Origin of the sequence: Burkholderia arboris, from assembly GCF_902499125.1 — a bacterium.
In the GTDB taxonomy this organism is placed as follows: Bacteria; Pseudomonadota; Gammaproteobacteria; order Burkholderiales; family Burkholderiaceae; genus Burkholderia; species Burkholderia arboris.
The window spans coordinates 169,849-226,502 of record NZ_CABVPX010000007.1 but is presented as its reverse complement, the minus strand read 5'-3'; the positions used below and the strand labels follow the sequence as shown (position 1 = coordinate 226,502).

At 66.2% G+C, this 56,654-nt stretch carries 54 protein-coding genes (2 of these 54 only partly in view); 24 read left to right on the top strand and 30 right to left on the bottom strand.

Features of this window, described 5'->3' with window-relative positions:
• A protein-coding gene (gene gcvA / locus BLA15945_RS11450; protein ID WP_059242440.1) for a transcriptional regulator GcvA crosses the window boundary here: on the top strand, positions 1-60 show its end. 819 nt of this gene lie to the left of the window's left edge; 60 of the gene's 879 nt are visible here — the last part of the coding sequence; its start codon lies off the left edge, out of view; the stop codon is at positions 58-60.
• A 25-nt stretch (positions 61-85) separates the two neighbouring features.
• On the opposite strand, the gene BLA15945_RS11445 is transcribed toward gcvA, so the two are convergent.
• A complete protein-coding gene (locus tag BLA15945_RS11445; protein WP_059241413.1) occupies positions 86-616 on the bottom strand; it encodes a GNAT family N-acetyltransferase in 531 nt (176 codons plus the stop codon).
• A gap of 129 nt (positions 617-745) precedes the next feature.
• Positions 746-1,771 carry an AraC family transcriptional regulator gene (locus BLA15945_RS11440; protein ID WP_174992375.1) on the bottom strand — a complete coding sequence of 342 codons (1,026 nt, stop codon included), beginning with the start codon at positions 1,769-1,771 and terminating at the stop codon, positions 746-748.
• A 352-nt stretch (positions 1,772-2,123) separates the two neighbouring features.
• Here BLA15945_RS11440 and BLA15945_RS11435 point away from each other — a divergent pair, with 352 nt between their 5' ends.
• From BLA15945_RS11435 to BLA15945_RS11410, 6 genes are all read left to right on the top strand, one after another.
• Entirely contained in the window at positions 2,124-3,371 is a 1,248-nt protein-coding gene (locus BLA15945_RS11435) for a dienelactone hydrolase family protein (RefSeq protein ID WP_059241412.1), read from the top strand.
• A gap of 40 nt (positions 3,372-3,411) precedes the next feature.
• Positions 3,412-4,200 carry an SDR family oxidoreductase gene (locus BLA15945_RS11430; RefSeq protein ID WP_059241411.1) on the top strand — a complete coding sequence of 263 codons (789 nt, stop codon included), beginning with the start codon at positions 3,412-3,414 and terminating at the stop codon, positions 4,198-4,200.
• 64 nt (positions 4,201-4,264) lie between these two features.
• Positions 4,265-5,503: a styrene monooxygenase/indole monooxygenase family protein gene (locus BLA15945_RS11425; RefSeq protein ID WP_059241410.1), complete on the top strand. Its 1,239-nt coding sequence runs from the start codon at positions 4,265-4,267 to the stop codon at positions 5,501-5,503.
• A 5-nt stretch (positions 5,504-5,508) separates the two neighbouring features.
• The gene (locus BLA15945_RS11420) at positions 5,509-6,036 is read left to right on the top strand and encodes a flavin reductase family protein (protein ID WP_174992374.1); all 528 of its coding nucleotides are present in this window, start codon (positions 5,509-5,511) and stop codon (positions 6,034-6,036) included.
• Positions 6,037-6,072: 36 nt separating this feature from the next.
• Entirely contained in the window at positions 6,073-7,029 is a 957-nt protein-coding gene (locus tag BLA15945_RS11415) for a SphA family protein (protein ID WP_174992373.1), read from the top strand.
• A 146-nt stretch (positions 7,030-7,175) separates the two neighbouring features.
• Positions 7,176-8,438, top strand: a complete 1,263-nt coding sequence (locus tag BLA15945_RS11410) for a serine hydrolase domain-containing protein (protein ID WP_059241408.1) — start codon at positions 7,176-7,178, stop codon at positions 8,436-8,438.
• Positions 8,439-8,453: 15 nt separating this feature from the next.
• On the opposite strand, the gene BLA15945_RS11405 is transcribed toward BLA15945_RS11410, so the two are convergent.
• The 18 genes from BLA15945_RS11405 to BLA15945_RS11320 all read right to left on the bottom strand — a co-directional run bounded on the left by BLA15945_RS11405 (position 8,454) and on the right by BLA15945_RS11320 (position 26,581).
• Positions 8,454-9,428: a hypothetical protein gene (locus BLA15945_RS11405; RefSeq protein WP_059241407.1), complete on the bottom strand. Its 975-nt coding sequence runs from the start codon at positions 9,426-9,428 to the stop codon at positions 8,454-8,456.
• Positions 9,425-9,943: a (2Fe-2S)-binding protein gene (locus BLA15945_RS11400; protein WP_059241406.1), complete on the bottom strand. Its 519-nt coding sequence runs from the start codon at positions 9,941-9,943 to the stop codon at positions 9,425-9,427. The genes BLA15945_RS11405 and BLA15945_RS11400 overlap by 4 nt, the downstream gene beginning before the upstream one ends.
• Positions 9,940-12,675 (bottom strand): xanthine dehydrogenase family protein molybdopterin-binding subunit, encoded by a 2,736-nt coding sequence (locus BLA15945_RS11395; RefSeq protein ID WP_174992372.1) that lies wholly within the window; start codon positions 12,673-12,675, stop codon positions 9,940-9,942. Before BLA15945_RS11395 ends, BLA15945_RS11400 begins: the two co-directional genes overlap by 4 nt.
• Positions 12,676-13,616: 941 nt before the next feature.
• Positions 13,617-14,597 (bottom strand): type II secretion system F family protein, encoded by a 981-nt coding sequence (locus BLA15945_RS11390; protein WP_174992371.1) that lies wholly within the window; start codon positions 14,595-14,597, stop codon positions 13,617-13,619.
• 36 nt (positions 14,598-14,633) lie between these two features.
• Positions 14,634-15,611, bottom strand: a complete 978-nt coding sequence (locus tag BLA15945_RS11385; protein WP_174992370.1) for a type II secretion system F family protein — start codon at positions 15,609-15,611, stop codon at positions 14,634-14,636.
• 32 nt (positions 15,612-15,643) lie between these two features.
• Entirely contained in the window at positions 15,644-17,011 is a 1,368-nt protein-coding gene (locus BLA15945_RS11380; protein WP_059241402.1) for a CpaF family protein, read from the bottom strand.
• A gap of 18 nt (positions 17,012-17,029) precedes the next feature.
• Positions 17,030-18,238, bottom strand: coding sequence for an AAA family ATPase (locus BLA15945_RS11375; protein WP_059241401.1), 1,209 nt, complete (start codon positions 18,236-18,238; stop codon positions 17,030-17,032).
• Positions 18,239-18,260: 22 nt separating this feature from the next.
• Complete coding sequence (locus tag BLA15945_RS11370) at positions 18,261-18,704, bottom strand: TadE/TadG family type IV pilus assembly protein (protein ID WP_059241400.1); 444 nt, start codon at positions 18,702-18,704, stop codon at positions 18,261-18,263.
• Positions 18,701-19,234 carry a TadE/TadG family type IV pilus assembly protein gene (locus BLA15945_RS11365; RefSeq protein WP_174992369.1) on the bottom strand — a complete coding sequence of 178 codons (534 nt, stop codon included), beginning with the start codon at positions 19,232-19,234 and terminating at the stop codon, positions 18,701-18,703. The genes BLA15945_RS11370 and BLA15945_RS11365 overlap by 4 nt, the downstream gene beginning before the upstream one ends.
• Before the next feature lie 13 nt (positions 19,235-19,247).
• Entirely contained in the window at positions 19,248-20,519 is a 1,272-nt protein-coding gene (locus tag BLA15945_RS11360) for a TadE/TadG family type IV pilus assembly protein (protein ID WP_059241398.1), read from the bottom strand.
• Between the two features lie 25 nt (positions 20,520-20,544).
• The gene (locus BLA15945_RS11355; protein WP_059241397.1) at positions 20,545-20,841 is read right to left on the bottom strand and encodes a hypothetical protein; all 297 of its coding nucleotides are present in this window, start codon (positions 20,839-20,841) and stop codon (positions 20,545-20,547) included.
• A 20-nt stretch (positions 20,842-20,861) separates the two neighbouring features.
• On the bottom strand, positions 20,862-22,787 hold the full coding sequence (locus BLA15945_RS11350) for a type II and III secretion system protein family protein (protein WP_059241396.1): 1,926 nt from the start codon (positions 22,785-22,787) through the stop codon (positions 20,862-20,864).
• Positions 22,788-22,891: 104 nt separating this feature from the next.
• Positions 22,892-23,731, bottom strand: a complete 840-nt coding sequence (gene cpaB, locus BLA15945_RS11345; RefSeq protein WP_059241395.1) for a Flp pilus assembly protein CpaB — start codon at positions 23,729-23,731, stop codon at positions 22,892-22,894.
• A 35-nt stretch (positions 23,732-23,766) separates the two neighbouring features.
• A complete protein-coding gene (locus tag BLA15945_RS11340; RefSeq protein ID WP_059241394.1) occupies positions 23,767-25,167 on the bottom strand; it encodes a hypothetical protein in 1,401 nt (466 codons plus the stop codon).
• 32 nt (positions 25,168-25,199) lie between these two features.
• A complete protein-coding gene (locus tag BLA15945_RS11335; RefSeq protein ID WP_059241393.1) occupies positions 25,200-25,739 on the bottom strand; it encodes an A24 family peptidase in 540 nt (179 codons plus the stop codon).
• Positions 25,740-25,767: 28 nt separating this feature from the next.
• Positions 25,768-25,974, bottom strand: coding sequence for a Flp family type IVb pilin (locus tag BLA15945_RS11330; protein WP_059241392.1), 207 nt, complete (start codon positions 25,972-25,974; stop codon positions 25,768-25,770).
• Positions 25,975-26,056: 82 nt separating this feature from the next.
• Positions 26,057-26,248 (bottom strand): Flp family type IVb pilin, encoded by a 192-nt coding sequence (locus BLA15945_RS11325; RefSeq protein WP_059241391.1) that lies wholly within the window; start codon positions 26,246-26,248, stop codon positions 26,057-26,059.
• A 141-nt stretch (positions 26,249-26,389) separates the two neighbouring features.
• Positions 26,390-26,581, bottom strand: coding sequence for a Flp family type IVb pilin (locus BLA15945_RS11320; protein ID WP_059241390.1), 192 nt, complete (start codon positions 26,579-26,581; stop codon positions 26,390-26,392).
• Between the two features lie 1,050 nt (positions 26,582-27,631).
• Here BLA15945_RS11320 and BLA15945_RS11315 point away from each other — a divergent pair.
• The 6 genes from BLA15945_RS11315 (at position 27,632) to BLA15945_RS37645 (ending at position 33,463) form a co-directional block, all read left to right on the top strand.
• Positions 27,632-28,870: a glycosyltransferase family 87 protein gene (locus BLA15945_RS11315; protein ID WP_174992368.1), complete on the top strand. Its 1,239-nt coding sequence runs from the start codon at positions 27,632-27,634 to the stop codon at positions 28,868-28,870.
• Entirely contained in the window at positions 28,867-30,246 is a 1,380-nt protein-coding gene (locus BLA15945_RS11310; RefSeq protein WP_174992367.1) for a glycosyltransferase family 87 protein, read from the top strand. The genes BLA15945_RS11315 and BLA15945_RS11310 overlap by 4 nt, the downstream gene beginning before the upstream one ends.
• A gap of 24 nt (positions 30,247-30,270) precedes the next feature.
• Positions 30,271-31,314 (top strand): glycosyltransferase family 2 protein, encoded by a 1,044-nt coding sequence (locus tag BLA15945_RS11305; RefSeq protein ID WP_174992366.1) that lies wholly within the window; start codon positions 30,271-30,273, stop codon positions 31,312-31,314.
• A 12-nt stretch (positions 31,315-31,326) separates the two neighbouring features.
• A complete protein-coding gene (locus tag BLA15945_RS11300) occupies positions 31,327-31,710 on the top strand; it encodes a GtrA family protein (RefSeq protein ID WP_174992365.1) in 384 nt (127 codons plus the stop codon).
• A gap of 293 nt (positions 31,711-32,003) precedes the next feature.
• Positions 32,004-32,507, top strand: coding sequence for an inclusion body family protein (locus BLA15945_RS11295; RefSeq protein WP_174992364.1), 504 nt, complete (start codon positions 32,004-32,006; stop codon positions 32,505-32,507).
• 65 nt (positions 32,508-32,572) lie between these two features.
• Positions 32,573-33,463: an AidA/PixA family protein gene (locus BLA15945_RS37645; RefSeq protein WP_081052094.1), complete on the top strand. Its 891-nt coding sequence runs from the start codon at positions 32,573-32,575 to the stop codon at positions 33,461-33,463.
• A 19-nt stretch (positions 33,464-33,482) separates the two neighbouring features.
• Here the strand turns inward: BLA15945_RS37645 and BLA15945_RS11285 are convergent, their stop codons facing one another.
• Complete coding sequence (locus tag BLA15945_RS11285) at positions 33,483-34,433, bottom strand: ABC transporter substrate-binding protein (protein ID WP_174992363.1); 951 nt, start codon at positions 34,431-34,433, stop codon at positions 33,483-33,485.
• 94 nt (positions 34,434-34,527) lie between these two features.
• On the bottom strand, positions 34,528-35,643 hold the full coding sequence (locus BLA15945_RS11280) for a TauD/TfdA family dioxygenase (RefSeq protein WP_174992362.1): 1,116 nt from the start codon (positions 35,641-35,643) through the stop codon (positions 34,528-34,530).
• A gap of 448 nt (positions 35,644-36,091) precedes the next feature.
• Between BLA15945_RS11280 and BLA15945_RS11275 the strand changes: the two genes are divergently transcribed.
• Together BLA15945_RS11275 and BLA15945_RS11270 are read left to right on the top strand one after the other, a co-directional pair.
• Positions 36,092-37,525, top strand: a complete 1,434-nt coding sequence (locus BLA15945_RS11275; protein WP_174992361.1) for an MFS transporter — start codon at positions 36,092-36,094, stop codon at positions 37,523-37,525.
• Between the two features lie 52 nt (positions 37,526-37,577).
• The gene (locus BLA15945_RS11270) at positions 37,578-38,915 is read left to right on the top strand and encodes an ATP-grasp domain-containing protein (protein WP_233464194.1); all 1,338 of its coding nucleotides are present in this window, start codon (positions 37,578-37,580) and stop codon (positions 38,913-38,915) included.
• Here the strand turns inward: BLA15945_RS11270 and BLA15945_RS11265 are convergent.
• A complete protein-coding gene (locus BLA15945_RS11265; protein WP_059241380.1) occupies positions 38,878-39,753 on the bottom strand; it encodes a LysR family transcriptional regulator in 876 nt (291 codons plus the stop codon). The two genes, BLA15945_RS11270 and BLA15945_RS11265, sit on opposite strands and share 38 nt — an antisense overlap.
• 167 nt (positions 39,754-39,920) lie before the next feature.
• On the opposite strand from BLA15945_RS11265, the gene BLA15945_RS11260 reads away from it, so the two are divergent.
• Positions 39,921-40,865, top strand: a complete 945-nt coding sequence (locus BLA15945_RS11260; protein WP_174992360.1) for a hypothetical protein — start codon at positions 39,921-39,923, stop codon at positions 40,863-40,865.
• Positions 40,866-40,902: 37 nt separating this feature from the next.
• On the top strand, positions 40,903-42,153 hold the full coding sequence (locus BLA15945_RS11255; RefSeq protein ID WP_174992359.1) for an ATP-grasp domain-containing protein: 1,251 nt from the start codon (positions 40,903-40,905) through the stop codon (positions 42,151-42,153).
• 59 nt (positions 42,154-42,212) lie between these two features.
• Here the strand turns inward: BLA15945_RS11255 and BLA15945_RS38030 are convergent, their stop codons facing one another.
• The 4 genes from BLA15945_RS38030 to BLA15945_RS11235 all read right to left on the bottom strand — a co-directional run bounded on the left by BLA15945_RS38030 (position 42,213) and on the right by BLA15945_RS11235 (position 45,499).
• On the bottom strand, positions 42,213-42,692 hold the full coding sequence (locus BLA15945_RS38030; RefSeq protein ID WP_407045099.1) for a phosphotransferase-like protein: 480 nt from the start codon (positions 42,690-42,692) through the stop codon (positions 42,213-42,215).
• A gap of 377 nt (positions 42,693-43,069) precedes the next feature.
• A complete protein-coding gene (locus BLA15945_RS11245; RefSeq protein ID WP_174992357.1) occupies positions 43,070-43,345 on the bottom strand; it encodes a hypothetical protein in 276 nt (91 codons plus the stop codon).
• A 78-nt stretch (positions 43,346-43,423) separates the two neighbouring features.
• Positions 43,424-44,140: an epoxyqueuosine reductase QueH gene (locus BLA15945_RS11240; RefSeq protein ID WP_174992420.1), complete on the bottom strand. Its 717-nt coding sequence runs from the start codon at positions 44,138-44,140 to the stop codon at positions 43,424-43,426.
• Positions 44,141-44,590: 450 nt separating this feature from the next.
• Complete coding sequence (locus tag BLA15945_RS11235) at positions 44,591-45,499, bottom strand: LysR family transcriptional regulator (protein WP_059241376.1); 909 nt, start codon at positions 45,497-45,499, stop codon at positions 44,591-44,593.
• Between the two features lie 321 nt (positions 45,500-45,820).
• On the opposite strand from BLA15945_RS11235, the gene BLA15945_RS11230 reads away from it, so the two are divergent.
• The 4 genes from BLA15945_RS11230 (at position 45,821) to BLA15945_RS11215 (ending at position 50,158) form a co-directional block, all read left to right on the top strand.
• Complete coding sequence (locus BLA15945_RS11230; protein WP_174992356.1) at positions 45,821-46,804, top strand: DUF1852 domain-containing protein; 984 nt, start codon at positions 45,821-45,823, stop codon at positions 46,802-46,804.
• Positions 46,805-46,829: 25 nt separating this feature from the next.
• A complete protein-coding gene (locus BLA15945_RS11225; RefSeq protein ID WP_174992355.1) occupies positions 46,830-47,858 on the top strand; it encodes a methionine synthase in 1,029 nt (342 codons plus the stop codon).
• Between the two features lie 140 nt (positions 47,859-47,998).
• A complete protein-coding gene (locus BLA15945_RS11220) occupies positions 47,999-48,499 on the top strand; it encodes a flavin reductase family protein (RefSeq protein ID WP_059241373.1) in 501 nt (166 codons plus the stop codon).
• 153 nt (positions 48,500-48,652) lie between these two features.
• Positions 48,653-50,158, top strand: a complete 1,506-nt coding sequence (locus BLA15945_RS11215) for a methylenetetrahydrofolate reductase C-terminal domain-containing protein (RefSeq protein ID WP_174992354.1) — start codon at positions 48,653-48,655, stop codon at positions 50,156-50,158.
• A gap of 167 nt (positions 50,159-50,325) precedes the next feature.
• On the opposite strand, the gene BLA15945_RS11210 is transcribed toward BLA15945_RS11215, so the two are convergent.
• Positions 50,326-51,195, bottom strand: a complete 870-nt coding sequence (locus tag BLA15945_RS11210; RefSeq protein WP_233464192.1) for an alpha/beta hydrolase family protein — start codon at positions 51,193-51,195, stop codon at positions 50,326-50,328.
• A gap of 69 nt (positions 51,196-51,264) precedes the next feature.
• Positions 51,265-51,789: a GNAT family N-acetyltransferase gene (locus BLA15945_RS11205; RefSeq protein WP_174992353.1), complete on the bottom strand. Its 525-nt coding sequence runs from the start codon at positions 51,787-51,789 to the stop codon at positions 51,265-51,267.
• 214 nt (positions 51,790-52,003) lie between these two features.
• On the opposite strand from BLA15945_RS11205, the gene BLA15945_RS11200 reads away from it, so the two are divergent.
• The 3 genes from BLA15945_RS11200 to BLA15945_RS11190 all read left to right on the top strand — a co-directional run bounded on the left by BLA15945_RS11200 (position 52,004) and on the right by BLA15945_RS11190 (position 56,265).
• A complete protein-coding gene (locus BLA15945_RS11200) occupies positions 52,004-53,206 on the top strand; it encodes an AAA family ATPase (protein ID WP_059241369.1) in 1,203 nt (400 codons plus the stop codon).
• A gap of 4 nt (positions 53,207-53,210) precedes the next feature.
• Entirely contained in the window at positions 53,211-54,914 is a 1,704-nt protein-coding gene (locus BLA15945_RS11195) for a cobaltochelatase CobT-related protein (protein WP_174992352.1), read from the top strand.
• A 247-nt stretch (positions 54,915-55,161) separates the two neighbouring features.
• Entirely contained in the window at positions 55,162-56,265 is a 1,104-nt protein-coding gene (locus tag BLA15945_RS11190) for an extracellular catalytic domain type 1 short-chain-length polyhydroxyalkanoate depolymerase (RefSeq protein ID WP_174992418.1), read from the top strand.
• Between the two features lie 47 nt (positions 56,266-56,312).
• Here the strand turns inward: BLA15945_RS11190 and BLA15945_RS11185 are convergent, their stop codons facing one another.
• Positions 56,313-56,654, bottom strand: partial view of a histidine kinase gene (locus BLA15945_RS11185; RefSeq protein WP_174992351.1) — the end only. Its footprint extends 1,428 nt past the window's final position; the window shows 342 of its 1,770 coding nt (coding positions 1,429-1,770); its start codon lies off the right edge, out of view — the gene reads right to left on this strand; the stop codon is at positions 56,313-56,315.

Genomic DNA, 56,654 nt, shown 5'->3' with positions numbered 1-56,654 from the left:
CTGGCCGAGTCGCCGCTCGTGACCGCGTTCACGTCCTGGTTGCGAGCATGCCTCGCGTGATGCGCGTCGCCGCGCAGGGGCGTACTCAGGTAGCGAGGCTCGCGAGGTCGTCCCACACCATGACAATGTTGTGCGATCGCCAGACCGGTCCCGGATCGGTGTATTCGCCGGCGGGCCGACCCTGCAGCGCCGCATAAAACGCGATCGCCGCGTCGTTGCCGTCGACGACACTCAACGCGGCCCCCTGATACTGCAACCGGCTCAAATGCGTCGCGAGCCGGGCGAGCAACTGGCGGCCGATGCCACGCCGCTTGAATCCGGGATCGACATACAGGAACTTGATCTCGCCGCGGCCTTTGAATATCGGCGCGGACGGCGCGCCGGCGGCGCCGATGCCGACGATCCTGCCGTCGATCTCCGCCACGAGCACCAGCTGGTTCCCGTCGCTCGACGACAGCTTGTCGTGCCATTGCTTGCGGCGATAGGGTTCGTCGAGAACGGCGTGCGCTTCCGCCGGTGCGAGATCCCGATAGGTATGCCGCCAGACCTTGACATGAAAATCGGCGATCGCCCGCGCATCGTCGATCCTTGCGGGCCTGATGGATATGCCAGTCATTGAAGACGCTCCCGGGCGGCGTCGCGCCGACGGGCGCGGTGTGCACGACGGATTGTCGACGATCCCGGCGACGATGTCGAATGACCCGCGCGGCCGCGCGATCGAGCGGTCAACCCGCCGCGTCGTCCGTCACCCCCGCACGCGCCGCATCCTCAGCGTCGCCGACGGCGATTCGCCGAACGCCCGCTTGTACTCGATCGCGAACCGCCCGAGGTGTGCGAATCCCCATTTCAGCGCGATGTCGGTGACCGACGCGAGCCCCGGCGTCTCGTCGGCCAGCAGCGCCTCGCGCACATGTTGCAGCCGCAACTGCCGCACGAAGCCCATCGGCGTGATGCCGTGGCGATTGCGAAAGCCGGCGAACAGCGTGCTCGGGCTGACGCCGGCGAGTTCGGCGAGCCGCTCGATTGTCAGCGGCTCATCGAGATGCGCGCGGATGTACTCCTCGACACGGCGCACGTAGAACGGTGCGAGCGCCGTCGGCAGGTGCCGCGTGCCGTTGCGTGCGCTGTTCGGATGGCCGTGCAGCAGCAGGTTGAGCAGCGTCGATTCGAGCTGCTCGAATGCAAGCGGATGCCGTAGCGGGTGCGCGTCCGTCGAAATGGCGCCGGCGAGGATCGGCAGCAACTGCGCGAGGCAGGTGCCCTGCGACGACGACAGGCTGAATTCCGGTTCGAACTCGACCGGCGCGCGCCGGTCGTCGCCGAAATGCCGCTGCGCGTGGCGCTCCATCACTTCGCGCTCGATGCGCAGGATCACCTGCGGGCACGCATCGCCCCACTGCATCTTCAGCGGCAGCGTCGGCGAGATCAGCGACGCGGTGCCCGGCGACGACACGAAGTGCGTCGATCCGCACTCGATCGCGGCGTCGCCGCGCAACGGAATCTGCAACAGGAAGAAGTGCTCGAGCGGGCCGGGCTCGATGCTGACGCCGCCGCCGTAATCGAGCAGGTTCAGCGACAGGTTGCCCCAGCGCGCATGGTGCATGCAGCTGTGCAGCGCGCGCGATCCGCCGGTCGGCGTGAGCCGGTGCGGCTTGAACACGTCGGCGACGCGTGCGCGCACCTCGTCGACGTCGTTCGACTGCAGCAGCAGGTTGTCGTGATTGAAACAGGCGGCATCGGCCAGCCAGCCGGTTTCGGATAATTGCGCCATCGAAGTTCTCCCGTCGTGCTCGATCGCACTCGCGCCGTGCATGCGTTCCCGGTATCGGGGCATCCGCCGCACGATCCGGACAGCACCCGGAGGATCCGGACAGTCCGGCCATCGACACACGCAAGTCCCGCGCAAACGACGCAAGAAGCGGACCGTTCGCGCATCGTAGAAAACTGTGCGGGCTTTCCGCATCCGCACATACCCGCAGTCAGCCGCGCGCCTGCCCGCGCGCGGCGGCCGGGGCAGCAGGTTTCCGGAATTCGCGGATACCGGCCGAAGAAAGCGGATAGAAGCGCGCGTTTCGTCCGCCAATACTGGGCCCGTCACCGAAACAAACAGCACGGAGGGACACATGAATGGACGTCACATCGAGATCCCGTCGCCGGACGGCGGCGCGTTTCGCGCGTACCTGAGCACGCCGGCCGGCGGCACGGGGCCGGGCATCGTGCTCTGCCACGAGATCTTCGGCGCGAACGCGACGATGCGGGACGCGGCCGACTACTACGCGGAGGAAGGCTATACGGTGCTCGTGCCCGACCTGTTCTGGCGCCAGTCGCCGGGCATCGAGCTCGGTTACGCGGCGGCCGATTTCGAGCGCGCGATGGCCCTTTATCGCGAATTCGACGAGAACAAGGGCGTGGAGGACATCGGCGCCGCGCTGGGCGTGCTCCGGCAGCGGCCGGAATGCACGGGCGAAGCCGGCGTGCTCGGCTACTGCCTCGGCGGCAAGCTCGCGTATCTCGCCGCGTGCCGGCTGCCGGGCGTGGCCGCGGCGGTCAGCTATTACGGCGTGGGCATCGAACATGCGCTCGACGAAGCCGCGCACCTGAGCGGGCGGCTCGTGCTGCAAATCGCGGGGCAGGACCGCTTCTGCCCGCCCGACGCGCAGCAGCGCATCGCCGGCGCGCTGTCCGGGCGCGACGGCGTCGAGGTCTACGTGTATCCGGGCGTCGATCACGCGTTCGCCCGTGCCGGCGGCGATCATTTCGACCAGGCCGCCGCGATCATGGCACACCAGCGCGCGATCGCCGCGTTCCGCGCCGCGCTCGGCCCGCACTACGATTTGTCCACACTGTGGGAAGTGCATCTGAAGCACGAGTTCGATACGCGCAACGTCGACGCGACGATGGCCACGATGGTCGGCGAGCCGTACGTCAACCATATTCCGACGCTGACGGGCGGCGTCGGCCACGACGAGCTCAAGCGCTTCTACACGCATCACTTCGTGCACGCGAATCCGCCCGACACGACGATCACGCCGATCTCGCGCACGATCGGCGCGAGCCAGATCGTCGACGAGCTGCTGTTCTGCTTCACGCACACCACCGAGATCGACTGGATGCTGCCGGGTGTCGCGCCGACCGGCAGGCGTGTCGAGATTCCGCTCGTCGCGATCGTCAAGTTTCGCGGCGACAAGCTTTATCACGAGCACATCTACTGGGACCAGGCGAGCGTGCTCGTGCAGATCGGCCTGCTCGACCCGGCCGGCCTGCCGGTCGCGGGCGTCGAAACGGCCCGCAAGCTGCTCGACGTCACCGTGCCGTCGAACGGCCTGATGCGCCGCTGGCAGGACAGCGCGCCGCCGGCCGGTGCGCATTGACGCGGCCCCTTCCTCACCCCACGATTCCCGGAGACACTCCATGAATGCCCTTGCTGGCAAAGTCGCGATCGTCACCGGCGGCGCCACGCTGATCGGCGCCGCGGTCGCACAGGACCTCATCCGCGCCGGCGCGTGCGTCGCGATTCTCGATCTCGACGCGGAGAACGGCGCGCGCGTGGCCGATTCGCTCGGCGAACATGCGATGTTCATCGCGCTCGACCTCACCGACGACAGCGCAATCGAGCGTGCGGTATCGGCCATCGTCGAACGCTTCGGCGCGATCGACGTGCTCGTCAACCTCGCATGCAGCTACGTCGACAACGGCATCCAGGCGACCCGCAACGACTGGCTCGCCGCGATGGACGTCAACGTCGTCTCGGCCGCGATGCTCGCGAAGGCCGTGCATCCGCACATGGCCCGCCGCGGCGGCGGCGCGATCGTGAACTTCAGCTCGATTTCGGCACAGTGCGCGCAAACCGGCCGCTGGCTGTATCCGACGTCGAAGGCCGCGATTCGCCAGCTCACGCGCAGCATGGCGATGGATCTCGCCCCCGACCGCATTCGCGTCAACTCGGTGTCGCCGGGGTGGACGTGGTCGCGGGTGATGGACGAGATGACGCACGGCGACCGCGCGAAGACCGATCGTGTCGCCGCGCCGTTCCACCTGCTCGGCCGCGTCGGCGATCCGTCCGAGGTCGCGCAGGTCGTCACGTTCCTGTGCAGCGACGCGGCGAGCTTCGTCACCGGCGCCGACTACGCGGTGGACGGCGGCTATGCCGCGATGGGCCCCGAGCAGGCGGTGCCGGCCATTCCACGCCTGGCGGAGTGACCGCGCTTCGTCACCGCTTTCCGCCATCATTCCGGCCGGACCCCGGCCAATCGAGGACATTTTCATGAGACGCATCGCTATCGTCGGCGCCGGCCAGTCCGGCCTGCAACTCGCCTTCGCCCTGCTCGACCAGGGCTATCACGTCACGCTCTCGACCAACCGCGACGCGGAACAGATCCGCACGGGCAAGGTCATGTCGAGCCAGTGCATGTTCCACACGTCGTTGCAGATCGAGCGCGACCTCGGCCTGAATACGTGGGAGGAAGCATGCCCGTCCGTCGAAGGGATCGGCATCGCGGTACCGCACCCGGATGGCAACGGCCGCAAGGCGATCGACTGGTCGTCGCGGCTGACGCGCTATGCGCAGTCCGTCGATCAACGCGTGAAGATGGCCGACTGGCTCGACGGCGTCCGGCGCCGCGGCGCGGATGTGCGCATCGGTGACGTCGGTGTGCCCGAGCTTGAAGAACTGGCGCGCAGTCACGACCTCGTGCTGCTCGCAGCCGGCAAGGGCGACATCGTCAACCTGCTCGGCCGCGACGACGCACGCAGCGCGTTCGACCGCCCGCAACGCGCATTGGCGCTCACCTACGTGAAGGGGATGACGCCGAGCCAGCCGTATTCGCGCGTGCGCTTCAACCTGCTGCCGGGCATCGGCGAGTACTTCGTGTTTCCCGCGCTGACCACGACGGGCCCGTGCGAAATCATGGTGTTCGAAGGCATTCCGGGCGGGCCGCTCGACTGCTGGGCCGACGTGAAGACGGCCGAGCAGCATCTGGACCGGAGCCTGTCGTTCCTGCGTCGCTACGTGCCGTGGGAATTCGAGCGCTGCCGCGACGTCGAGCTGACCGATCCGAACGGCACGCTGGCCGGGCGCTTCGCGCCGACGGTGCGCAAGCCGTTCTTCCGGCTGCCGTCGGGCCGCACGGTGTTCGGGATGGCCGACGCGGTGGTCGTCAACGATCCGATCACGGGCCAGGGATCGAACAACGCCGCGAAATGCGCGAAGGCGTATTTCGATGCGATCGTCGCGCGCGATGCCGCGCCGTTCGGCGAAGACTGGATGCAGCAGACGTTCGAGGGTTACTGGGCGTACGCGCAGCATGTCGTGCGCTGGACCAATTCGCTGCTCACGCCACCGCCGCCGCACATCCTCGAACTGCTCGGCGCGGCTGGCCAGCTGCCGTCGCTCGCATCGGCGATCGTCGACGGCTTCGACGATCCGCGCCGGTTCTCGCCGTGGTGGTTCGAGCCTTCGGCCTGCGCGGCGATGATCCGCGAACACGGTGCGCGGGCGGCGTGACCGGCATGGACACCCCCCTGACCGGCCGTCCGGCCCTCGACCCGCTGCAATTGCGTGCCGCGTTCGGGCAGTTCCCGACCGGCGTCACCGTGATCACCACCTGCGCGGCCGACGGGCGCAAGGTGGGCCTCACCGCCAATTCGTTCTCGTCGCTGTCGCTCGACCCGCCGCTCGTGCTGTGGAGTCTTCGCAAGGTCGCGCCGAGCCGGCCGGATTTCCTCGCGGCCACCCACTTCGCGATCAACATCCTTGCGCACGACCAGATCGACCTGTCGCGCCGCTTCGCGACGCCCAGCGCCGACAAGTTCGACGGCGTGCTGCATGTCGATTCGGATCGCGGCGGCGTGCCCTGCCTCGACGGCGCGAGCGCGCGCTTCGTGTGCCGCAACGTCGGCTACTACGAAGGCGGCGATCACCTGCTCTTCATCGGCGAGATCGAGCAGTTCGATGCATTCGGCAAGGCGCCGCTCGTATTCCATGCCGGCCAGTATCGTGCGATCGCCGATCATCCCGATCTTTTACGCACCATTTGATTAGTTATACATACAAATAACCAGGAGGTGGTGAACATGAAATTCGGCTCTCGCCTGCTCGTCGTCGCAGGCTTCGCGATCGCCGGCCTCGCCGGTCACGCGCCGGCCAACGCGACCGACCTGCCGTCGGTCAACCTCGGCATGACCAGTTTCCTCGACGGAATGCCGCCGGCCGGCGCCGGCTGGTACGGCACGCAGTACCTGCAGTACTACACGGCCGGCCGCGTCAACGACAATGCCGGCAACAAGGTCGGGCTGCCGAAGCAGGACATCGACCTGTTCGCAGGATTGAGCCAGCTCGTCTACCAGTCGCCGCTAGCGTTCGCGGGCATGCATCCGGGCCTCGACGTGATCCTGCCGTGGATCGCGTCCGCGCGGACCGACGACGGCATCGGCAACGTCGCGCTGAATGCGCGCGCCGGCTTCGGCGATCTGCTGATCGGCCCGTTCATCCAGTTCGACCCGGTGATGGGCGCGCAGGGCCCGCGCTTCGCGCAGCGCGTGGAATTCCAGTTCATTGCGCCGACCGGCGCATACGATCCGTCGCGCGCGATCAACCCGGGCAGTCATTTCTGGTCGTTCGATCCGTACTGGGCCGCCACGCTGTGGCTCACGCCCAGATGGACCGTGTCGTGGCGGCTCCACTATCTGTGGAATGCGACCAACCATCGGCCGGCCACGTCGCTCGGGCCCGACGTGACCTCGACGCAGGCCGGCCAGGCGATCCACGTGAACTTCGCGACCGAGTATGAAGTGCGGCCCGGCCTGCGGCTGGGGCTCAACGGCTACTGGCTGCGCCAGACCACCGACATGAAGGAAAACGGGCAGGACGTGCCGGGCACACGGGAGGCCGTGTTCGCGGTCGGGCCGGGCGCCATGGTCAGCTTCTCGCCGCACGACCACCTGTTGCTCAACGCGTACTTCGAGACCTACGCGCGCAACCGGCCGCAGGGGACACGGATGGTGCTGCGCTACGTGCATCACTTCCAGTAACGCGGGCGGCCGGATCAACGGGCCGGATCGCTATCTCCAGACGAATCCGGACGAAAGCAACGCGTGCTGCCGTCCGGGATGCGCCTGTCCTATAGTTTTGGAGAAGGTGGAAACGAAGTTCGTCACGAACCCGGAGGGACCGCGCCATGGCTACTTCAGCAACCTTCCGGTGCTTGACGCGCGCGGCGAAACGGCTCGTGCGGCGCCTGGTTGCCGTCGCACCGGCCGTCGTGATCGGGCTCACGGTGTCCGCTTGCGGCGGTGACAGCTCGCCCTCGTCCGGCGGGCCCGCGTTCGCGAACGCGGCGCGCCCGCAGATCAACGCCTTGCTCGCGGACACGATGACGCCCGGCGCCGTCGTCTACGTGCAGTCGCCGCAGGGCAACTGGCTCGAATCGTTCGGCACGGCCGTGCGCGGCACGAACACGCCGATCCCGACCAGCGCGCATTTTCGCGTCGGCAGCATCACGAAGACGTGGACCGGCACGGTGATCCTGCAACTCGTGCAGGAAGGCAGGCTGAGCCTGGGCGACACCGTCGACAAGTTCGTCGCCAACGTGCCGAACGGCAACATGATCACGATCGAGCAGTTGCTGAGGATGCGCAGCGGCCTCTACAACTATTCGACCAGCCTCGCGTTCAACCAGACGCTCGATGCGCAGCCGGACAAGGTCTGGACGACGACGGAATTGCTAGACATCGCCGAAGGCCAGCCGGTCTATTTCGCGCCGGGCGCCGATTTTCGCTACTCGAACACGAATACGGTGCTGCTCGGGCTCATCATCGAGCAACTCACCGGCATGAGCGCGGCCGACGCGATGAACGCGCGCCTGTTCGCGCCGCTCGGCCTGAGCAACACGTTCCTCCCGCCGCAGGCGAATACGGCGCTGCCGGCGCCCGCGCCGCACGGCTATCAATGGGGCACCAATGCGGAGACGACCGACAGCGACGCGCTGTCGCCCGAACGCCAGGCGGAAGCGAAAAACGGCACGCTGCAGCCGACCGACGTGACAGGCGTCAACACGTCGTGGGCATGGACGGCCGGCTCCGGCATTTCAACCGTGACCGAACTGGCCGCCTACGTGCAGCGGATGGTCGGCGGCGGCTACCTGAGCGCCGACCTGCAGGCGCAGCGGCTCGCCAGCTGCACGCCGATCGATGCGTCCGACCCGATGTCGCCCAGCTACTGCATGGGCCTGGCCAGATTCGGCACGTTTTATGGCCACACGGGCGAGATACCGGGCTTCAACACCTTCATGGGCTACGACCCGGCCACGAAAACGACGATCGTCACGTGGGCGACCACGGCGGCCGCGCCCGACGGACGCGCGCCGGCCAACGTGATCGCGCAGATCATCATGGGCGAGCTGAGCAAGGCGGCGGAAGTGCCGAGCGAAGGGCGGCCGTGACGCCGTGCGGGCGGCTTATTTCGCCGCCTGCGCCGCCGGCGTGAAGCTGCACTTCGGATCGTTCTTGCCCCGCGCCGAACAGCATTCGAGCAAGTCGCTCACCGACTTCACGTTGGCCGCGTTCCATTCGTCGAGGCTGCGGTTGTTGTCGATCGGCATCCAGTGCGTCAACGGATAGCTGCTCGCCAGCTGGTTGCTGCCTTTCGGCGGCGGCAGCAACCCCGCCGCGAGCGGCACGTAGATCTTGCAACTGTTCTGGTCGCCGATCCGATGGCAGCCGATGCAGGTGTTGCCGGGCGTGCTGATCGCGTGCGACGTCCACGACGCGAAGTCGGCGCCGAGATTCACGTACTTGCCCCACGGGTCGGTCGGCACGCGGTTCCACACCTGCCCGAGCCACGGGCTGTACATCACCGGGCTCGCATCGTGGCACGACACGCAGCGCTTCGTCGCGGTCGCCGCCGGCTTCCACCAGAATTCCGCGGCCGACGGCCGGCCGGGCGGCGGCGTCGTCTCGTTCGGCGGCGGCACGCGCGACGCGTCCATGCCGCCCGTGCCGCCCTTGTCCGCATGAAACCAGCAGGTCTTGCCGTTGCGCACATGGTGCAGCACGATGTCGACTTCGTCGTAGTACGGGCTGCGGTTCTCGCGAATCTGCTTGCGGCGGCAAAACGCCGAGATCTGCGTGTCGCCGTGCGACAGGTCGAGGATCTTCGAATACGGCGTGCATTGCCCGGACGTCGGCGCGTCGTACGGCAGCAGCGCCGGGCGGTCGCACGTCATGTGCGCCACATACCGCACCGGCACGCTGCCGTTGACGGTGATCGGGACGTCCGTGCCGCTGTTGCAGTCGAACGCGGGAATCTCGCCGATTTCGTCGGTGCACTGCTGCGCATATTCGTGCAGCGATGCACCGGCGCCTTCCGCGGCAAACGAGGCGGGCGCGGCCAGCAGCATCGCCAGCGCCGCGACGCAGGTTCTGATCGTCATGCCGCCTCCTTCGTGTAGCGCATCGCCACCTTGCGAATGGCCTCGATGTACTTGACGTAGCCGGTGCAACGGCACACGTTGCCGCCCACCCATGTTTCGATCATCGCGTCGAGTTCGGCGACGTGCACGGGCTGCGTGCGCAGATGATCGAGCATCGCGGTCGCGGCCATCAGGAATCCCGACGCGCAGTAGCCGCACTGGAACGCGAACGATTCGAGAAAGCTCTGCTGCAACGGCGACAGCGTGCCGCCCTGCGCGAGCCCTTCGATCGTGTACACGTGCATGCCGGCCATTGCGCTGACCGGCGTCGAGCACGACAGCGTCTTTTCCATCGGCGCATCGGGCGCGTTACGCACGCCGACGGTACACGCCCGGCACACGCCGATGCCGCAGCACAGCTTCGTGCCCGTCAGGTCCTGCCGCTCGTGCAGGAAATCGATGAGGTTCATGTCGCCGTCGGCGGCGGCCGCCTCGACGGGCCGACCGTTGATGACCATGCGGACCGGATCGCTCATTGCAGTGCCTCCCGAATCTTGTCCGGCGTCACGGGCGTGACCCTGAATCGCCGCCCCGTCGCCATCGCCAGCGCATTGAGCAGCGCCGGTGCGATCGGGCACATCACCGCTTCCGCGATGCCGCGGGCATTCGCGGGGTCGTTGCCGGGCGGCGGCAACGCGATCAGCTCCTGCGCGGGAATGTCGGGCAGGCGCGTCACCTCGTAGCGGTCGAGGTTCCATCGGCCGCCACCCGGCCCGTCCGGCCCGAGCGGACACGTCTCGGTCAGCACGTTGCCGATCCCCATCGCGACCGCGCCCTGCGACTGTCCTTCGACGAGCTCCGGCGACAGCTGCCGGCCGACGCTCACGGCCGTCACCACGCGCTCGACCTTCACCCGGCCGCTCGCCGGATCGACGGACACGCCGACGAGCGACGCCGACGGCGCATAGGTCGTGCGCCCGTAGAGGGTCGTGTCGACCGGCGGCGCCTGCAGCGTGCGCGACAGCGGTGTCAGGAAATACGGATCGAGGCCCACCGCCACGTAGTCGTAATCGATCTGCGCATTGCCGGACGCGAACGGATAGGTGCCCTTCCAGAAGTACCCGGCATAGCTCGCATGCACGGCCGCCACCGTCTGCAGGCCCATCTTCGTGATCGTGGCGAGCAGCGCCGGCCACGGAATCGGTACGGCGCCGTTCGTGACGAGCGCGCGATCGACCCAGCGCACGTCCTCGGCGCGGACCGGCAGGCCCCACCACGCCCGCGCCGCCGGCAGCACGCTTTGCAGGAACAGCGCCTGCGCCGCGCCCTTCACCGCGTGATACTGGTGGAATGCGCCGAGACAGGCGCTCGACGATCCATACGTGTAGCGCACCGTCTTCGGATTGGTTGACGGATTGCTCGACCGCGAGAGCCCGAGCGCGTTGAACGGCCCGATCTCGCTCATCGCAATCGTTTGCGCGTTTTGCCCGAGAAATTCGGCCGGTGCGAGACCCAGCGTCGTGGCCGCGCCGTTGCCCATGTCGGTGTACGGCGTGACCACGCGCAGCCGGCTGTCCGGCAGGATCTGCACCATCCCGAACATCCCGTCTCCCGAGGTGCCGTACGCCTCGTTCGCCATCGCGAGCCCGACGCCGTAGCGCAGATTGCGCGCGCCGCGTTCCGCACGGGTGCGTTCGCGGTCGCGCCACAGCGGATGCTGTTCGAGCCGGTCGAGCAGCGCATCGAGCTGCAGGTCGAACAGGATCGGCGCGCCCGTGATCGCCCGCCCCTTGCCGAGGCCGGGCGTGTTGCCGAGAAAATTGGCGCGGCGTATCGCGAACGGCGAGAGCCCGAGCCGGCGCGCAGCCTCGTCCATCAGCGTCTCGATCGCCATGAACGCCTGCGGCCCGCCGAAGCCGCGCTGCGACCCGCCGAACACTTCCCGCGTATAGGTCGAGGCCGCCTGCGCGCGGGCGCGCGGGATCTCGTAGCAGCTCATCGCGCTCAGCGCGGCGAGCTGCGCGACGTACGGCGACAGGTTCTTCTTGCCGCCGCCGTTCATCAGGAAGTCGCACGTGACCGCTTCGAGCTTGCCGCGGCGGTTGAACCACAGCGATTCGGAGAACTGCGTTTCGCAGCGCTTCAGCCCGACCTGGAACTGCTCGTAGCGTGATTGCTGCCAGCGCAGCGCGCCCTTCGCGAACGGCGCGGCGAGCGCCAGATAAAGCGGGAAGTAGGATTTGTCGCGCCCGCCGAAACCGCCGCCCGGATAGCACGCGATGACGTGCGCTTCCTTGACCGTTACGTCGCTGTCCTTGAACAGCCCGATCGCGCCGGTCGCATCGTCGTTCGCCGATTGCGTGCCGAGCACGAGGCTCATTTTCGCGGTGGACGCGTCGTACCACGCGAGCCCCGCTTCGGGCTCCATGAACATCGGGTCCATCGCCGGCGTCTCGAATCCGTCGTTGCCGGTCGCGCGCACGCCGATCCACGTACCGGCGGCCGCGTTGCGGGCGATCGTCGCGTCGATGTTGACGACCGCGTCCTCGCGTTCCTTCAGGTACTGTTCGGTCGGCTTGCCGCTGCTGTCGGCCTGGTAGTTGTCGACGTAGTTGAAGCGGCGTTCGTCGTCGCGCACGTAGACGGTCACGGGGGAATACGGCACGGCCTGCGCGGCCGTCGGCGGCGTGACCGGCGCGCCGTAGCGGATCACGCCGCGGTTGAAATCGAGCAGTTTCTTCGCGCGCCGATAGGCATCGAAGTTCTCGAAGATCAGCAGCGCGGCCGGTTGCCCGTAGCAGTCCGCCGGGTAGCCGGTCCGCGCGAGCCAGTAGATGTCCTGGTTCGGGATCGGATCGGGAACGGGCGCCAGCGGAATCCGTCGCGCGGTCAGAAACGCGTTGTCGACAACGGCGATCGGCCGCAATTCCGCGGGCAGCACGCTCAGGTCGTAGCCGTCGTACACGGCGTCGACCCGATCGCACCGCAACGCATAGAGCCAGCTCTCCTGCTGCGGCCAACCGACGAAGTCGCGCGACTTGAAATCGCGCGCATAGATTTTCTGGCCCGTGATCTTCGGCATGCCGTCGATGCGCCAGCGCGCCTTGCCGGGCACCGGTGCCCAGCTGGGCCCGCTCGTGCCGTCTTCCGCCGGCTCGGCAGCGCCGAGCGCCAGTGCCGGCAAATGGGTGATCGAGATCGCGACGACCGCGCCGCTCCCGGCCAGCTTCAGAAACGTCCGGCGTGTGACAGGCAGATCAATGGCCATGCTGTGTCTCTCATTCGATTTGTTATGCCGGCACCGCCGATGCACGACACGCGTCGTCACGCCGGCCGTGCGCGGGCCGCTTCGCGTGTGCTTCGGCGTGCGGGATGGGTCGGTGCGGAAACGGTCTGGCGGGCGCGGTTGGGCGCCTGCGGTCAGGAACCGGGAGGAAGCGGACCGGGGAAGGTGCGCGGCGGATTCGCGGGGCCGTCCCAGCCCCATGGGCGCCTGCTCGATGAAGCGTCAGGCAGCGTGCTTGCCGTTGCTTGCTTGCTCATTGTTTCCCCCGGCCTTGATCGTGCGTGACTGGCCTGTTTTCCGTATTGTCGGGCAGTCTCTTGATTTTCAAGTGTTTTTGTTCGGTTTTACGGTACGTGTAACGATGGATTCGTCCGTTCCGTCATGCGAGTTTGATTTTGAATAATGTAGAAATTCGAGCCAGGTATTTCAAGGAGATTTTCGGACGACGCTCGAGACGCCGGTGCAAGCGGCTCGTCGACCGCCAGCGGGCGGGCGCCCACCATCAATTACACAATGCTTTCTGCAAATTTGCCATTTCGGCAAACGCGGCGCATTCCCGCCGTTCGCAAAAGACGAACGAGAAGCAATTGCAATCGACAACAGAATGAACAATCCCGCGCATGATTCAATTAACTCAATGGCGGGGGTTCATCCCTGCGACGTCGCTTTCAGCCGCATCGCGCCATGCCGGCAACGCGGCTTCAGAGGTTAGCGGTAGGGGGCAGCCGCGAAGGCGGTGGACTACGGCTTGTTCCATGGCCGACCATGGGTCCAGGATGCATTGACGCCGCTATGGTCAACCTGTCTCGCGGCGCCGCCTGGGGAGGGAGCCTCCATGAAGCCTGTTGCCGTGCCGGCCGGCGGGGGGCGGGCCGGCACGCCCATCCTTCATCGGCGATCCCGGCGCGACGCCGGTTCGCCGCTCACGGTGCGACGCCAACGAACGTCGGCAGCAGCACGCGATACACGTGGATCATTGCCGGGCCGAGCAGCACCATCATCAGCGCGGGAAAGATGCAGAAGATCAGCGGGAACAGCAGCTTCAGCGCAATCTTCGCTGCCCGCTCCTCCGCACGCATCCGGCGCCGCGTGCGCAGCATGTCCGACAGCACGCGCAGCGATTCGCTGATGCTCGTGCCGAAGCGGTCGGCCTGGATCAGCATCGCGCAGAACGACTCGATGTCCTCGACGCCGGTCCGCAGCGCGAGATTGCGCAGCGCCGTCTCCTTCGTGAAGCCTGAGCGCATCTCGAGCAGCAGCAGGTCGAGTTCGCTTGAGACCACCTCGCTGCTGAAGCGCAGTTCCTCGCTCACCTTCATCAGCGCCGCGTCGAGCCCGAGCCCCGCTTCGACGCACACCGTCAGCAGGTCGAGCGCATCCGGGAAATCCTCGAAGATCTTCTGCTGGCGCACCTTGACCCGCTGCGACAGCACGATGTTCGGGATGTAGTAGCCGACCCCGGCGAACGCGACGAGGATGATCGACAGCAGCGCGCGCTCGTCACCGAGCGACGTCGTGATCAGCACCAGCAGCGCTGCGCACGGCAACCCGAGCGCGAGCGCCGTCTTCGCCGTGAAATACAGCGCGGCCGAGCTCTGGTTGCGCCAGCCGGCGTTCATCAGCCGGATGCGCAGGGGCGAATTCTCCCAGCCCTCCTTCGGCACCGACAGCTTCGAGATCGGGGTGGACAGCTCGACCAGCTTCGCGACCCAGCGCGACGCCATGTCGTCGCCGTCGCCCGTCCCCCCGACGGCGGTCCCGCCCGCCCCGGCCCCGCCGGCCTGCTGGAGCCGGCGCTGGATGCTGCGCGGCGCGAACAGCAGCATCGCGATGAGCACGCCGCCGGCCACGAAGAGGAACAAGCCGCCCAGCATCACGGCCTGGATCACGCTCAGGTTTTGCATGACAACCTCGCAACGGTTCGTTATTCGGCACGCGCGTCAGACGCGAATGCGGACAATACGACGGATCCAGAACAGACCGAACAGCATCGACACGAGCATCGTGCCGACCATCCTGATCCCGGCCGGATCCTCCCAGAGCACGGACAGGAATTCGCGGTTCAGCAGCGCCATGACCGCGGCGGTACCGAACGGCAGCAGCCCGAGAATCCATGCCGACAGCCGCCCTTCGGCCGACAGCACGCGCACCTTGTCGAACAGCTTGAAGCGCTCGCGGATCAGCGCGGCGATGCTGTCGAGCAGCTCGGCCAGGTTGCCGCCCGTCTCGCGCTGGATCAGCACCGCGATCACGAAGTAGCGCAGGTCCTGCACCGGCACGCGCGTCGTGAGGTTCATCAGCGCATCGTGCAACGACACGCCGTAGTTGACCTCGTCGAACGTGACGCGGAATTCGCCGCCCATCGGATCGGGAAACTCGTCGCCGACCATCCCGAGCGTGCTCGTGAACGAATGACCGGAACGCAGCGCGCGCGCGATCATGTCGCAGATGTCCGGCAACTGCCGTTCGAGCTTGCGCATCCGGCGCGCGCGGCGGCGCATCACGTGCATCATCGGCAGGCATCCGGCGAACAGCGCGACCGGCAGCCCGGCGAATTGCGGCAACCTCGCGACGCTCATCCCCAGCCACGCGAAAGCCGCGAACAGCGCGCTGAGCGTGATCAGCTTCGGCAGCGTCCAGTCGAGGCCCGACTGCTGAAGCACGAGATCGAGCGCCTGCACGCGCGGCACGCTCAGCAGCAGCCGGTCGAACGGCTTCGATTCGTCCAGCATCCGCTTCTTCAGGATCGACAGCCGCTCCTGCTGTACGTTGCCGCCGGCCGACATCGCGCGAATGCGCGATTCGATCCGGCGCGCGGCGCTGCCGTGCCGCGCGTTCCACCATTGATAGGCGCCTTCGATCGCGAGCACCACCGCGACGAAGGTGAGAATCACAAAGCCGTAAAAGATCGTGTTCATGAAGCCTCCCCGGAGCTGGCGGCGACGGGCCGTCAGTTCGTCTCGTAGCGCTGCGACGGGTCGTAGAGCGAATCCGGCAGGTTGATGCCGAACGCCTGCAGCCGTTCGACGAACTTCGGCCGCACGCCGGTCGCGCAGAAGTGGCCGCGGACCGATCCGTCACGATCCACGCCCGTACGCTTGAACGTGAAGATCTCCTGCATGTTGATGATGTCGCCTTCCATCCCGGTCAGTTCCTGGATGCTGACGATCTTGCGCTTGCCGTCCGTCAGCCGCGCCGCCTGCACGACCACCGAGATCGCCGACGCGATCTGCTGGCGCATCGTCTTCGGCGGCAGCGTCAGGCCGGAGACGCTGATCATGTTCTCGAGCCGCGTCAGCGCGTCGCGCGGCGTGTTCGCGTGGATCGTCGCGAGCGAGCCTTCGTGGCCGGTGTTCATCGCGTTGAGCATGTCGAGCGCTTCGGCGCCGCGCACTTCGCCGAGGATGATCCGGTCCGGGCGCATCCGCAGCGCATTGCGCACCAGCGTGCGCTGCGTGATCTCGCCCTTGCCCTCGATGTTCGGCGGGCGCGTTTCGAGGCGCAGCACGTGCGGCTGCTGCAGCTGCAGTTCGGCCGCATCCTCGATCGTCACGATCCGCTCGTTGCGCGGAATGTAGCCGGACAGGATGTTGAGCAGCGTCGTCTTGCCGCTGCCGGTGCCGCCCGACACCAGCACGTTCACCTTCGCGCGCGACAGCGCGTCGAGCAGCTCGGCCATCGGCGGCGTCAGGCTGTGGTAGCGCACGAGGTCGTCCATCTTCAGCGGGTTGACCGCGAAACGCCGGATCGACATCAGCGGCCCGTCGATCGCGGACGGCGGGATGATCGCGTTCACGCGCGAGCCGTCCGGCAGCCGCGCGTCGACCATCGGGCTCGATTCGTCGATGCGGCGCCCGACGCGCGACACGATCTTCTCGATCACCTTCATCAGGTGCGCGTCGTCGTAGAACGTCACGTCGGTCAGTTCGAGCTGGCCGCAACGTTCGACGTAGACCTGCCGGTACGTATTCACGAGGATGTCGGAAATGCCGGGGTCGCGCAGCAGCGCTTCGAGCGGGCCGAAGCCGAACATCTCGTCGTACACGTCGACCGCGAGCTGCCGGCGCTCGATGTCGTTCGCCGGCAGCCGCCCGTCGTCGAGGATGCGCGCGATCAGCGCGCCGATTTCCATGCGGACCGTATCCTGCGGCAGCCGCGACAGGCGCTCGAGCTCGACGCGTTCGAGTACCGCCAGGTGGATTTCGCGGCGCAGCTTCTGGTATGCGTCGCGCACCGACGAATGTGCCGGACCGGCCGGTTCACCACCCGCCACCAGCGGCTGGGCCCGGTGCAAGGACATCTGTTCGCGCAATGACATGATGGTTCCCCGAAAAATTTACATGGACTTGAGCTTCGGCGTGGCCTTGCGGCCGAAGAGCCTGGACATCAACGGTTCGCTGTTCGCCGCGCTGTGCCCGGCGCGCACTTCCCCGTCGACGAGTTGTTTCGCACACCCCTGCAACGCACGCGCGACCGCCGTGCCGCGCGCGAGCCGCGATACCGGATGGCCCTGGTTGATCGCTTCGAGCACGGTATCGGCATCGTCGGGAATCGTGCAGGCCGCCTGCAGGCCGAGCACTTCCTCGAGCGCGGTGCGGGTCCGGTCGCTCGCGCGCGTCGCGCGGTTTACGATCAGCCGCAACTGGTCGGTCGAGTAACCGAGCGACACGAGGATCTCCAGCAGCCGGCGGCCGGCGCGCACGTGCGGCATCGCGGGCTGCAGCACGATCTGGATCTGGTCGCTGCGATCCAGCGCGACCATCGACAGCGGATTGATGCCGACGCCGACGTCGAAGATCACGAAGTCATAGCGCGGCGCGGCGACGCCGAGGATCCATTCGAGCGCGTCCTCGCGCATCTCGGCGGCCTTGACCGGGTCGCCGGCGCCCGCGAGCACGTGAAAGTTTTCCGTCACGTGCGCGACGCTCGCGTCGAGAAACGCGCTGTCGAGCCGCTCGATCTGCGCGCAAAGCTGCGGCAGCGTCGACGGCGGGGTTTCGTCGCTGACGAGGAACGCCGCATCGGCGAACTGCTGGTTCAGGTCGATCAGCAGCACGCGGCGCTTGAACCCTTCGGCGATCTCGAACGCGATGTTGCTGGCCGCGAAGCTCGTGCCGGCCCCGCCCTTGCACGACATGAACGACACGATCCGCGTATCGTCGGTGTCGCGCCGCGTGCTTTGCGCCGCCGCCCGTTCGAGCGCGTTGGCGAGCGCCTGCGGCTCGAGCGGCCACTGCAGCACGTCGCGGGCGCCTGCGCGCATCGCGTCGAGCAGCACGTGCGGCGACGCATCCGCCGTCACGAGAATGCAGGTCAGGTTCGCGTGGGCGCGGCAGATGCGCTCGATCGCCGACAGCTCGGACGGCTCGAGCGACGTGCCGTCGACCAGCAGGACATCGAACGCGTCGAGCCCGTCGGTGCGATGCTCGATCTGCGACGGGCGGCCGGTCGCGCGGGTCGCGCGATAGCGTCCGCAGTCGGCCACGAGGCGCGCGATCTGCGTGAGACGCGCGGTATCGTCGGAAGCTACGAGGAGGTTGATCATGTCGTGTGCCTCGTCTGTTCGATTAGTTGCAAGCGGTGCCGCCGGTCGCGGAAGTCAGGCTTTCGCGCGGCAGTGTCGTCGTGAACGGCGGCATGGTGACCGTGACGTTCACGAACGGGATCATCGTCTTGACGGTGACGTTCGTGACGCTGACGGTCACGAACGCGCACGAATTCACGTCGCAGTTCGCCGGCGAGTAGTTCACCGACACGTTCGCGTTCGACAGCAGCGGCAGCAGCGCCGTCACGCGCTTCGCGACGCCGGCGGCATTCACGTCGCAGACCACGGCCGTGCGCGCGCCGAGACGCACGGCTTCGCTCGCGGTGTTCCAGTAGAACAGCACGCGGCCGAATTCGAAGATGCCGATCAGCAGCATGATCAGCACCGACGCGATCAGCGCGAACTCGACGATCGTCGCGCCGCGTTGGGCGCGCCGGCGTGACGGGGGGGCATGGCGAGCGTTCATGACACTTGCCTCATCACGGTGACGATGTTGTTGAAGGTGATCGACGGCAGCCACGGGTACGCGGGGATCGGCTGGTACTTGTAGCCCTTGATCTTCACTTCGACGACGTTGATTGCGCCCGTCGCCGTGCCGCTCGCCGCGTTGTTGTTCGAGTCGTAGGTCGGCAGGTTCGCGAACTGCGGCGGATCGGACCCGTCGCTGCAGCCGGTCGTGCGCTGCGCGTCGCAGATCGTCACCATCGACGTCTTGAGCCCGGGCACCAGCTCGGTGCCCGACGAGCCGCAGGTCGTGCTGCCGTAGACGACGAGGCACTGCGCCTGCGACACCGGATAGGCGCTGTCGGTCGGCAGCCACACCGACAGGTAGCGCGCCGCATCCCGCGTGGACTTGGTCAGCGTCTCGTACTGGTAGATCGCGCGGCCGAACTCGGCCACGCCGGTCGACAGCATGATCATCGGAATCAGCACGAGCGCGAACTCGACGGCGGCGACGCCGCGGGTGCGCGAACGGCGGAACGGAGGCTTGTTCATGGTCGTCTCTCCGCTATTGAACGAGCATCGGAACCTGGGTCCCCGACGCACTGCCGCTGCCGGGCAAGCCGTGCGTCGCGCACGGATTGTTGCCGGACACCGACGAGCCGAGGTACTCGAGGTGCGCGACGACCCCGCCCTTGCCTGGGCTGAACGGCAGCGGATCGAGCATCAGCACGCAGTCCCATTGCGTGACGTGCACCTTGCCGCTGTTGCCGTTCAGCGTCGAGCAGTCGCCCTCCGGTGCGAGCGCGACGCGCCGGTCGCCGCCGTAGGTCTGGTAGTTGCTCGCCGTCGCGGTGCCGTTGGTGGCGATTCCGCTGCCCGCAGGCGGCGCGCCGTCGCCCTGGTACGACTTGAAATTCGTGCGGTCGGTAACGAACTGCGTATAGGCATCACCCTTGATGCCGGCCGTTCCGGGCGGCCCGTAGTTCGGGCCGACATACGCGTAACCGGTAAAGTCGGGCTGGCCGCTCGAGCCGTTCGCGCCGTTCGTGTAGATACCGAAGCGCGTATTCCAGGCGCGCAGCGACGCCGACTTCAGGCCCGTGGTGCTCAGGTCGGGCGGGCTCGTGATGTTGCAGGTGTTGCCCGACAGCTCGCCCGCGAGCGTCGTCTCGTTCGTCGAGCCGTCGAGCGCCGCCCAGCCGAAGTTGCCAGGCCCGTAGGTCGACGACGACCCGGAGGGCGACGTGATCCAGTCGCCGACGTTGTAGGACGGCGAGCCCGTCGTGCGGCACACGAACACCGGGATCGCGCAGGTCGTCTGCCCGCCGCCGACGGTGGCGATCGCGCTCGCCGACACTTCCGCCGCGCTCGCGAGCTTCGTGCCCGGCAGCACGTTCAGCACCTCGATGAACCAGTGCGCGATGTTGCTCAGCTTCGTCGCGCATTGCACGTACTTGATGTTCGCCGGCGTCGTGACCGCGGTCTTGGTCAGGAACGGGTTGGTCAGCGAATCGCTGAACGTGACGTTCGCGTTCGTCGACAGCTGCACCGCGCTGTTCTGGAAAAACACGAAATTCAGATGGCCGGCGGCGATGCCGTCGGCCTCGGCCACCGACAGGCTGATGGCCGAAGTCAGGTCACGCGCAGCCGACAGCGCGCAGGCATCGGCGCTGTTCTGCAGTTCGCTGCGCGTGACGTACAGCTTGCCAAGATCCAGCGCGAGACCGACGAACCCGATCATCACCGCCAGTGCAAGACCGACGATGATCGCGACGGCACCGCGCTGGCGATGCAGGCTGCGACGCATGACTTTCGGATAGCGGGCTGCGCTGTTCATGGCGTTCTCCCTGAGCGTCCTGGCGTTACTGGGTGGCCTTGCCGATGCCGATCACGAATGCATTGGCGGGCGGCACGGTCTGCTTGAACGACTTGTCGTAGTTGTCGAGCGCGGCCGCGGCTGCGCCGCCGTCGACCCCCGATGCCGCTGCCGGGTGTTCGCCGGCATGCGGATCGATGATCTGGGCCTGCATCACGGTGCGGACCGAATCGCCGAAGCGGCTGTCCCACACCGGGGTCGACGACATGCAGCCGGCAAGCGCGAACGCGAGCGGGACGGCGAGCGCCGCGCGGCGCACGAATACGAGGTAGGCGGATTTCATGAGTGTCCCCTTGGATGGCTTCAACGATCGGTGGACTGGGGTTCGGCGCCCGCACGCGCGACCTGCGCCTGCGCTGCCGGCACCCGGTGCTTCGGCCGCGCCGCCGGCTTGGCCGGCGTATCGGGGCCGGCTGCCGCGAGGCGCGCGGCGGTGGCTTCGATGTTCGCGATGCGCGCCGCGTTCGACGTGTCGGGCTGCGGCACGGTGGCGACCACCGGCGTGGGCACCTTGTGCGGCTCGGCCAGCACCGGCGACTGCGCGTCGGCACCTTGCGGGGCGCGCGGCGCGGGCAGCGCGGCGGCGGGACCGGCGGGCGCTTCCGATTGCGGAGCCGGCGCGGGTGCCGGAGCCTCGGCCGGAGCCTGCGGTGCAGCTGCTGCGCCGTTCGCGGGCTGTGCGCCTGCCTTGCGAACCCCGCCGCGGCCTTCCATGTTGCCCGTTGCATACACGTCGGCTTCGTTCGGCTTCGAGAAGCTGTCGGTCGGCAGCGCGACATCGGCGGTCGACAGCGGCTTCACCAGGTGCGGCGTGATCAGGAAGATCAGCTCGGTGCGGTCCTGCTGGAACGACGTGCTGCGGAACAGCGCGCCGAGCACGGGCACTTCGCCGACACCCGGGATCGCCTTCAGCGCGCCGGTCGCGTTGTCCTTGATCAGCCCGCCGATCGCGAACGATTCGCCGTCGCTCATCTGGACCGTCGTCGAGGCGCGCCGCGTCGTGATCAGCGGCAGGATCGACGTGCCGCCGATGTTGGTCGCGCTCAGCGTGACGCCCGTCTGCGACAGCTCCGACACCTCCGGCGCGACCTTCAGGCTGATCCGGCCGTTGGCGAGCACCGTCGGCGTGAACTTCAGCGCGACGCCGAACTCCTCTTCCTGCAGCGTGATCGACGACGTGCCGTTGCCGCTGCTCTGCGGGATCGGGATGAAGATCTTGCCGCCGGCGAGGAACGTCGCTTCCTGGCCGCTGATCGTCACGAGGTTCGGCTCCGCGAGGATCTTGACGAGGTTGTCGGTGTTCTGCGCGTCGGCCGCGATGCTGAACGGCTTGTTGTTCGCCTTGTTGAAGACGGCGCCGCTTGCCACGCCCGCGAGCAGGTTGCTGACCAGCGCGCCGCTCCACGAACCGAACCCGCCCTGGATGTTGAACGCGCTGCCCATCTGGTTGATCAGCGTCTTCGACACCTCGGCCACCTTCACCTCGAGCATCACCTGCTGCGGCGACGTGACGTTCAGCATGTTCAGCACACCGCCGCCGCCCTTGCCGCCCGCTGCCGGGTCGCTGGCGCTGTCACCGTACGCATGGGCGATCTGCACGGCCTGCTGCGCAGCCTGCGAGCTCGACACGGTACCCGCCAGCACGATCGTGCCGGCCGCGGTCGATACGTGGATGTCGCGCTCGTTCGGCATCAGCTGCAGCAGCGATGCCTGCAGGCCGCCGGCATCCGCGCCGACCGCGACGTCGATCACGCGGCAGGCGCCGCTCTTGCCCTGCACGATCATGTTGGTCGTGCCGACCGCGAGCCCGAGGATGTACAGCGTCTGCGGCGACACCATCGTGGCCTGCGCGACGGCCGGGTTGCCGATCGTCCGATTGCGGACCGGCTCCGGCATCGGCACCAGCAGCGACTTGCCGAGCGGCACGCTGACGCTGGTCGACTCGCGCACGGCGCCGACGCAGTTCGGCCCGCGCAGCGGCCCCGCCGAGGCGGCGGGCGCGGCGGCCGGCACCGGCGCCATGCTGATCGTCATCTGCATCGGCCCCTTGCCGACGGCGGCCGGCGCGCTGGCGCCGCCCTTCGTCAGCACGGCCGACTCGACGCCTTCCTGCGCGAGTGCGCCATAAACGGTCAGCCATCCCGAACAGAGGATCGCGGCCATCATCGTGCCCCGTGCGACGCGTGTCCGCAGTGGGCTCGTACCTGTGCGTTGCGGTTTGATCTTCATTTCGTCTGATCCCCCGAGAGACCGGCGCCGTGCCGGTTATCGACTTCCAAGGCCGCCGCGCGTTGCCGGCGGCCGATCTGTTTGTCTGGCTGTATTGATCTGTTTCAGAAACACTCGACGCTGCCCTTCACGCCCGTCAGCACGCCGACGCAGTCGCGTCGTGCTTCCGGCGCCGCGTGCGATGCGACGTGCACGCGGACCGTCCGTACATGGACAGGTGCCGGCGGCGCTTCGGGTGCGGGCTCCTTGCCCAGCAGCGTCAGCTTGGTCGCGCCGTCGGTGTTCAGCGTCTTCTGGTCGACCTGGTTGCGCAGCACGAGCGACAGCGTGCCGACGCTGCGCGCGAGATCGAGCCGTTCGGCCTGGTCGGGCGTGACTTCCAGCGTCACCGCGTTGACGACCTTCGGTGCGGTGTCGTCGCGGCTGACCTGCTGCGCGACGGCGAGCACGAGGATGTGTTCGAGCACGATCTTGGAGATGCTCTGTCCGTCGGTCTTGCCCTGCTGTTCCTGCGTGTTGACGATCACGTCGACGTAGTTGCCCGGCAGCGCGAAGCCCGCGACGCCGACCACGTCGTTCACGCGCACCGTAATCGCGCGGCTGCCGTCGGCGATGACCGCGGACAACCCGCCCTTGGTGCCGACCGGTGCGAGCTTCGACTCGATCACCGGCTCGTCGCGTGAGAGGCTGGTGCGCACCACGCGCCCTTCAAGGGCTTTCGTATCGGTGAACGCGCCCGTCGGCACGCTGCCCGACGGCCAGTTGACCAGGTGGATCTGGTTCGGCCCGAGCGGTTCGCCCAGGTTCAGGTCGGTGGTGGCCACCGCGACCGGCGTGACCGAATTCGTGGATGTCTGCACCAGCCAGTGGGACGCGAACACGACCGCGGCAAGACCCGCGACCATCGCGACGACCAGCATCATGACCGCTCGACTGTTTTTCATGGCAATGCTCCTCGACGATTCGTGAAAGAAACGGCTCAACCGGTAACGAACGTGCGGCCACCGCGCTCGACGGGCGGCGGATGGCTGCCGTCACGTTCGGGTGCCGCGCCGAAATAGCTCGCCCATGCGTCGTACAGTGCGTCGTGCGTCACTTCGGGCGGATCACCGCGATACCGCGCGCCGGCGGCCACGAGACGCAGCAGGTCCGCAGGAAAACAGGCGAGAAACGCCTTGCCGGTCGGCAGATGCAGCCGATGCAGCAGGTAGTCGAATGCATCGCTCGCGGAGATGAGCCCCAGCGATGCGCAGGCCGCGTTGTACACGGCGCGGTAGTCGTCGATCGACATCGCGCCGACGTGCAGCTTCGAACCGAGGCGACGCAGGAACGCGTCGTCGCCGAGCTGTTCCGGCGACAGGTTGCTCGAGAACACCGGCCAGACATCGAACGGCATCACGAAGCGGTTGCCGGATTCGAGCGTCATGAAGTCGACGCCGCGATCGAGCGGGCGCAGCCAGCGATTGAGCAGGTCGCGTGGCTCGACGCGCTGGCGACCGAGATCGTCGACGACGTACATGCCCATGTTGGCTTTCATGTGCGGCGGCGCCTGATAGAAGCCGGCGGCTTCGTCGCGGCGGAGATCAAGCTCATCGAGCGTCAGTTCGCCGCCCGACATCACGACCGGCCGCGTACACAGGCGCCAGCGGCGATCGATCGACCAGTTGCCGGAGGGCTGCCCGACCTCGACATGCACGAGCGGGTCGTAGATCTGGATCACTTCGCCGGCCGCGCAGATCGCGTGCGGCACCGGCACGTGGCCGTGCATCAGCGAGCCGAGCCGTTCGGCGAGGAAGGTCTTGCCGCTGCCGGCCGGGCCGTAGATCAGCAGCGGACGGCCGGCATTCAGTGCCGCAGCCGCCGCATCGAGCACCGACGTGTCGATCACGATGCCTTCGAACACGGCCCACACGTCGTTCTGGCCGATGTGCAGCTTGCGCACTGAATGAGCGGCCACGCATTCGAGATACGCGTCGAGCGTCACCGGTGCGGGGCCGCTGTAGCCGCTGCGCGCCCGTTCCTCGAGTGCGAGCACGCGGCCCGCGTCGGTCAGGCGGAACGTCACGTCGAGATCGGTCGCGCCGCGATGGGTGAGCTCGACGAGATGCTCGCGCACCAGGAAGGCGAAGACGTCGTCGAGGACCGCGAGCGGCAGGCAGTGCCGCTCGACCAGGTCGCCGTATGACGGGCGGCCGAGCACCAGCGTCGACTTCAGCACGAGCCCGGCGACGAACGTCATGCTCAGCCCGGTTTCCTCGAGCGTGCGCGGCGCCGTCGGCAACTGCGTGCCCAGTTTCGTATGGGCTTCCCGAGACGGCAGCGGATCGGGCAGGTGCGCCACCTGCGCGTCGCGTCTCGGTTCGGTGTGATTCGTGTTCATGATCGCTCCGTCCTCGTTGCTTGTGCGTCGCGCTATGCGCACGACACGAACAACATGCCCAGCGTGCCGGCCGCGATCGCCACGCCATACGGCAGCGTGCCGACCGATGCGAATTCCACGGGGCCGCCGGCGGCTTCCGCGTGCGCCCCTTGCGAACGACGCGCGATCAGCGCGCGGACGTTCGCCCACATCTGGCGCATCCGGCCGCGCAGCAGCGCGAACGCGATGGCGCCTATCCCGCCGGCCAGGAACGTGGCCAGCACGATGTAGAACGTCATTTCCGCCCCGACCCATGCGCCGATCGCGAGCATCAGCTTCACGTCGCCGGCCGCCATCCCGCGCAACAGATAGAACGGCAGCAGCAGGCCGAAGCCGGTCGCCGCCCCTGCGAGCCACCCGAGTGCGCCTGCCAGGACGCCGTGCAGCATGCACTGCGCGACCAGCGCGCCGACGAGCCCGACCGCGACGAGACGGTTCGGAATGCGGCGGCTTGCGATGTCCGTGCTGGCCGCGGCGACGGCGAGCAACGTCACGCACAACGGGACCGGGTAAGGCGGCGCAACAGGTAACATGGCGAACCTCTCGGATCGAATCGTTGAATCAGGAAACCATTGCCAGCGCGGTGGTTACCGCAGACGTCACGGCCGCTGCAATCACCTCGTACGTATTGGCGAGCGAGCCTTTCAGCGTGACGACGCTGCCCAGCACTGCGGTGGCGAACATCGCCGCGAGCAACGCATATTCGATCGACGTCACGCCTTGCTCGTCGGCGATCCAGCGACGGACGACACACATCGTGGCTTGCATGGTGGTCTCCGGTTCCTGGTTGATCGGATGGCCGGGGACGGCTCGAGCACTGCACCGGCCGAGCCGTCCACGGCATGGTCCATCAGATGGCTGCGACCGCCGAATCGAGGTCGTCCGCGATCGTGGTGAACACGGTCTTGAGGTCCTTGCCGACCGTCGACAGCGCGGCGATGATGCCGATGGCGATCAGGGCGGCGATCAGGCCGTATTCGATGGCCGTCACGCCATCTTCATCGCGAACGAAACGGCTGACTTGTTGAATGAACTTGGACATGATGATCTCCTTGCGTAGTCACTTTCAAAGTCCTCGCGTGCCGGCTGGATCGAATGATCCGGCATCGATACGTCGAGGCATGTTGTTGATGCCGTGTGGTGCCGACGAACAATCCTGAGGAGCCGCTCGCCGTACCGTTCATCAGATTGCTGCCACTACCGAGTCCAGATCGTCGGCGACCGTACTGAACACGGTCTTCAGATCCGTGCCGACTGTCGTCAGCGCGGCAATGATGCCGATTGCGATCAGCGCGGCGATCAGGCCGTATTCAATGGCCGTCACACCGTCTTGATCCTCGACGAACCAGGCTACCTTTTCGATGATTCTTGGCATGAGCTTTCTCCTTTCGGACTACTATGAAATTCCCTTCGTCAATCAAGACGTCGGGGGTGGGCACCACCGGCACTACACGAAAAATCGGAACGCGACGCTCAGCTGCGGGAACGGGGATGCACACCCCTGTCCGTGCGAACGGGTATCAGTGAAACGGAGCGCGAGAAAGGCGTGGCCGGGCCGACCAGCCGGATGAACCGGGCATGCCGACAGACCGGAACGGCACGACGGCCGTTCGACGCATGGAATCCAGTTGAACGGGAGACGAACTCCCGGCAAAGCCGCAATGTGTTTTTAACGCGGCTTGCGATCCGCGATGTGCAGTGGTCTTTCATTTTTATTCCCCAAGTACTGCCATGCCGATTTTTATTGCCCTGAAGACATCGGGTCTCATTGGTCACTCGACGACGTTTCGCGCGGTTCATCGACCTGGAGCAGCATGTTCCCCGACGCGCTCCGGCCCATCTTTTCCGCAGGTGATTCCAAAGCCGGTTCCGTGTGTCTTTTGTCCGAACCGGCCGGTCATCCCGTCGTCGACTGCCGTGCCAACGCTTACGCAAAGAGCGGACCATCTCGGGCGAAATCGAGGTGCATCAAGGGTTCCGGCGATCCGCGCCGCCCCGGGCCAGGGGCGCAACGATCGAAATGTTTCAAATTTGATATAGGCGCCCCCGCGAACGGAGGCCCCCGGAACGCCCGTCGTCGCGCTGCACAAAGGGCACAAAATTTTTTCTCGGGATTTTCCCGAACGCCTGGCGCCGCTCGCGCACCGCAGGATCGGCGGCATGCGAACCCGGTGAAAATCGCGGAATGTTTCAAGCCAGAAACACGAAACCTGGCGCCGGCGTTTTTTCATACCAGAAACGGCGGTTTTCACGCGCATCGCTGAACACATTAAAGACCGGCCGCCCATGCGTGGTTTGCATCACGCGATTTTTTCTTCAACAATGAACTCACCGGACAACGCCGTTTCAACGCGATTCGATCCGCAGGCACGACAACATCAAACGGCTGCGACAGACCTCGCAGCCAAACGATAAACGGGGCATCATGTACACAGCCAATCGTGAAACGCGCGATCGCGCCATACGCTGTGCTCAATGGCTGACAGCGGACCGGATCATTCCATACAGCTGCATCATGCTGCTGCTGTTCATCGCACTGGTGGTCGTGTGGGGCGTCGTGACCGACGGCTTCACGTCGAACACCATCGCCCGTCCAGGCACCGACTTCTCGGTCTTCTGGACTGCATCGCATCTCGTGTTGCAAGGCCATGCCGCATCGGCCTACGACACGTCGTCATTCGTGCAGGCCGAGTTCGCGCACTTCGGTGCGTTTCTGCAACACCGGCCGCTTCCCTGGCTCTATCCGCCGACGATGCTGCTGTTCGTCGCGCCGGTTGCCCTTGTGCCTTTCCTGCCCGCTTACTTCCTCTTTTTCGCGGGCAGTCTTTTATGCTACGCGTTCGCCGTCTCGCGGTTGTCGGGACTGCGCGCGCATCTTCCCGTGCCGCGCGCCGCGGCGCTCGTGGCCGCCGCGTATTCGGCGGTGTGCATGTCCGCACTGTTCGGGCAGAACAGCATCCTGACCGCCGGCCTCGCCGCGCTCGCGCTGCATCTGCTCGGCAAGCGTCCGGTCGTGGCGGGCGTGCTGATCGGGCTGCTCGCGATCAAGCCGCAGTTGGCCGTGGTGTTCCCGTTCGTGCTGATCGCGACGCGTGCGTGGCGCACCTTCGCGGCGGCGGCGATCACCGCGACGCTGTTCGCGGCAGCCGGCGTCGCACTGTCCGGCCCGGCCGCGCTGCACGGGTTGACGCATGCGATGTCGACGGTACGCGAGCAGCATTTCATGCTCGCGTCGTACTGGCTCGCGTCGCCGACGCCGTTCGCCGCGTTGCGGCTCGCGGGCGCACCGGTAGCCGCCGCGCTTGCCGCACAGGCGGCGGTCGCGCTGCTCGCGATCGCCGCGGCCGTCAACGTGTGGCGTCGCACGCACGACATGCGCCTGCGCGGCGCGGTGCTGGCGGTCGCCACGCTGCTGACGACGCCTTATCTGTGGCACTACGAACTGACGTGGCTCGGCATCGCGGTCTTTTGCCTGATCGCGTACGGTCTCGACGAAGGCTGGCTTCCCGGCGACCAGGGCATCCTCGTGCTCGCGTGGCTGTTGCCGATCTTCGAGATGTTCAATCGGTTGATGAAGCTGCCGCAGATCGGGCCAGTCGTGCTGCTCGCGGTGCTGTTCGTCGTCGTGCGCCGCACGGCACTGGCGTCACGGAGCACGCAATGAAAGCGCCTTCGTTCGCCCGCCATGCGCATTCCTCCATTGACGCGCATCCGGAACTCCCGATCGCCGGCCCGCACCGCTACCCGCACTGGTTCAATCGCGACCGCATACGCCTCTATGCGGCCGCCGCGTTGCTGACCGAACTGCTGTTCATCGGCATCTACCTGATCCGCGTGATCCTGTCGAACCACGGCGCGCCGGACCCGCTGTCGCCGGATTTTTCGCCGGTCTGGAGCGCCGCATGGCTCGCCGCGCACGGGCACGGCGCCGACGCATGGCATTTCCCCGCGCTGTTCGCGGTCCAGAAGCTTGCGATCCCGACGTTGACGCTCGCGGACGGCACGCAGCCGTGGCTCTATCCGCCCACGATGCTGCTGTTCGTCTTGCCGCTCGGCTGGCTACCGTACACGCTGGCGCTCGTGCTGTGGCTCGCGGTCACGTACGCGCTGTTCGCGGCGACGATCCGCGCGACCGTGCAGCGCGATGCCGCGTGGCTGTGCGCCCTCGCATTCCCCGGCGCTTTCCTCACGGTGATCGTCGGACAGACCAGCCTCTTCACCGCGATGCTCGCCGGCCTCGGCCTGCTCGCGCTGAACCGCCGCCCGGTCGTCGCCGGGATCTGCTTCGGCTTGCTGACGACGAAGCCCCAGCTCGCGGTGCTGTTCCCGCTCGCGCTGCTGTGCGCGGGGCAATGGCGCGCGCTGGCCGCGTGGGCCGCGACGCTCGCCGTCAGCGTCGTGCTCGCGACGCTCGCGTTCGGCCTCGCCCCGTGGGTCACGTTCATGCACGTGATCGCCAACGTCTATGCGATCGTCGGCACCGGCCACGCGAAACTCGCGCGCATGCCGACCGTGTTTGCACTCGCGACGATGGCCGGCTGGCCCGCGCTCGTTGCACGCGGCCTGCAGCTGCTGTCGGCCGCGGCTGCCGCGATTGCCGTGGTCTACGCGTGGCGCGGCGCATGTTCGTACGCGCTGCGCGCCGCGACCCTCGCGTGCGCCTGCCTGCTCGTCAGCCCCTATCTGTACGACTACGACCTGACGTGGTACGGCCTCGTGATCGCGTGGTACGCCCGCTATGCGGGGACGCGCGGCTGGCGCCACTTCGATCGCGAATGGCTGATGCTGCTGTGGCCGATGCCGCTCGCGGGCCTCGCGGTCGTACCGCACCTGTCGTTCCAGTTCATGCCGCTCGTGACGCTCGCGTCGCTCGCGCTGCTCGTCAGCCGGATCGCACAGGAAAGACACGACGTGCCGTCGATGCCCGACGCGCGCGACACCTCGACCGATACCGGGTTCGCCCATCCGGCCCGGTCACACCACCGCCCGGCGTACGGAATGCGCCGCACCGGCCGCCCGACGATCGGCGTCGGCCGGTGAAGCGACATTACAAGGGGAATCATCATGCGGGAATCCATCTACACGCCGCTCGTCTCGCTGGTCGTGCCGTTCTATAACGAAGGCGAGGCCGTCGAGCATTTCTTCGACGTCGTGATTCCACTCCTGACGTCCATCGACGCAATCCGCTTCGAGATCGTCTGCGTGAACGACGGCAGCCGCGACGACACGCTGGAACGCCTGGTCCGCATCAGCACCGCCGAGCGGCGCGTGCGCGTGATCGATCTCACCCGCAACTTCGGCAAGGAGGCCGCGCTGACGGCCGGCCTCGACGAAGCCGCCGGCGACGCGGTGATCCCGCTCGATGCCGATCTGCAGGATCCGCCCAGCCTGATTCCGGTCATGATCGAACACTGGCGCGACGGTGCGGAAGTCGTGGCGGCAAAACGCAGCAACCGCGCGTGCGATTCGTTCGCGAAGCGCACCGCCGCCGCGATCTACTACCGCGTGCACAACCTGCTGTCGGACGTGAAGCTGCCGGAGAACGTCGGCGATTTCCGGCTGATGGACCGCAAGGTCGTGAATGCGCTGCGCAACCTGCCCGAGCGGCACCGCTTCATGAAGGGGCTGTTCGCGTGGGTCGGCTACAAGACCGTGATCGTCGAATACCAGCGCGATCCGCGCAGCGCCGGGCACTCGAAGTTTTCCGGCTGGAAGCTGTGGAATTTCGCACTGGAGGGCATCACCAGCTTCAGCACCGTGCCGCTGCGCAGCTGGACCTACATCGGCCTCGGCATCGCCGCGCTCGCGTTCCTGTACGGGTCGTTCATCATCCTGCGCACGCTGCTGTTCGGCAATCCGGTGCTCGGCTATGCGTCGCTGATCTCGGTCACGCTGTTCATCGGCGGCATCGAGCTGATCGGGATCGGCGTCGTCGGCGAGTATGTCGGGCGGATCTACGACGAGTCGAAGCAACGGCCCGTCTACCTGATCCGCCGCCGCTACCAGGCGCACGGCAAGGTGATCGAACTGCCGGTTTCACGCGATGCGCGCCGCCTGGCCGCACGCCGGCGCGTGCAGCCGGTCCGTGCGCGGGTCGGTGCGCGCTGACGCGCGGGCACCATGATCGGCCTGCTCGCTGCCGAGCGCGCGAGGCTCGTGCGCTTCGGTGTGTCGGGGCTCTGCTCGACCGCGATTCACACGCTGGTTGCGGCGGCGATGTTCGCGCTGCTCGATGCGACGCTGGTGGCCGCGAACGCGGTCGCGTTTGTCTGCGCCACCGCGTTCTCGTACCTGGCGAATACGCTGTGGAGTTTTTCGTCGACGGTACGCGCGCGCAACGCGACGCGCTTCCTCGCGGTCACGCTCGCCGGGTTCGTCGAAACGCTGCTGCTGGCGCGCGGCGCCGCGGCGCTCGACATGTCGCGCGCGATGAGCGTCGTCGCGATCGCGCTGCTGATCCCGCCGACGACGTTCCTGCTGCACCGGTTCTGGACCTACCGGTAAGCGGCCTCCCCTGCCCGGAAAATAATCGCCCCATCAATTAACGTATTCGATGCCGTTATATTTATGTAACGCATCGAATCGATTGATTCCGATTTTAAAATTACCAAATGAATATATTTTAACGACCCTGTTTACCTTTACAGCTTCCACGAATATTCAAACGGGATAATCTGGATTCGCCGTCGCTCAAGCACGGGCCCAATCGGGCACAAATCCTTGCAGAACAAGGCGATGGCGACCGCACGAAGCAATTCGCGCAACGATAAGTCCCATTACTTAAAACGGGAGCTTCCATGTCACGCGTAACCGATGTGCTCGTTTCGTTCGACACCGAAACCATTCTCAAAAAATATCCGAATCCCAGCAAGAACCCGGCTACCCCGACGCTGATCGACTGGCGTTACGTCTATATGGTGACCAACCAGGACAACGTCATTTCCGGGCAGGCGGGCGGCGAGCTCGACCTGAAAGCGCAGGTCGGCGACCTGATCCGCTGGCGCGAAACGAGCCTGTCGCTGGGCTTCGAGAACCAGGTGGTGTTCTACAAGTTCATCGGCAACGTCGGCAACGACCTGATCTCGACGCCGACGCCGCGGGTCGCGGAAGCGTCGATCCCGGTGCCGAACACCAGCAAGCCGGAAGTGCCGACCTGCCAGAAAGTCGCGAACTACTACTGGTCGTCGGAATGCCTGAAGGTCGGCCGCGTGACCTACCACTTCCAGTTCCAGATCATCGACCGCAACTGCCAGATCCAGGGTTGCTTCTCGTGGGATCCGTTCATCTCGATCCATAACTGATCGCGGCACGCGGGCGGCCGCGCGGCGGCCGCCCGTGCCGCTCCCTTGTTGCGGAGGAGGTGCTCATGTCTGGTCTTCGTTGCGATGTCCTCGCGGTCATCGACGCCGTCACGCTGCTGTCGGCCTACCCCGATGCGAGCCGGGACGCCAACGCGCCGACCGTGATCGACGGCCGGCACATCTACGTGCTGAGCCCCGGCGAGACCGGGCAGGTCGGCCACAACGACAACCGTCTCTTTGCCGGCCTGGCGCCGGGCGACCAGCTTCATCTGCGCGAAACCGCGCTGGCGCTGCGCGCCGAAGTGAGCGTGCTGTTCGTCCGGTTCGCGTTGAAGGACGCCGGCATCGTCGCCCCGATCGAAGCGGAAATCCGCGATGCCGCCGTGCCGGTACCGGACGGCGACGACCTGCTTCATCCGTCGTGCCGGCCGATGAAAGACCATGTCTGGCGCAGCGACGTGCTGGCCGCCGGTGCCACCACCTGCACGGCCGATTTCGCCGTGCTCGATCGCGACGGCGCCGTATCGGGCTACTTCCGCTGGGAAACGACGATCGAGATCGCCGGCAGCCAGCCGGACACGAAACAGCCCGGCTTCAAGCCGTCGTCCGACCGCAACGGCCACTTCACGCTGCCGCCGAATACCGCTTTCAAGGCGACCTTCTACGCGAATGCCGCCGACCGGCAGGACCTGAAGCTGTTCATCGACGACGCACCGGAGCCGGCCGCGTCGTTCGCCGGCAACGGCAACGATGGCGTCAGGCAGTTCACGCTGAACTCGCAAGGCGGCAGGATCCGGATCGACGCGTCGGCCAACGGCAGGAAATCGGCGACCGATGCGCGGCTCGCGCCGCTGTCGGCCGGCGACACGGTCTGGCTCGGCTGGCTCGGGGCCGAGGACGGCGCCGACCGCGACTACAACGACGGGATCGTGATCCTGCAGTGGCCGATTACGTGAGCGGCGCCGCGTGCGGCACTCAGGTGCGCGGCAGCCCCGGCGGATTGGTCTGCGACTGGTCGACCGCTTCGGCATCGAGGCTCCAGCGGCCGAGCACCTTCCGGTAGCTGCCGTTCGCGATCAGCCCATTGATCGCGAGCGTCAGCGGCCCGGCGAGGCCGCTGCCCTTCCTCGTCGTGATCGCGATGTCCGCGGTACGCGGCCAGCCGCCGCTGACCGTGCCGATCAGCTTCGCATCGCCACGCAGCGACGCCTGGTACGCGAGCATCGAATTCACGCTGAAGATCGTGTCGACGCGGCCCGACTGCAGCGCGACCCAGCGTTCCGCGGCATCCGCGTAATACTGGATCTCGACCGGCGCGAGGCCGCGCGCGATGTTCTGCCGGTTCCATTCGAGCAGGATCTTTTCCTGGTTCGTGCCCGAATCGGTCACGACGCGCAACCCGGCAACATCCTTCGGCTCGCGGATCGCGACGAGCCGGCTGTTGCTCTTCACGTAGAAGCCGATCTGATCCTTGCGGTAGGTCGAGAAGTCGAACTTCTCCTTGCGCTGCTCGGTGACCGTCACGTTCGAGATCACCGCGTCGACCCTGCCGGACTGCAGCGCGAGCGGCCAGTCGGCCCACGCGAGCGGCACGATCTTCAGCTTGCGGCCGACGCTGTCCGCGATGAGCTGCGCGAGATCGGGATCGAAACCGACCACCGTGCGCGCGTCGGTCGCATAGGTGCTGAGCGGCGGCAGGTTCGGCGCGATGCCGATCGTCAGCGTATTCGCTTCGGCGAACTTGAAGCCGCCCGGCAACGCCTGCTCGACCGCCGGGTTCACGGCGCCGCGCTGCCGGCCCGGCTGCTCGGGGCTCAGGTCGAACGGCGCGGCCTGCGCGGCCTGCGCGGCGGCAACGTGCCCGGCGATCAGGATGGCGGCCAGCACGCGGGCGATGTGTACAACGGGAAAAGCGGTTCTTCTCATGTCTTCCGGAATCCTTTGTTATTCGATGATGCGTGAAGCAGGCACGGGGGGCGGCGGCGCGACGTTCGGCGCACGCCGCCGCCGGCGCGGTTTGTCACGCAGGCGTCGCCTCGAGTTCGGCCGCGCGCTGCGGCACCGGTTGCACGACGCGCGACGGTTGCCTCGCCTGCACCGCGTCGCCCGCATACAGCGCCTTCGGATCGAACACGCGCGCCTGCAGCGGCGTGAACGCGCGGAAATTCCACAGGCTGCGCGCGACGAACACGCGCTGCACCCAACGGAGCGCACGGTCGTTCTCGTCGTACTGCGGGTCGAAGCGGTCGCGCGAATGCAGCGTGAAATGGTTGTTGATCAGCACCAGCTTGCCCGGCGACACCTGCACGCCGAACGACACCTCGCGCACCGCGCGATACAGGTTGGCCAGCGCTTCCTGCGCCCGCGTGTTGACGGCCAGCACCATGTCCGGATAGAACGCGACCGTCACGCGCGGCGCGTCGATCGGCCCCGACAGCACGGCGCTCAGGTCGGTGTTGTCGCGCGGTGTCGGCGCCGCGCCGCGCCACCGGTACGGCACGCGAATGATGTAGTGCTCGCCGTAGAGCTGCGCGATATCGTCCGGCGACAACAGTTGCAGCGCACGGCGCGCATCGGCGAGCCGCGTGTACGGGCCGCCGCCGGCTTCGCTGCGCACGCCGAGCAGCAGCAGCGCGAACGGCGACGTGTCGCCTTCGGGCATGTGCGCCTGCGCGGCATTCTCGATATGGAAGTCGAGCTCGACTTCGGAGCCGAGGCCCGTATAGTCGCGCGCGTTCGTCTTGTGCGGCGTCAGGTTGTTCACGAGCTCGCGGCCTTCGTGCGCGATCGAATAAGGCTCGCCGGCCAGCGTGCTCAGCGCGACCAGCACGTTCTCGCTCAGCACGCCGGCCTTGAACGAGCGGCCGGTTTCCTCGAACCGCGGGCTGCCCTGCACGCCGTCGTCGATCGGCAGGTTGTCGATCTCGATCGAGCCGTGCGCGTCCGCGGTCGGCGCCTTCGCGCGATCGAATGCGTCGACGATCCGGTCGGGAAACGCGTTGTAGGCCAGCTTGCGGACTGCGCTGATATAGCCGGCGCCGCCGGCCGGGTCGTAGCCCAGCGCGCCGAGCGTCTTGCGAATGTGAGCCGACTCCACTGCGGTCAAAGCGATGCGTTCATCTGCGAGATAGGTCATAGGTCTCTCGTATAAAGATCTTGGGTCGAAGAGCGGTATGGCACCACCGCCGCGCTCTGCCGTCCTCGGTGCGAAGCGCTCGACAAGACTAGGAGACCGTCATTGCATTGAGAAATGATATTAATTCGATTGCAAACAAAAATTATCGATATAAGTTCAGCAACGCGGCCGTGGCCGGTTCGCGTCGTTCGCACCGGTCTTTAACACAAATACTTGTTAAAAAATCGCTGCTTATTATTTGTCTTCGCCAGCGGGTCGATGCTAGTTTTCTGTCGGACTCGACGATGCGACCGCTGCCCGACGGGCAGCCGGCGCCCTTCGTCCGACATACGGGAACCCGCCAGATGAATCGATACCCCCCGCCGCGCCGCTGCTCCTTCGATCATTCCGGATACGACACGTCGTTGCCGGCGTGCCGCCCGTCGCCCCGCACGCCCGGGGAGGCCCGATGAGCGACCAGGCCCACGCGCTCGACCGCACGCAGACGGCCGCCGCGCCGCCTCAACGCACGTCGCTGCGCGCGATCCTCCCGACCGTCGCGGCCGCGAGCCTCGGCTTCGCGATCGTCCAGCTCGACGTGACCGTCGTCAACGTCGCGATTCCGAGCCTCGGTCACGCGTTCGGATCGAGCGTTCACGGGCTGCAGTGGATCGTCGATGCGTACACGCTGTCGTTCGCCGCGCTGCTGCTGACCTCCGGCACGCTGGCCGACCGCTTCGGCAGCCGGCGGCTGTTCGCCTACGGTCTTTTGCTGTTCCTGCTCGCGTCGCTCGGCTGCGCGCTCGCGCCGTCGCTGGCGGCGCTGATCGCCGCGCGGGTCGCGCAGGGTGTCGGCGCCGCGATGATCCTGCCCACGTCGCTCGCGCTCATCACGCATGCGTGCGCCCACGACGCCGCCGCACGCGTGAAGGCCGTCGCGTGGTGGAGCGCGACGGGCGGTGCGATCAGCGCGGCCGGGCCGACCCTCGGCGGCCTGCTGATCGACTCGCTCGGCTGGCGCGCGATCTTCTTCATCAACCTGCCGATTTGCGCGATCGGGCTGTGGCTCACGCTGCGCCACGTGCAGGATTCGGCCGCCGCACGCACGCGGCTGTTCGATCCGGCCGGCCAGATCGTCGCGGTGCTCGTGCTCGGGCTGCTCACGGGCGGGATCATCCGCGCCGGCGCCCACGGCATTGGCGACCCGTATGCTGCCGGCGCCCTGGCCGCGTCGGCCGCGCTCGGCATGCTGTTCGTGGCGATCGAACGGCGCGTGGCCGCGCCGATGCTGCAGCTCGCGTTCTTCCGGATCGCGCGCGTGCCGGGCGTGCTCGCGATCGGCGCGGTCACGAATGCGGCGTTCTACGGGCTGATCTTCTCGCTCAGCCTCTATTTCCAGAGCGGTCGCGGCTTCACCGCGACCGAATCGGGGCTCGCGCTCGCGCCGCTCACGATCATCATGCTCGCCAACCTCGCGAGCGCGCGGCTCGCCGTCCGGTACGGGTTCCGCGCGACCGTCGTCGTCGGCCTCGCCGTGTCGCTCACCGGCTACGTGTGGCTGTGGCAGACGCTCGCCGCACACACGCCCTACGCGCTGCTGGCGCCGGGGCTCGCGGCGATGGCGATCGGCGGCGGCATCGCGATTCCCGCGCTGACGTCGACGATGCTCGGCAGCGTCGAGGCCGGCCGCTCGGCCACCGCGTCCGCGATCCTCAATACCGCGCGCCAGGTCGGCGCCGCCATCGGTGTCGCCGCGCTCGGCGCGCTGGTCGCCGGCCAGGGCGCGGCGATCGTGGCCGGCGCGTCGCGCGCGTTCGCCGTCGCGGCCGCGCTCATCGCCGTCTGCATCGTGCTGGCCGCGCGCTGGCCCGGCGACGCCCCCGATCCCGCCACACGGGCCTGAACCGCTTTCGACCGACACCCTTTCACCGATCCCCCAGCCGAGCGAGGAATCCATGCAGCATCGCTTCATCGATACCGTCCTGATCGTCGACGGCGCGTCGACCGCCGCCTACCTGGCGCCCGCGTTTCGTGCGTACGGCATTCGTTGCGCACACGTGATCAGCGACCCCGATCTGCCGGACATCTACCTGAACCAGTTCGTGCCGTCCGACTACATCCGCCAGATCCAGCATCGCGGCGACATCGACGCGACGCTCGCGCAGCTGAGCGACCTGCGGATCGGCGCGGTACTGCACGGCCTCGACGCCGCGCTGGAGCTGGCCGACACGCTGGCCGAACGGCTCGACGTGCCGTATCGCAACCCGCTCGCGACGTCGGCCGCGCGACGCGACAAGTTCGCGATGAACGAACGCATCCGCGAGGCCGGCCTGCGTGCGCCGGCGCACTTTCACAGCACGTCGGTCGACGAGGCGGTCGAATGGGCCCGCGCGCAAGGCACGTTGCCGCTCGTGGTGAAACCGGCGCGCAGCGCGGGCGTCACGGGCGTGAAGATCTGCCGGACGCTCGCGCAGGTCGAAGCCGCCGCGCGCGACGTGCTGGCCACCCGTTCGCTCTACAACCAGCCGAACGACGACATCGTGATCCAGAGCTATTCCGAGGGGCAGGAATACATCGTCGATTCGGTATCCTTCGAGGGCCGCCATCGCGTGGTCAGCCTGTGGGAAGTGCATCGCGACCGCACGCACGCGCCGCGGCTCGACAAGATGCTGGTGCTGAACCACGCCGATCCACGCTATGCGCCGCTGCTCGACTATGCGGCCGACGTGCTCGACGCGCTGGACGTACGCTTCGGGCCGACCCATCTGGAGCTGTTCGATACGGCCGACGGCCCGACAATCGTCGAGCTGAATGCGCGGTTGCACGGCAGCCTCGATCCGCGGCTGACGAGCGCAGTCAGCGGCGAGAACCACGTGTCGGCCGCCGTCGAAGCCGTGCTGCATCCGGAGCGGCTGTTCGGCGACGCCGTCGCGCCGACGGATTTTCGCGGCTACTGCGGGCACGTGCTGCTGCTGTCGTCGCGCAACGGCGTGCTGCGGCAGGACTTCACGTGGCAGGCGATCCAGGCGCTGCCGTCGTTCGTCGGGCTCAAGCAATGGATCAAGGTCGGCGACACGCTGCGCGTGACCACCGACCTGAGACGGCGCTCGGCACGGTCGGCCTGTACAGCCCGACCTTCGAGCGGCTGCTCGAGGATTGCCGGCGGATCCGCGAAATCGAGGCCGATTTCTTCGCGGACGAACACGCGGTCGCACCGGCCTGACGCGGCGGGCGCGGCGCGCCGGCTCGCCCGGATCAGCGGGCGAGCAGCGCGCCCGCCTGCCGGCCGATGACCGTACGCAACACGTCGAGCTCCGGCAACGCGGGCGTTTCGTCGGGCGTGACGAGGTAGGTCGTCACGCTGTCGAGATCGTCGAACGCATGCGTGCGCAACTCCTTGCGCGCCACGTGCTCGGTCGTGATCCGTTTCGGCAGGATTGCAACGCCCATCCCGGCCGCCACGCAGCCGAGGATCGCGCCGAACGTGCCGAACGACGACACCGATTCGATCGCGACGCCGCGCGCCTTCAGCCAGTGCTCCGCGACCGCGCGATACGGGCAGCCGTCGTGAAACGCGAGCAGCCGCACCGCGTTGTCGGCCAGCAGCTGCCGGCGCGTGACCGTGGCCGCGCTCACCAGCACCATGTCTTCCGCGAACGCGGGCTCGTAACGCAGCCCGGGCCTGACGATCGCGCGTGCGGTGAGCGCGGCGTCGAGCCGGCCGCGCAACAGGGCATCGGCCAGATCCGGCTCGCTGCCGATCTGCACCACGAGGCCGAGCGCCGGATCGTGCGCCGTCAGCGCGGCGGCCAGCGCCGGCAGCCGCGTGGCCGCCGTGCTTTCCATCGAGCCGAGCCGGAAGCTGCGTGCTACCGGCGTGTCGCGCACCACCTGCGTCGCTTCGTCGACGAGGCGCAGGATGCGGTCGCAGTACGGTATCAGCCGGCGCCCGGCATCGTTCAGCACCAGTCGCTTGCCGTGCCGGTCGAACAGCGGCGCGCCGAGCGACTCTTCGAGCTGGCGCAGCCGCGCGGTGACGTTCGACTGCGTGCAGCCGAGCCGTTCGGCCGCGCGCAACGCGCTGCCTTCCTGCACGACGGCCCGGAAGGTTTCGAGCAGAGGAATGTTCATATCACTTTCTCTTGTTACTGATTCAGTTTATATCATTTTACTTCGCTCATCATCCGGATTAGCCTAGCGGATATTCCGTGCCGGCCGCGCCTTTTCCGAGGAATCCGCATGCCATCCGCCGTCTGCTCCGGCTTCACCCCCGTTCACCGCCGCTCCGAGGCCCGCCCGTGCGCGCGCTGATCGCTGCGCTGGTGCGGCGCGGGCCGACCGTGCTCGCATGTGGCGTCGTCCTCGGGCTGCTGGTGCCGCCGCTCGCGGATCTCGCGCGGCCGTTGATGCCCGTCACCGTGTTCCTGTTCGTACTCGGCACACTGCTGCGCGTCGAACCGAGCGCCGTGCGCGCGGTCGCGCGGCGGCCGGCTGTGTCGGTGCTGCTGCCTGCCATGACGATGATCGCGTGCCCGGTCGCGCTCGGCATCGCCGCACGGCTCGCCGGCATGCCGTACGACTGGGTGGTCGCGCTGGTGATCGCGTACTGCGCGCCGCCGTCGAGCGGCACGTCGACGATCGCGCGCATGCTGTCGCTCGACGCCAGTGTCGCGCTCGTCGCCACCCTCGCGTCGATGGTGTTCGTGCCGCTGACCGCGCCACTGCTGACGGCCTGGTTCAGCCACGATGCGGCCGTGGCGATCTCGCCGCTGAGTCTCGCGTTGCGGCTCGCGCTGCTGATCGGCAGCGCCGAGGGCGTCGCATTGCTCGTGCGGCGCGTGGCCGGCGCGCGGCTCGACCGTTTTGCGACACCGATCGATGCGATCGTCGTCGTCGCGCTGCTGGTGTTCGCGCTCGGCACGATGGCCGGCATGCAGCAGTCGATCATCGACGCGCCGCACCGCGCGTTGACGGCGATTGCCCTGGCGTTCGCGGTCAACGCCGGTTTCCAGATCCTCGCCTACGGGCTCACGCCCGGCGACGTCCGCACGCGGCTCAACGTTGCGCTGATCGTCGCCAATCGCAACGTCGGGCTGATGTGGGCCGCGCTCGGGCTGGCCGCGACGCCGACCATGGCGCTCGTGTTCACGTGCGCACAGTTGCCGATCTATACGCTGCCGCGCGTCGTCCAGCACCTGCTGCCGCGCCTCGAAGCGCAACGCCTGCGCCGGCGCGCACGCTAGCCGGCGCCTTTCTTCCGTCCTCGATCAAGGATTCTTCATGAAGCGACTCATCGTGATCGGCGCACGCGCCACCGGCAGCAGCGTCGCGCTGGTGCGCGCCGCCCTTGCACGCCAGGTGGCCGTGACCGTCATCACCGCGCCCGGCCATCGTCTCGACGGCGTGTTTCCCGGCAGCGTCGAGACGGTCAACCTCGAGCCCGACGCGGGCCGGCTCGCCGGCTGGCTGCGCACGCGCTTTCCGGACGAGATCGACACGCTGCGCGTGACGACCGCGCACGACACCTATGCGCGCACCGCCGCATGGGTCGCCGATGCGCTCGGCCTGCCCGGCCCCGATGCGCGGCACGTCGCGCACGCCGTGTCGAAGTCGAACCAGAAGGCGCTGCTCGCCACACACGGCATCCCGGCCGCGCAGTTCGTCGCGGGCACGCTGGCCGCGCCGGCAGCGCTCGCGGCGGCGGCTACGCCGTTGCGCTTTCCGGTCGTCGTCAAGCCGTCGGAAGGCTCGGCGAGTGACGGCGTGCGGCGGTGCGAGGACATCGCTGAAGTCCGTACGCAACTCGACGCGCTCGTCGCCGCGCAGGCCGATGCGCCGTCGCTTGCGACCGAACGTGTCGTCATCGAGGAATTCCTGGAGGGCAGCGAATACTGCGTCGAGTATTTCGACGGCCGTTATGTCGGCGCGCTGCGCAAGCTGAAGCGGCATGGCGCCGGTTTTCTCGAACGCGGCTATACGTCCGAACTCGATCTCGACGCCGATACGCTGCGCGCGCTGATCGACGTCGGCACGCGTGCGACCGCCGCCGCCGGGCTCACGTGGGGGCCCGTGCATCTCGACTGCATCGTGCACGACGGCGTGCCGCACGTGATCGAACTGAATCCGCGCATCGCGGGCAGCTTCATCTGCGACATCGTGCGCGACGGCTACGGCTTCAACGTCGTCGAAGCGTTGCTCGACAAGCTCGACGGGCGGACCGTGGCGATTCCCGAGCTGTTCGAGCCGCACGCGTATGCACGCGCCGAATTCCTGCTCGACAGCGATCCCGGCGCGTGGCGTTTCGCGCAGGCCGGTGAGATCGACGACGGCGCGGTGAGGATCAGCTACGGGCCGCAAGTGCTGCCCGATCGCGAACGGCGCGCGTTTCTTTATGTGCGGGTTGCGTTGCCGGCCGCGCACGGTTCGGTGGAACACGCGGGAACGTCGGCCGGGCGCGGCGACGTCTTGCAGCCGACGCTGGCTGCAGCACCTTCTCCTGTTCCTGAGCCTTCAACCGGAAAGGTTCGCTGATACATCGCGGGGCTTTCCGGAATGGCCGCTGCGGTGCCTGAGCGCATCCGCGTCGCACTTCACGCGCAATCACGCGCCCCGTTCGTCGCGGTGGGCCCGGATACGGTGGGCGCCTTCCTCCGGGCTGCATGTCGACGTGTCGATGCGCATCGAGTACGGCCGTGAACAGGCAGGGGGGCCGATCTGGGATCTGGGATCTGGGATCTGGCCATTCCCTCTCCCCGATCCGGCCTCGCACGTTCCCGCTGCTCAAGAATGGCCCACGGATACGAAACGCCAACGACGCTGGTACGGCGAGGTGACAGTGCAGCAATGCACGCGTCCAGCGCGGGTGTATCCCGAAGGACGAGATCGAGGACGATGTCGAAATGACTGGCCGCAACGCGGCTGAGCGTCGACTGCAGATTCAGAGGATGATGTCTGAGCGCCTGGTCGAGCGCTTCGTCCGGTCGCATGTCACGCCTGCGCGACAATTCGGCATACGCGTCCAGCGAAATGTGAAACACGGGCACGTCCGAACTGTCCCGGAGCGCGCGCAGCCAGGCTGCTCTTTCCGGCGCTGGTCGGGCCGTGCAATACGACCGCGATGGGTTTCATAGCGTATGGCGGTGAAATCGCCGGACGTGCGCAGCGAGCGCGGCGCAGTGACAGCCGAACATCAGTTAGCCGCCGGCTCGTATCGCGAGCAAACATCGCTGTCGAGTTTCGGTCCGCGCGAAGACCTACGTCATCACCTACCTTCACGCCGTTTCGGATCGACCGGTTGAATCCACCACCCGTTACGGCCAATCGAGACTCTCGGCAATGACGTCGGCTTTCGGTGCATGAACTGCCGGAGCCGGCGGCGTGACTGTGGCTATCAGCGTGAGCGGAGCACCGATGTCGGAGCGACGGCGGCTAACAGGCTCCCGACCGGTCAAACATCTACGTAGCTCGAACTGACTTCGTGCCGCGTCCGGAACACCGCTTTCACTACGGCCGCTGCGCGTTCCATGGCGGGCCCCGGAACGAACAGATAAAGGCGGCAGAGATCGGCATAGTGCGTCTGCAATGCGTCGATTTCCGCGAAGGTCGCGCCACCCGTGTCATTGATGTATTCGAGTCCCTTGCTGGTCGCGACCAGCATCGCAGCTTCTTTGATCGCGGTCAGCGCAGCGGAATGCAGTACGGCATCGGCAAAGGCCAGTTGCATCCCGCCCGTGATCCCGCTCTCAACGCTCGTGCGTTCGATATCGCCGTGAATTGGGTTGCGCAATAACGTGGGATGGCGTCATCCCGGCGATGAAGCATCAGTATCGGGCAGCGCCGCAGGCTGCACGCCCTTCTCCTCCGCTGAAGATTGCGCATAGTACAACGCTCCCAGCCTGATCCGCTCGCGCCCAGTCGCGATGCGATGCGCGTTCGTATCGCGCAACGAATAGACGCATCCGCAATATTCCTGCTGATAAAAATTCTCGCGCTTGCTGATTTCGATCATGCGAGCCGAACCACCGCCCTTGCGCCAGTTGTATTCCCAATACAACAGTTCCGGATAGTGTGAGGCCGCGCGTTTTCCGCAGTCGTTGATCTGCTGCATATTCTTCCAGCGCGAAATGCCAAGCGAACTGCTCATCACCGGAAAGCCGTGCTCGTGCGCGTACAGCGCAGTGCGCTCAAAGCGCATGTCGAAGCACATCGTGCAGCGAATGCCGCGCTCGGGTTCGTTCTCCATGCCGCGGGCGCGCGCAAACCAGTTGTCGCGATCATAGTCGGCATCCACGAACGGGATGCCGAATTTCTCGGCAAAACGGATGTTTTCATCCTTGCGCAGGTCGTACTCCTTGCGCGGATGAATGTTCGGGTTATAGAAGAAGATCGTGAAATCGATCGCCGAAGCGACCATCGCTTCCATGACTTCCCCGGAACACGGCGCGCAGCACGAATGCAGCAAAACCTTCCGATGGCCGCCCGGTAAGGGCAGGGATTTGCGTTCGCCGGAGTTGGTCATCATCGTTTTACCTCACTCGATCACTGCCGCGTATCGCACGGCCGGCTGCTGATGCGCGTTGAACTCCAGCGATGCAGCCTCGTTGAATGCGACGGCCTTGCCCGCGATCGCATGCATCATGCAGGCCCCCCTGAATGCCACGGAAAATCACCGGGTCGATTGCTTTCTCACGTTCGGCAAGCGAGTAGCGGCGACGTTCGAACACGGGATTGGAGTCCTAGAAGAAAAAAGGATCGGGTGCTCACGCCTGACTTTCAGGCGCAAGCATTGCGTGGAGGTGTGGCGCGGCCCGACGCGGGGTATGGGTCCGCAGCAGCTGGCTAAAAGGCTAAAAGGCTAAAAGGCCAAGCGGCTAATGCGCCCGGGCGCACATGATAGTGGCTGAGCCGTGCAGGATGAAATGGTATATTTTCATCGAACAATTAGTTTTGCTCATGTCCCGATGCAAAACTAGTCTCGCATCTTCGCTTCCGCCCATTTCCACTCCCGTGCCGCCTTCACAAACGCCGCAAGATAATCGATGTCGTCATCAGCCTTGCGCGTGCCGAGGAAAATCTGCTTTGCAATGCCCGTCTCTCCAAGTTGCACGGGCGTGAGCGGCATCCAGCCCGCGTATTCCTCCGCGAGCCAGCGAGGTAACGCCGCCACGCCACGGCCGCTCGCCACCATCTGCAGCATGATGTCGGTCGTCTCGATCACCTTGTGGCGCTTCGGCACCATGTTCGCGGGCGTGAGGAACTGCGTGTATATGTCGAGCCGGTCCGTTTCGACGGGATACGTGATCAGCACCTCATCCTGCAACTGCTCCGGCATGACATACGCTTCTCCGGCCAGCGCATGGTTGTCGCCGACCACCAGCACCTGCTCGTAGTCGAACACCGGCTGAAAATGCAGGTCGGGTTTCTTGAGCGGGTCGGGCGTCACGAGCACGTCGATTTCATAGCCGATCAACGCGCCGATGCCGCCGAACTGGAAGCGCTGCTTCACGTCGACGTCGACATCCGGCCAGCGCGCGAGATAAGGCGACACCACCTTCAGCAGCCATTGATAGCACGGCGCGCATTCCATGCCGATCCGCAACGTGCCGCGCTCGCCCTGCGCGTACTGCTTGATACGCTCTTCGGCAAGTTCGAATTGCGGCAGCAACCGGTTCGCGAGGCTCAGCAGGTACTGTCCGGCCTGCGTGAGCCGCATGGAACGTCCCTCGCGCGTCCACACCGGCGTACCGAGCTGCTGCTCGAGCTTCTTCACCGCATGGCTGAGCGCCGACTGCGTGAGATTCAGCGTATCGGCGGCAGCCGTAAGCGAACCCTGCCGCGCCACTTCCCGCACGACCATCAGATGACTGCGATCCAGCATCGCTCACTCCATGAACAATTTTAATGTTTGCATGAAATAAATCCATTTTCATTCATGCAACAGGAACTATATCATCGCTTCCAGTTACTTTTCTTCTGATTAGCACACAGCACATGGTCACTATGCAGATCCACGCGCATCGCACCATGAGAGTGACTAATGGTTGCATGCAATCAATTCATGCGTGGTCAACTGTGGCTCAGCGTCAAGTTAGCCCGGAAAGTCGATACCGATGAGACTGCCGAGTAAAGAATCAGAGAAGAAAAGCGGGAAACAAAGAGCAAACGCAGTTCATTTCAGAAATCAGGGTGCGAGATCGCAATGAGTAAAGAATTCACATTTGCCATTAACAGCATCTGTTTCGATGAAGACTATCACCCGTCCGGAAGTACGCGCATCACGACCAACTTTGCCAACCTGGCCAGAGGAACGAACCGCCAGGATAATTTGCGCAACACTTTCAGGATGATTGACAATCGCTTCAATGCCCTGGCTCATTGGGACAATCCTGCGGGCGATCGCTACTCCGTCAAACTTGAAATCATTTCCGTTGAAATGAACATTGACGAAGAAAGCAGCGATAACACACTCCCTTTGATCGAGATATTGAAACCAAATATTATCGATCTGAAAACCGACGAACGCATTGAAGGGATTGCGGGGAACAATTTTTCCTCTTATGTGCGAGATTACGACTTCAGCGTGGTATTACTGGAGCACAACAAGGATCAGCCCGAATTCAGCACGCCAGATAATTTTGGCGACCTGCATGGAAAGCTGTTCAAGAGCTTCGTAAATTCCAGCGCTTACAGAAATCAATTTGCCAAACCGCCCGTTATATGCCTGAGCGTTTCGAGTAGCAAGACCTACCACCGGACTGCCAATCAGCACCCCGTATTGGGCGCCGAGTACCGGCAGGAGGAATACTCCCTGACGGACGAATATTTCGAAAAAATGGGTTTGAAGGTTCGCTACTTCATGCCGCCAAACAGTGCTGCACCTTTGGCATTTTATTTTTCCGGCGATTTGCTTGCCGATTACACCGACCTTGAACTTATCGGCACCATCAGCACGATGGATACCTTCCAGAAGATTTACCGGCCGGAGATTTACAACGCGAATTCCCCGGCTGGAAAATCCTACCGGCCCAGTTTGAAGCACCAGGATTATTCGTTGACTCGAATTGTTTACGATCGGGAAGAACGCAGCCGGCTGGCTATCGAGCAGGGCAGGTTCGTCGAGGATCAATTCATCAAACCATACCGCGCCATTCTTGAACAGTGGTCCGCTGACTACGCTCTTTGACTAACAAAACGCAAGGCCGTCTACCGTGAAAAAATTGCTACCCACTTCAACCGCTGGCAGTTTGCCTAAACCTTCCTGGCTTGCCCAACCCGAGACCCTTTGGTCCCCGTGGAAATTGCAGGACGAGGGATTGATCGAGGGCAAGCAGGACGCCTTGCGTTTGTCGTTGCAAGAGCAGCAGCATGCAGGCATCGATATCGTCAGTGACGGCGAGCAGACGCGCCAGCATTTCGTGACCACGTTTATCGAACACCTCAGCGGCGTTGATTTTCAGAATCGCAAGACCGTTCGAATTCGCGATCGCTATGATGCGAGCGTGCCGACGGTCGTTGATGCGGTTTCCCGACAAAAACCGGTTTTCGTAGACGATGCCAGGTTTTTGCGCCAGCAAACCAAGCAGCCCATCAAATGGGCGTTGCCGGGCCCGATGACCATGATCGATACGCTTTACGACGATCATTACAAGAGTCGCGAAAAACTGGCCTGGGAGTTCGCAAAGATCCTGAACGAGGAAGCCAGGGAACTGGAGGCTGCCGGCGTCGATATCATTCAATTCGACGAGCCCGCATTCAATGTTTTCTTCGATGAGGTGAATGACTGGGGCGTCGCTACCCTGGAAAGGGCGATTGAAGGTCTCAAGTGTGAAACCGCCGTGCATATATGCTATGGCTATGGCATCAAGGCCAATACGGACTGGAAGAAGACGCTGGGGTCGGAGTGGCGGCAATACGAGGAAGCCTTCCCCAGGCTGCAAAAATCCAGTATCGGCATGGTTTCGCTGGAGTGTCACAACTCGCACGTTCCCATGGAGCTGATCGAGCTCATTCGAGGCAAGAAGGTGATGGTGGGGGCCATCGATGTCGCAAGCGATACCATTGAAACCCCCGAGGAAGTCGCCAGCACGTTGCGCAAAGCCCTTCAGTTTGTGGATGCCGACAAGCTCTATCCTTGCACCAACTGCGGCATGGCCCCGTTGTCGCGCGCAATCGCGAGAAGCAAGCTGAGTGCTTTGAGCGCAGGCGCGGAAATCGTCCGACAAGAACTCTCGAACTAATTCCGCGCTGAAGTCGGAAGTCGTGCTCGGGGAATCGAAGGCCGTGAGGATGTCGGGGAGTGCCTTGAAATGGCGCCCTGAATCTGTCGAAGTACGCCGCCTCGATTGTTCCGAGCCGCACCCAGTATTCGGTATCTACCATGTCACTTTCCAGCACGGCCATCGAGCCTTTGAGCTTTCGCGAATCGCTCGGGCATTACGCATCCGGTATCACGGTGATTGCATCGCACGTCGATGGCGAGCCGATCGGCTTCACTTGCCAGTCTTTCTATAGCGTGTCGACGAGCCCGCCGCTGGTGTCGTTCAGCGTCATGTCCAGTTCGGCCAGCTATCCGAAAATTCGCCAGGCAGGTCGATTCGTCGTCAATATCCTGTCGGACGAGCAAGTCGGGATTTCCAATCAATTCGCTCGGCGAGGCACGGACAAGTGGCACGGCGTCGAATGGCAGGAATCGCCGCTGGGTAATCCGATCATTGCCGGCAGCCTTCACTGGCTCGATTGCGAAATTTATGCCGAACACGCCGCGGGCGATCACCTGATCGTGATTGGCGAAGTGAAAGCGTTGGACCTGCAAGCCACTGCCGCTACGCAGCCCTTGCTGTACTTCAGAGGACAGTACTGCAACATCGCCGGCGCATAGCCCGGTTCGAGCGCTTTCCGCCGCTGGGCGCCCGCGCATTGGTTCTTCCATGTCGCCAGCCTGCCAGGGACTGGCATCCCCGTCGTTGCCCTGCGCCATCACCAGGCGGCCGCTGCGACGACGCTCCTCCCACTTGCAAGGTATCGAGCCGTCTTGAGTTCATTGAAACAGGCGCTAAACGACGGGCGCTTCGTCTGCGTGCTTGAGGTCGTTCCTCAACAGTCCCCTTCGCGCCTAGCCGCGCTCGAGCCAATCGTGCAACGCGGGCACCTGGCAGGCTGGCCGCTACTGCCAGCTTTCGCCGATCGTGTCGGCCTGCACTCGGACCTGAGCCCCTTGGAAGCCGCTGAAGCATTGGGAAATCCGGCCTCATCCTTGCTGCACTTTTCAGGCAAGGATCGCGAGCGTGCCGACTTGCTGCTTCAGATGGACTCGATGAAGGCCCTTGGTGTGGAGCAATTGTTGCTGCTCAGTGGGGATCGCCTGCCAGGCCACCATGATCAGGCACAAGTGCGCTATCTGGAGTCGGTACCTGCGCTGCAGATTGCCCGCGAACACGGCCCGGACTGGCTGTTGGGCGCTGCGCTGAACCCGTTCAAATACCGTGAAGAAGAAGGCGGCGCACAGTACCTGAAAGCGCAGAAGAAGCTTCTGGCTGGGGCGGATTTTCTCACCCTGCAACTCGGCTTTGACGCCGCCAAGCATATTGAAGCCCAGACCTGGATGCGCGCTCAGGCAAGCATGAAACCCATGCTGGCCTGTGTGATGGGGGTGACCGACAAATGCGCGGCCCTTCTGCAGGCCGTACCCGGCATCGTCATCACCGAATCCATGCGAATGCTGTTGGGCAGGGAGCAGCGGGTATCGCAAGCCTATGCCAGCGCACGAAGTGTCGAGCGCCTGGCGTTGCAGATACTGGGCCTGCAATTGATGGGCTATGCCGGTGCTCATGTGTCCGGGGTGCATACGCTTGATGAACTGCTTTCGTTGGAGCAGGCGATCACCGAGCAGCGGGACAGCGTGACCTCATTGACCGAATGGAGCGAGCGATGGCGTGCAAGCTGGCAGCTGCCTGGGGTGCCCCAGGTTAGCTTCACGCCCGAAAGCGGTGCCTGGGAAATGGGGCAATCCGACGTCACCGCCACCCGCCGGGAACGCCTGCGACATAGGCTGCTCTCTTCCACACATGATCGATTCTTCAGTCGCACGGGATGGCTCGGCAGAGCCTTTGGCTGGAGTGTGACGCGGTCGATCTGGAAGGTCGGCATGGCTGCGAATGCCCTGCATGCAATCGAACGGACGATCAAGCGGCCGCTGGTCGGTTGCGATACCTGCGGCTGCTGCCGCTTGCAGGACACCCTGTACGTATGCCCCGAGACCTGCCCCAAAGGCCTGGCGAATGGCCCCTGTGGCGGCACCCGGCTCAATCGTTGCGAATTTGGCGACCGGGAGTGCGTGCACAGCGTCAAATACCGGATTGCCAAATCTGCCGATCAGTTGGCTGTGCTGGCGCAGACGTTGATTCCTTGCATCGAAGCAGACAACAGGCACCGCAGCTCCTGGCCCGAATGGTTCGAGCCGGAAGACCCTACGCAGGGCGCTGAATCAAACCCCCGAGAATGGAAGCCGGCCAGGCGGCCTTTACGACGCCGAAAGTGATCGGTGGCCGAAACTACGCCTTGAACGGTCATTCAATCTGGTTTCCTGAGTGACTGTGGGTGGCCGCTAGCTGCTGCTAGCCGCGCCTCGCTCCGCCACGGCCAGCCCGAACAGGACATCGAAAGTCGCACTCACGTCGAACTCGATCCCCGCATCCATCATGGTTGTCATCGAACCGGGAATCCCTGACGCTCGAGAAACTCGGATACCACGGGCTCCCAGACCTCGACACCGTGCGCGAACAGCATGTGCCCGTTCTTCTCGAACGGCGGAAGCAGCCGATAGTCGGCACTGCCACCGGCGCGAACGAATGCATCGTGCCAGGCGCGGCTATACGTCGGAGCGAAATACTGATCGTTTTCGGTATAGATCCAGAGCATCGGGACACGCGCCGTTGTTCCGAACCGAGAATACATGGCTTCCAGTCGTTCGCCCTGACATGGCACACCGGGATGCCCGACCGGGTCCCCGCCGGAACCGCCTGCGAAGTTGATTGCCCCGACCACGCCGTCCGGATTGTCGGCTGCCATGGCCGTCGTGACGAAGCCACCGACCGATTGCCCGACAATGACGATGCGATGCGGGTCGACATGGGGTTGCCGCCTCGAGTAATCCAGTACGGCAAGCTCTTCAGCGCGAGCCGCATCGATCATCGGGGCATAGTCCTTCTGGCGGCATTTACCGCTATATTCCGGATCGAACTGCGTGCCGAACTGACCATAGCCGATGCGCGCAGGTTCAAATACGGCGAAGCCTCGTTTCACAAAAAAAGCAACTTGCCGGGTGAAGCGAAAACGCGGCGGCGTGCCGCGATCCGTTCCGCTGCGACCATGATTGAGAATCAGGATCGGGAACGGCCCTTCGCCATCCGGAAGGAATTGCGTGATCGCAACCTTGCCCGTCTGTTCCGTCCCGTAGAAATCCTTGACGGTCACGTCGATTGTCGAGACGGATTCGTGCAGGTCCGACCTGAGCTGTTCGGCGTGGACGCCGGGAATCACGAGCGCAAGGCCAATCCAAAGCAGGCGTCGGGTCATTGTCATAGGGTCTACATATCGAAAATGGATGGCTTCAGCACGGCAATCGCTGAAGCGTGACGCGCGCCGTCACACACGACGCCCCAGCAATTGCCCCGGCCAACCCTCCACGTCGAAGGTCGAAATTCGCTCATACCCGCAGGACTCGTAAAAACGCACCAGCGCGCCCGTCCCGCCGCCGTAGCAGTCCACGCGCAGGCGCGCCACCCCCGCAGCCCGGGCGCGGTCGTCCGCAAAGGCCATCAGGCGCCGGCCGACACCGCGCGCCTGTGCGTCGCGCGCCGCCACCAGCACTCTCACATAGATTTCCGGCTCGGTTGCGGCAGGCACGTAGGGCATGGCTTCGCCCAGGATCAATGCGCCCAGAATGCGGCCCTCCGGCCCTTCCGCCACCCACGCTTCGGGCAGCGCACAGGCTTCGGTCACGAGCGCGATCCGCTTGGGCGACGTCGACCAAGGCTCGCGGCCCCATTGCCCTTCGTTGCCGATGGCGACGAACCAGGCGATCACCTCGTCAAAGATGCCCAGCACCGCCGGCACGTCAAGCGTGCTGGCACGGCGAATCACCCGCTCGTCGGTTCCTGTCACCGTCACGTTCCACTCTCCTTCGCCGGATTCGACGACCGGCGCACGATTGTTTGCAAAGGCGGGCGGGCAGGCCCGCTACGATACCGACCTTCAACCCGGTCGATCAGCGCAACGTCTGGCGGCCCACGATGCCTCGATGTCACCCGTCGCGGCAAAACTATACAATCGATGCGACGCATCGAAGACATGAAGCGCCTGCCGCCCAATCTCGTCTGCCGCCATGACCTCACCCGCTGCCCCTTCGCCTTCCGCCCCGCCGGTCCTCGGCGTCTACCGGCAACTGGCGGACCCGTCCGCCGGACAATGGATCGTCAGCCGCTCCGAACGCGCGCACATGTACCGCATCCAGCATCGCCGGCCCGACGGCAGTACGTCGGTCGATACGGTCGTCGACGCGGACAACCTCGACGCGAAGCTGCACAAGTGGCTTCGGGAAGGCTTCGTCCGGCGCGAAGCAGACGACCGCGCCGCCCCCGCGCATCGCGGCGGCTTCATGCAGGACCTGCGGCGCGCGCACGCGTCGCGACCGGCGCCAGCCGTCGACGCGACGCATACCGCGCACGTCGGCGGCGTGCCGATGCCGCGCGGCCCGGGCGGGCCGCTCGTGCCGCCGACGAACCCCGCCTACCTGTTCACCGCGCGGGCGGCGAACGTGCTCGAAGACATCGTCGAGAACCGCCGCATCCTGTTGATCGGCCATACGGGCACCGGCAAGACGAGCCTCGTCGAGCAGGCGGCCGCGCAGGCCGGCCACGGCGTGCTGCGCTCGAACATGAACGGCCAGACGACGGTCGGCGACTTCGTCGGCTTCTGGACCGTCAAGGGCGGCGAGACGATCTGGGTCGACGGCGTGCTGCCGACGGCGATGCGCGAGGGCCTGTGGCTGATCGTCGACGAGATCGACTTCGCGGAACCGGCGATCCTCGCGGTGCTGACCGCCGTGCTCGAACCGGGCGGCCGTCTGCTGCTGAAGGAGAAAGGCAACGAGATCGTCGTGCCGCACCCGTCGTTCCGGCTGTTCGCGACCGCCAACGCGGTGGGCGCGATGGGACAGTTCCGCCACCTGTACCAGGGCGCGAACGTGATGAACGAGGCGTTCCTGGACCGCTGGCGCGTGTACCACCTCGACTATCTGCCGCCGGCCGACGAGGCGCGCGTGCTGCAGCGGACCTTCGGTGCGGCGATGTCGCCGGCGATGGCCGCCACGCTCGCGGCGATCGCGGCCGACTGCCGTGCCGCGTTCGTCCGCGAGGATCTCGCCAGCGCGTTCTCGACGCGGCGCCTGCTCGACTGGGCCGCGCTGATGCTGCGCACCGGCGACCCCGAATCGGCCGCCGGCCCGACGATCTACGCGAAGGTCGGTGCGGATGACGCCGACCTGATCCGCAGCATCATCCGCCACTACATCGACGTCGAGGCCTGACGCGATGGACCGGGACGACGACGCGCGGTCGCTGCACCTGACCCGGCTCGCCCGCACGCTCGCGCAACGGCACGGCATCGAAGTGCGTTTCGCGAGCCACGGGCCGGTCGTGCAGCGCGACGTGCTGGTGCTGCCCGACACGCTGCTCCGGGGCGGCATCGACGACGACGCGATCACCGGCTTCGTCGACCTGTATGCCGCACGCGAGCGCTTCGGCGCGACCGACACCGTGGCCGCGCTGGCGTCGCCCGCCGTGCGGGCCATAGCGCAGGCGATCGACGACCGGCGCGCGGCCGGCTGTCTCGTCGCGATCTATCCCGGTGCGAAGGCGTTCCTGGGCCGGATGCGGGCGGTGTCGTCCGCCGACATGCTGCGCCGGTGGCCGCACATGGCGTGGCGCGACAAGCTGCTGTCGCGCCTCGAACGCGCGTTGTGGGACGAACAGCCGTCCGCCCTCGAGCGCATGCCGTCGCTCGACGCCACGCTGGCCGCATCCGGCGATCTCGTCGGCGAAGCCCGCGCCGCGACCTCGACGGCCGACAGCATCCGCGCGGCACGGCGGATCGTCGAACGCGTGCGCGCGCTGGCGTCGGCCGGCGCGAACAACATGATGTTCACGGCCGATCCGGGCGGCACGCTCGACAGCGACACCGTCGCCGCCGAGTTCGAACCGGACGGCCGGGGCACATCGGACGACGCGCGTGCGCCGGTGGCGGCCGAATCCGGCGCCGGGGCGCTCGCCGACACGGAATCGTCGACGGCATCGCCGGCGCCGGGCGATGCGGCGCCCGGCGCGATCCGCCTGTCGGCGGACAGCCGGCCGCTGTTGTCGGTTCCACTGACCACCGCATTCGACACGGTGACGGACTTCACCGACCACGGCGAACCGGCGCGCTGGCATCGTCTGCGCGGCATGGCCCGCGCGCAGACCGAGCCGCTCAAGCTTCAGCTCGAACGCGCGCTGAAAGTCGATGAGCAGACACGCTGGAAGCGCGAACAGGAGCGCGGCGAGCTCGACCGGACCGCGCTCGCCCGCCTCGTGACGTCCCCCGGTTACCGCACGCCGTTCCGCGTCAAACGCACGGCGCCCGGGCGCGACGCGGCGGTCAGCCTGCTGATCGACTGCAGCGGCTCGATGGCCGGCAGGAAGATCGAACTCGCGACGCTTTGCGCCGCTGCGCTGTGCGACGCGCTGATGCAGCTCGGCTTTGCATGCGAAGTGCTCGGCTACAGTTCCGTCGAGGATGCGGCGATGCGCGCGCATTACCAGCGCTGGATCGACGACGGCCGCAGCACATTCGGCTACAACCGGTTCGTCGAACGGCTCGACCTGCGCGTCTACAAGCGGTTCGATTCCGACAACCCGAGCGGCGTCGCCTGCGTCGAATGCGGCCACGAGAACCCCGACGGCGAGGCGTTGAGCTGGGCCGCCGAGCGCCTGCTGTCGACGCGCGCGCGCCGGCGTATCCTGATGGTGCTGTCGGACGGCTATCCGGCCACCGGCGACGGCCACCCGGCGATCCTGCGCACCGACCTGCGCGCACGCGTCGAAGCGCTGCGCGAACGACGCGTCGAACTGATCGGCATCGGGATTCTCGACGACGCGGTCGAGTCGTTCTATCCGGTCAGCAGCGTGGTCGAGCACCTGAACGAGCTGCCGGGCGCGGCGTTCGCCGTACTGAGCGATACGCTGCTGGATCGGCGGTAGCCGTCGGCGCGACAGGTCGGCGCGCGCGTCGATTCGCAGGCGCGTCACATCGGGCGACTAGCATCTCGACGGCCAACGCGAATCGCAGCCGCCTGCGGGATGCCGCTTTCCACTGCGCTCGATCGGCCAGCCGGTTCCGATGCGCGTGCGTCAGGCAGCACGAATCTTGCTCCGCGCCCGTTCGACTTTCACCCGACGGCGGATTCGGCCGCATCTTCCTGCCACCGCCACCTGCACGAAACTGCCCATGCCCAGGAAAAAATCCAGCATCTGGTTGCGGCATCTCGCGCTGTTCTCCATTGCGACCGGCGCACGTCCGAAGAAGCCTGCCGCCAGGCAGCGACCGGCAGCCAAACGGGCGAGCAAGCCGGCGGCCAAACCGACCGCCACCGCCCGCGCCGCCCGACGCACCGGCGCGGTGCGTCCCGCCCCCGCGCCGTCTGACATGGCGCCCGGCACGTGGCGCCGCTCGTTTCATTCCGCCGGCCCGAGTGCCGGCCGGCTCGTGAACCATCTTGCGTATGCGCTGTATCTTCCCGCCGCACCGGCGACGACAGCGGGCATGCCGGCCGTCGTCATGCTGCACGGCTGCAAGCAGACTGCCGAGTCGTTTGCGGCGGGCACGCGCATATGCGGCCTGGCGGAACGGGCGGGGTTCGCCGTGCTGTTTCCCGAGCAGGCCGCCACAGCTCACCCGCACCGCTGCTGGCACTGGCATGACGATGCGACCCGGTCCGAAGCCGCGGCGGTCGCGTCGCTGGTCGACGCCGTCGTGCAGCAGTACGGCTTCGACCGCGACCGGATCTACGTCGCGGGCATGTCCGCCGGCGCCGGACTCGCCGCGGCGCTGGCGATCCGCCATCCCGAGCGCTTCGCGGCGGTCGGCCTGCACTCCGGGCCGGCCATCGCGCCGCCGCTGTCGACGATGGCCGCCATGAGCCTGATGCGTCACGGCATCCGCGACGATCCGGTACGCGTGGTCGACGCCTGCGCCGACATCGCGGCCTATCCCGGCATGCCGGCCCTCGTCGTGCACGGCGAACTCGATACGGTCGTGACCGACCGGAACGCGCAGCAACTCGGCATCGCGTTCGCCCGGCTCAACCGGCTCGTCGACGAACACGGCGCGATACGCGTCGGCGAGCAACGCTCCTGCGCGCGCGACGATGCGCACTACACCGACTATCTCAAGGGCGGCCGGCTCGTCGTCAGGGTATGCATCGTCAGCCGGCTGCGGCATGCGTGGAGCGGCGGCGACCCGCGCGAACCGTTCCATTCGGCCAGCGGGCCGGACGCCACCGCGATGTTCTGGCATTTCTTTCGTCGCCAGCGCCGCAAGCGAGGGGAATGACGCGCGACACCCGTACCGGCTTCTCGCGACCGGCCGCCGCCATGGCGTCATGCCCGTTGCGCCAGCGCTGCCGCGTTCGCGCGATCGCCCGCACGCCGGACCGGCAGCCGCACCCGAAAGGTCGTGCCGCGCCCGGGCTCGCTGGTCACGTCGATCGCGCCGCGATGGCGCTCGACGATGCCGTGCGACACCGACAGCCCGAGCCCCGTGCCCTGTCCGACCGGCTTCGTGGTGTAGAACGGATCGAAGATCCGCCGGACGACGTCGGGCGTCATGCCCGTGCCGGTGTCGCTGATGGCGATCGATACCTGGTCGCCGTCGCTCGACGTGCGGATGGTGATCACGCCATGCTCGGGAATCGCCTGCGCCGCGTTGACCAGCAGGTTCAT

Excerpts from the sequence above, each read along its gene's own strand:
- BLA15945_RS11445 (WP_059241413.1), bottom strand. The coding sequence starts at position 616 with ATGACTGGCATATCCATCAGGCCCGCAAGGATCGACGATGCGCGGGCG.
- BLA15945_RS11440 (WP_174992375.1), bottom strand. The coding sequence starts at position 1,771 with ATGGCGCAATTATCCGAAACCGGCTGGCTGGCCGATGCCGCCTGTTTC.
- BLA15945_RS11435 (WP_059241412.1), top strand. The coding sequence starts at position 2,124 with ATGAATGGACGTCACATCGAGATCCCGTCGCCGGACGGCGGCGCGTTT.
- BLA15945_RS11430 (WP_059241411.1), top strand. The coding sequence starts at position 3,412 with ATGAATGCCCTTGCTGGCAAAGTCGCGATCGTCACCGGCGGCGCCACG.
- BLA15945_RS11425 (WP_059241410.1), top strand. The coding sequence starts at position 4,265 with ATGAGACGCATCGCTATCGTCGGCGCCGGCCAGTCCGGCCTGCAACTC.
- BLA15945_RS11420 (WP_174992374.1), top strand. The coding sequence starts at position 5,509 with ATGGACACCCCCCTGACCGGCCGTCCGGCCCTCGACCCGCTGCAATTG.
- BLA15945_RS11415 (WP_174992373.1), top strand. The coding sequence starts at position 6,073 with ATGAAATTCGGCTCTCGCCTGCTCGTCGTCGCAGGCTTCGCGATCGCC.
- BLA15945_RS11410 (WP_059241408.1), top strand. The coding sequence starts at position 7,176 with ATGGCTACTTCAGCAACCTTCCGGTGCTTGACGCGCGCGGCGAAACGG.
- BLA15945_RS11405 (WP_059241407.1), bottom strand. The coding sequence starts at position 9,428 with ATGACGATCAGAACCTGCGTCGCGGCGCTGGCGATGCTGCTGGCCGCG.
- BLA15945_RS11400 (WP_059241406.1), bottom strand. The coding sequence starts at position 9,943 with ATGAGCGATCCGGTCCGCATGGTCATCAACGGTCGGCCCGTCGAGGCG.
- BLA15945_RS11395 (WP_174992372.1), bottom strand. The coding sequence starts at position 12,675 with ATGGCCATTGATCTGCCTGTCACACGCCGGACGTTTCTGAAGCTGGCC.
- BLA15945_RS11390 (WP_174992371.1), bottom strand. The coding sequence starts at position 14,597 with ATGCAAAACCTGAGCGTGATCCAGGCCGTGATGCTGGGCGGCTTGTTC.
- BLA15945_RS11385 (WP_174992370.1), bottom strand. The coding sequence starts at position 15,611 with ATGAACACGATCTTTTACGGCTTTGTGATTCTCACCTTCGTCGCGGTG.
- BLA15945_RS11380 (WP_059241402.1), bottom strand. The coding sequence starts at position 17,011 with ATGTCATTGCGCGAACAGATGTCCTTGCACCGGGCCCAGCCGCTGGTG.
- BLA15945_RS11375 (WP_059241401.1), bottom strand. The coding sequence starts at position 18,238 with ATGATCAACCTCCTCGTAGCTTCCGACGATACCGCGCGTCTCACGCAG.
- BLA15945_RS11370 (WP_059241400.1), bottom strand. The coding sequence starts at position 18,704 with ATGAACGCTCGCCATGCCCCCCCGTCACGCCGGCGCGCCCAACGCGGC.
- BLA15945_RS11365 (WP_174992369.1), bottom strand. The coding sequence starts at position 19,234 with ATGAACAAGCCTCCGTTCCGCCGTTCGCGCACCCGCGGCGTCGCCGCC.
- BLA15945_RS11360 (WP_059241398.1), bottom strand. The coding sequence starts at position 20,519 with ATGAACAGCGCAGCCCGCTATCCGAAAGTCATGCGTCGCAGCCTGCAT.
- BLA15945_RS11355 (WP_059241397.1), bottom strand. The coding sequence starts at position 20,841 with ATGAAATCCGCCTACCTCGTATTCGTGCGCCGCGCGGCGCTCGCCGTC.
- BLA15945_RS11350 (WP_059241396.1), bottom strand. The coding sequence starts at position 22,787 with ATGAAGATCAAACCGCAACGCACAGGTACGAGCCCACTGCGGACACGC.
- cpaB (WP_059241395.1), bottom strand. The coding sequence starts at position 23,731 with ATGAAAAACAGTCGAGCGGTCATGATGCTGGTCGTCGCGATGGTCGCG.
- BLA15945_RS11340 (WP_059241394.1), bottom strand. The coding sequence starts at position 25,167 with ATGAACACGAATCACACCGAACCGAGACGCGACGCGCAGGTGGCGCAC.
- BLA15945_RS11335 (WP_059241393.1), bottom strand. The coding sequence starts at position 25,739 with ATGTTACCTGTTGCGCCGCCTTACCCGGTCCCGTTGTGCGTGACGTTG.
- BLA15945_RS11330 (WP_059241392.1), bottom strand. The coding sequence starts at position 25,974 with ATGCAAGCCACGATGTGTGTCGTCCGTCGCTGGATCGCCGACGAGCAA.
- BLA15945_RS11325 (WP_059241391.1), bottom strand. The coding sequence starts at position 26,248 with ATGTCCAAGTTCATTCAACAAGTCAGCCGTTTCGTTCGCGATGAAGAT.
- BLA15945_RS11320 (WP_059241390.1), bottom strand. The coding sequence starts at position 26,581 with ATGCCAAGAATCATCGAAAAGGTAGCCTGGTTCGTCGAGGATCAAGAC.
- BLA15945_RS11315 (WP_174992368.1), top strand. The coding sequence starts at position 27,632 with ATGTACACAGCCAATCGTGAAACGCGCGATCGCGCCATACGCTGTGCT.
- BLA15945_RS11310 (WP_174992367.1), top strand. The coding sequence starts at position 28,867 with ATGAAAGCGCCTTCGTTCGCCCGCCATGCGCATTCCTCCATTGACGCG.
- BLA15945_RS11305 (WP_174992366.1), top strand. The coding sequence starts at position 30,271 with ATGCGGGAATCCATCTACACGCCGCTCGTCTCGCTGGTCGTGCCGTTC.
- BLA15945_RS11300 (WP_174992365.1), top strand. The coding sequence starts at position 31,327 with ATGATCGGCCTGCTCGCTGCCGAGCGCGCGAGGCTCGTGCGCTTCGGT.
- BLA15945_RS11295 (WP_174992364.1), top strand. The coding sequence starts at position 32,004 with ATGTCACGCGTAACCGATGTGCTCGTTTCGTTCGACACCGAAACCATT.
- BLA15945_RS37645 (WP_081052094.1), top strand. The coding sequence starts at position 32,573 with ATGTCTGGTCTTCGTTGCGATGTCCTCGCGGTCATCGACGCCGTCACG.
- BLA15945_RS11285 (WP_174992363.1), bottom strand. The coding sequence starts at position 34,433 with ATGAGAAGAACCGCTTTTCCCGTTGTACACATCGCCCGCGTGCTGGCC.
- BLA15945_RS11280 (WP_174992362.1), bottom strand. The coding sequence starts at position 35,643 with ATGACCTATCTCGCAGATGAACGCATCGCTTTGACCGCAGTGGAGTCG.
- BLA15945_RS11275 (WP_174992361.1), top strand. The coding sequence starts at position 36,092 with ATGAGCGACCAGGCCCACGCGCTCGACCGCACGCAGACGGCCGCCGCG.
- BLA15945_RS11270 (WP_233464194.1), top strand. The coding sequence starts at position 37,578 with ATGCAGCATCGCTTCATCGATACCGTCCTGATCGTCGACGGCGCGTCG.
- BLA15945_RS11265 (WP_059241380.1), bottom strand. The coding sequence starts at position 39,753 with ATGAACATTCCTCTGCTCGAAACCTTCCGGGCCGTCGTGCAGGAAGGC.
- BLA15945_RS11255 (WP_174992359.1), top strand. The coding sequence starts at position 40,903 with ATGAAGCGACTCATCGTGATCGGCGCACGCGCCACCGGCAGCAGCGTC.
- BLA15945_RS11245 (WP_174992357.1), bottom strand. The coding sequence starts at position 43,345 with ATGCAACTGGCCTTTGCCGATGCCGTACTGCATTCCGCTGCGCTGACC.
- BLA15945_RS11240 (WP_174992420.1), bottom strand. The coding sequence starts at position 44,140 with ATGACCAACTCCGGCGAACGCAAATCCCTGCCCTTACCGGGCGGCCAT.
- BLA15945_RS11235 (WP_059241376.1), bottom strand. The coding sequence starts at position 45,499 with ATGCTGGATCGCAGTCATCTGATGGTCGTGCGGGAAGTGGCGCGGCAG.
- BLA15945_RS11230 (WP_174992356.1), top strand. The coding sequence starts at position 45,821 with ATGAGTAAAGAATTCACATTTGCCATTAACAGCATCTGTTTCGATGAA.
- BLA15945_RS11220 (WP_059241373.1), top strand. The coding sequence starts at position 47,999 with ATGTCACTTTCCAGCACGGCCATCGAGCCTTTGAGCTTTCGCGAATCG.
- BLA15945_RS11210 (WP_233464192.1), bottom strand. The coding sequence starts at position 51,195 with ATGACCCGACGCCTGCTTTGGATTGGCCTTGCGCTCGTGATTCCCGGC.
- BLA15945_RS11200 (WP_059241369.1), top strand. The coding sequence starts at position 52,004 with ATGACCTCACCCGCTGCCCCTTCGCCTTCCGCCCCGCCGGTCCTCGGC.
- BLA15945_RS11195 (WP_174992352.1), top strand. The coding sequence starts at position 53,211 with ATGGACCGGGACGACGACGCGCGGTCGCTGCACCTGACCCGGCTCGCC.
- BLA15945_RS11190 (WP_174992418.1), top strand. The coding sequence starts at position 55,162 with ATGCCCAGGAAAAAATCCAGCATCTGGTTGCGGCATCTCGCGCTGTTC.